Source organism: Streptomyces sp. NPDC006458, from assembly GCF_040612135.1.
Classification (GTDB): domain Bacteria; phylum Actinomycetota; class Actinomycetes; order Streptomycetales; family Streptomycetaceae; genus Streptomyces.
Genome location: NZ_JBEXPR010000036.1, coordinates 1 through 56519, shown reverse-complemented (window position 1 = coordinate 56519; position 56519 = coordinate 1). Strand labels below are relative to the sequence as shown.

Here is a 56519-nt window from a genome sequence, read left to right as displayed (position 1 = left end):
CCGCCCGCAGGATCGGCGAGGGACTGGTGCTGCTGGCCCCGCTCGGCGTGCTGCTGCCACTGGCGAGCGGCAGGCTGACCGTCTCGCCGCTGGGCTCGCTGCTGCGTACGGCGGCGGCCGGCGCCCTGATCTCCCTGGCCGTCGAGCTGTTGCAGACGGGCGTACCCGGCCAGGTCACCGACGTCGACTCGCTGCTGCTGAACACCGCGGGCGTGGTGCTCGCGCATCTCGCGGTGGTCCCGCTGGGCCGGGCGCGGCTGCGGCGCCGGGCCGAGGTGCGGGAGGAGGGGCGGCATGAGGGGCGGCATGAGGGGCCCGCTCAGGGTCGGACCCCGACGATTCCCAGGGTCGGGATCGCCCCGTGGAGTGACGCTATGCCCCCTTCGTCTCCGTAGCGTTGAGAGCAGATGAGGCAGCCACGAGGGCCGCCTCGGATCAGCTCACGAAGGAGCCGCCATGTCCCGCCCTGCCCGCCCCGCGAACGGCCGGATGATCGGCGGAGTGTGCGCCGCGCTGGCTCGGCGCTTCGGCATCTCCGCCCTCACGATGCGCGTGATCTTCCTGGCGTCCTGCCTGCTGCCGGGCCCGCAGTTCCTGCTCTACATCGCGCTGTGGATACTCCTCCCCTCGGAGAACAAGGCCCGCACGGCCTGGTGAACCCCCGCGCACAAGTACGCCGTCGGGGCGCGCCCGGAAGTCTCGGGGCGCGCCCCGACGGCGCGGGGGAGCCTGGGTCAGCCCAGCGGGAGGCCGTTCACGGGCAGGCCCTTGGTGGGCAGGCCACCCACCGGCAGACCGCCGAGCAGGCCCGCGACCGGCTTGGTCGGGCCGTCGGCGAGCGCCTTCTCGGCGACGGGCTGCGCGGCGGCGACACCGGCGGCGAGGGCGGGCTGTGCCTGGGTGAGGGCCTCACCGGCACCCGGCAGGACCTGGGCGACGGTGCCAAGCGCCTGGCCGGCGTCGGGCAGGGCCGGGGCGGCGTTCGCGGCGCCCGCACCGGTCGCGGCGAAGGCGGCACCGAGAGCGGCGACACCGAGGGTCTTGGCAGCAGACTGCTTCATCGTTAATGCGTCCTGACTGAAATCGAAGACTGAACGGGGACGGAAGCGGTTCCCGAACGTAAACACGCCGCAGGGCCCGCCGCAAACACCGAAATGCGGACGGGTTGTGAAAGCCCGCCCGCATTCCCCGTCCCCCGATCAGCCCTCCGACGGGGCAGAACCGCTGGTCGAGGCGGTCTGCTGAAACAGCCATTCGGACTTCAGCTCGGCGTATCCGGGCTTGATGACGTCATTGATCATCGCAAGTCGTTCATCGAAAGGAATGAACGCTGATTTCATCGCATTGACGGAGAACCACTGGAGGTCTTCGAGCGTATAGCCGAACGCCTCGACGAGATGCTCGAATTCCCGGCTCATACTCGTGCCCGACATGAGGCGATTGTCAGTGTTTACCGTGGCCCGGAAGTGCAGGCGGCGCAGCAGCCCGATGGGGTGCTCGGCGTAGGAGGCGGCGGCTCCGGTCTGGAGGTTGGAGCTGGGGCACATCTCCAGCGGGATGCGCTTGTCGCGGACGTAGGAGGCGAGTCGGCCGAGGTGGACGGTGCCGTCGTCCTTGACCTCGATGTCGTCGATGATGCGCACCCCGTGCCCGAGCCGGTCGGCGCCGCACCACTGCAGGGCCTGCCAGATGGAGGGCAGCCCGAAGGCCTCACCGGCGTGGATGGTGAAGTGGTTGTTCTCGCGCTTGAGGTACTCGAACGCGTCCAGGTGCCGGGTGGGCGGGAAGCCCGCCTCGGCGCCGGCGATGTCGAAGCCGACGACGCCGAGGTCGCGGTAGCGGTTGGCGAGTTCGGCGATCTCCAGGGCGCGGGCGGCGTGCCGCATGGCGGTGAGCAGCGCGCCGACGCGGACGCGGTGCCCGTCCTCGCGGGCGGCGCGCTCGCCCTGCCGGAAGCCCTCGTTGACCGCCTCGACGACCTCTTCGAGGCTGAGCCCGCCCTCCAGGTGCTGCTCGGGGGCGTAGCGCACCTCGGCGTAGACGACGCCGTCCTCGGCGAGGTCCTCGGCGCACTCGCGGGCGACCCGCACCAGCGCGTCGCGCGTCTGCATGACGCCGACGGTGTGCGAGAAGGTCTCCAGATAGCGCTCCAGGGAACCGGAGTCGGCGGCCTCACGGAACCAGAGGCCCAGCTTGGCCGGGTCGGTCTCGGGGAGCGCGGAATAGCCTTGCTCCTGGGCCAGTTCGACGATCGTGCCGGGCCGCAGCCCGCCGTCGAGGTGGTCGTGCAGGAGTACCTTGGGTGCCCGGCGGATCTGGTCCGGGCTCGGGGTGGTCCCCATCCGGTCAGTCTGGCTCGTCATTTCCGCACCCTAACTCCTACGCGCGTAGATCGCCCGTCGCGACGACTCGGCCGATACGTAACGGTGACCCCACGGACGGGTGGCGTACACGCACGCTTCTGACACTGTTCTGTCATGGCACAGCATGCGACGCCGGTTCGCGAGGCCCGGCTGGGACGGGCGTTCGGTCCGGAACCGACGGCGGTGAGCGGGGTGGTGCTGCTGCTCCCGGGCGGTGACGAGCGATCGACCAGACGTCCGTCCGCCCTGCTCGCGGCGGGTTCCGTGCGCTCGCTCGGACGCCGTCTGGCCCGCGCGGGACGGCAGGAGGGCCTGGCCGCGCACGTCGTCCACTACCGATACAAGGGCTGGAACGGCAGCGAGGCCCATCTCGCCCGCGACGCCGCCTGGGCTGCCGACGAGGCGGTACGCCGCTACGGCGATGTCCCCGTGTGCCTGACGGGATTGGACATGGGCGGCCGGGCGGCGCTGCACGCGGGCGGCCACGAGGCCGTCAACTCCGTGTTCGCGATAGCCCCTTGGCTGCCCGAGGAGGACATGGCCGCACCACCCGAACCGGTGAAACAGCTCGCCGGGCGCCGGGTGCTGATCGTGCACGGCACCAACGACGAGCGCACCGACCCCGAGCTGTCCTTCCGCCTCGCGGCACGCGCGAAGAAGGCCAACCGTGAGGTGTGCCGCTTCGAAGTCCACTCGGACAGACACTCCTTGCAGCAGCATCGCGACGAAGTGATGTGCCTGGCGGAGGACTTCGTGATGGGCGCCCTGTTCGACCGCGCCTTCTCCCGCCCGGTCGAGGACGCCCTCGCCGCCCCTCCGCCGCTCGGGCTGCGCATGCCTCTGGCGGCCGGGTTCGGGCGGTCGCTGCGTCATTAGGGGCTGCCCGCGGGCTGCCCTGGGGTGCCTCACTCGTGCAGCAGGCGGCCCCGCCTCGACAGCAGGAACTTCTTGAACGCGGCCACGGGCGGGGTGTCCGGTCGGCCCTCCAGCCAGGCCACGCCGATCTCGCGGGCCGCGCGCGGGGCCGTCACCGTCAGCTCGGCGACACCCGGCCGGGGCACGGCCGGCGGTGGCAGCAGGGCGACGCCGAGTCCGGCGGCGACCAGGCCCCGCAGGGTCTCCGCCTCCTCGCCCTCGAAGGCGATCCGGGGTCGGAAACCGGCCTCCTTGCACAGGTCGTCGGTGATGCGGCGCAGGCCGTAGCCGGGCTCCAGGGTCACGAACGCCTCGTCGGCGGCCTCGGCCAGCCGCACCCGCCTGCGCCCGGCCAGACGGTGGTCGGCCGGCACCACCAGCCGCAGCTTCTGCTCGTCCAGCCGGCGCCCGACCAGGTCGGGGGCGTCCGGGACGGGCGAGGTCAGACACAGGTCCAGCTCCCCCGCGCGCAGCCGCTCCAGCATGGCCTCGCCGTAGTTCTGCACCAGGCTGAAGCGGACCCGGGGGTGGTCGGCGCGGAAGGCGTGGATCAGTCCGGGCACGGTCTCGGCGCCCATCGTGTGCAGGAAGCCGAAGGCGACCTTGCCAGCCGCCGGGTCGGCGTCGGCGCGCACCTCCTCGGCCGCCCGCTCGATCTCGGCGAGGGCCCGTTCGACGGAAGTGAGGAAGGTGCGTCCGGCGGGCGTGAGCGACACGGTCCGGCCGCGGCGGGCGAACAGGTCGACGCCCAGGTCCTGTTCGAGCCGGACCATCGCGCGCGACAGAGTCGACTGGGGGACGTCCATCTCCTGCGCGGCCCTTGTCACATGCTCGGTGCGGGCGACCCCGGCGAAGTGCACGAGGCGTGGCGCGAGCAGCGCGACGATGTCTTCTGTGTCACCACTCGGTGACAGGTGCTGTCCTGACCTGTGCTGATGCATCACGGGAACGATTATGCCGATTCCATGCATTGGACGGATGAGCGGCGATCTCCGTACGGTCGAAGCATGAATCCCGCCGATACCGGGGCGTCCACCCTCGTGGGCGCCGCCGTCCCGTCCCCCGCCTCCTCCGCCCCTTCGCCCGGCGTGTGCGCCGACGACTCCCGGATGACCCCGGGCGGCCCGGGGTACCGGCGGATGAGCTTCGCGCTCTTCCTGGCCGGTGTGGCGACCTTCGCCCTGCTGTACGCCACGCAGGCGCTGCTGCCGCTGATCTCCGGTGACTTCGGGGTGAGCGCGGGCGAGGCGAGCTGGACGGTGGCGGTCGCGACGGGCGGTCTGGCGGTGTTCGTGCTCCCGATGAGCGCGCTGTCGGAGCGGTTCGGGCGGCGCACGGTCATGACCTGGTCCCTGGCCGTCGCTGTGACGGTGGCGGTGCTGGTCCCCCTCGCGCCCTCGCTGCCCGCCCTGGTGGCGTTGCGCGCGGTGCAGGGCGCGGCGCTGGCGGGTCTGCCGGCCTCGGCGACGGCGTATCTCGCGGAGGAGGTCCGGCCGCGGGCGCTGGTCACCGCGATCGGTCTGTTCGTCGCGGGCAACAGTGTCGGCGGAATGAGCGGGCGGGTCATCACGGGCTGGGTGGCGCAGGAGTGGGGCTGGCGGGTCGCCCTCGGCGTGATCGGCGCGCTCGCGGTGGCCTGCGCGGTCGCCTTCCGGCTGCTGCTGCCCGCGCCGAAGCACTTCACGCGGGGCTCGCTGCGGCCGCGGGTGCTCGCCCGCACGGTCCGCGACCACCTCACCGATCCGCTGCTGCGTCGGCTGTACGCCATCGGGGCGCTGTTCATGACGGTGTTCGGCGGCGTGTACACGGTCATCGGCTACCGCCTGACGGACGAGCCGTTCTCCCTGCCGCAGGGCATCGTCGGCTCGATCTTCCTGGTCTACCTCGTGGGCACGGTGTCGGCCTCCACCGCCGGGCGTCTGGTGGGCCGTGTGGGCCGCCGGGGCGCGCTGTACCTGGCCGGCGGCACGACCGCGGCGGGTCTGCTGCTGTCCCTCGCCGACTCGCTGGGCCTGGTCCTGCTGGGCCTGGTCCTGATCACGGCCGGCTTCTTCGCGGGGCACGCGGTGGCGTCCTCGGCGGTCAGCAAGGCGGCGACCCGTGGCCGTGCCCAGGCTTCCGCCCTCTACCAGTCCGCCTACTACATCGGCTCCAGCGCCGGCAGCACGGTCGGTGCGGTGGCGTTCCACGCGGGGGGCTGGGGTGGGACGGTGGCGGTGGGGGTGGCCGCGGTCCTGGGTGTCGTGGGCATCACCCTGGCCGGCACCAGGGCAGCCGCCCTGTCGGCGACCCGGGCGGCGTAGAGGACCCGTCCCCTCCCCCGCCGGGTGCGGGCCGCCGTCAGCCCTTCGCGCAGTTCCCCGCGCCCCTGAGACGGACCGCGTACAGGGGCCATCCCCATCACCACCGGGTGCGACCCGCAGCGCGAGACGGGCCGGGTACAGGAGCCATCCCCATCACCACCGGGTGCGACCCGCAGCGGGCCGATCGCGCAGTTCCCCGCGCCCCTAAAAGCAACAGCAACCCCGTCCCCCCAGGGGCGCGGGGAACTGCGCGACCAGCCACCCACACCCCGCAGTCGGCAACGCACAGAAGGTCACCCTGACCAGCACCTTTGTTGAGATGGCGGGCCATTGTCAGTGGGCTGGGGTAGCTTCCGAAGTGCTGGACGTAATGAGGCGTACGACACAGGACCGGCCACAGGGGTGGGTGAACGATGGGCGACACGGCGACGACGACAGACCTCGACGTCGAACTGGAACGGCATCGCGTCGAGCTGACGGGATACTGCTACCGCATGCTCGGCTCCTCCTTCGAGGCCGAGGACGCGGTCCAGGACACACTGGTGCGGGCCTGGCGCAGCTACGACAAGTTCGAGGGCCGCTCCAGCCTCAGATCCTGGCTGTACCGGATCGCGACCAACGTCTGTCTGGACATGCTGACCGCGGGCAACAAGCGGGCCAGACCGATGGACCTGTCCGAGTCGACACCCCTGGCACAGGCGGCCCTGTCCCCCCGCCCCGACCACACCTGGCTGGAGCCGATGCCCGACGCGCGGGTGCTGCCCACGACCGCCGACCCGGCGGAGGCGGCCGTCGCCAAGGAGTCGGTGCGGCTGGCGTTCATGGCCGCCCTCCAGCAACTGCCCCCCAAGCAGCGCGCCGTGCTGATCCTGCGGGAGGTGCTGGCGTGGCGGGCGAGCGAGGTCGCCGAGCTGCTCGGCACCTCGGTCGCCTCCGTCAACAGCGCCCTCCAGCGGGCCCGGGCCACGCTGTCCGAGCGGTCCGAGTCGGGGGCCGACGCGGCCGTGTCGGACCCGCTGGACGAGGAGCAGAAGAAGCTCCTGGAGCGCTATGTCGCGGCCTTCGAGGGCTACGACATGGCGGCGCTGACGGCGCTGCTCCACGAGGACGCCGTCATGACGATGCCGCCGTTCGACCTGTGGCTGGTGGGCACGGGCGACATCACCGGCTTCATGACGACGCTCGGCGCGGGATGCGCAGGTTCGCGGCTGCGCGCCGTGCAGGTCAACGGGCTGCCCGGCTTCGCGCACTACAAGCCGGACGAGGAGAAGGGCGGCTTCACCCCCTGGGCGATCCAGGTGCTGGAGATCTCAGAGGGCCGGATCACCGGCTTCCACTTCTTCCTCGACGTCGAACGGTGGTTCCCGCTGTTCGGGCTGCCCCCGCACATCGAAGCGGAGTCCGACGAGATCGAGCAGGGCGCATAGCGCCGGGTCGGGGTCACGCAGACGTATCCGGCCGCCGGTCCGGCGCGCGGTGAGCTGCATCCGCGCCAGCAGGTCGACGGCCGCGAGCCCCGGCGGCCCGATCCCGGCCACATCGCACTCCACCACCCCGGCGCGGGTCGACTCCAGCGCCGAGCGCACGGCATCACACCACCCCGTCACCTCATTGCGGGTGACGGGGCCGGCGATCACGAGTACGGCGGGTCTCATGGCGTCCACGTGCGGTAGACCGCGCGGACACCGGGAACTCATCGCGGCGGCGGCCCGGTCGGTGTCACACGCGGGCACGGATCACCCCACCCGGGCGCGCGGCCGGGGCCGAAGGTTGCGTCGCCGAGGTCACACAGAGCGTTGTCGGCATCACATTGACCGGGGCCCGAGCCCTGCCCAAGGGTTGCCTGCGTGCCTCGACCATCAGTACCGCCCGCGATGTCCGCCCGCCCCGAAGCCGACCGCCGGCCCGCCGGAGAGGCACCGTGCAGGGGGTACTGAGCGGCTTCGCCGTGATCGTCGTGGTGATCGGCGTCGGGTATGTGATCGGCCTGCGGGGCTATCTGGGCGAGGAGGGCCGTGACGTCCTCACCAAGCTCGCCTTCCACGTGGCCACCCCGGCCCTGCTGTTCACCGTGCTGGCCCAGGCCGATCTGTCGGTGATCTTCTCCACCCGGCTGCTGGTGACGGCCCTGAGCACGGCGGCCGTGGCGGGGCTGTTCGTGGCGGTGGGTGTCGTACGCCGCTGGGGGGTGGCCCGTACGACGATCGGCGCGCTGTGCGCGGGGTACGTCAACTCGGGAAACCTGGGCATCCCGATCGCGGTGTACGTCCTGGGCGACGCCTCACTGGTGGCGCCGGTGCTGCTGTTCCAGCTGGTCGGCGTGACCCCGGTCGCGGTGACGGTGCTGGACCTGGCGAGCGGCGGGGCGAAGCGTCCGCTGGCGCAGCGCGTGCTGACGCCCCTGCGCAACCCCATAGCCGTGGGATCGCTGTCCGGGGTGGCGGTCTCGGCGGCGGGCCTGCGGGTGCCGGCCCCGGTCCTGGACCCCCTCACCCTCATCGGCAACATGTCCGTCCCCGCCGCCCTGCTGGCCTTCGGCATCGCCCTGCGCGGCAGCTCCCTGCCGCTGCGCGGCACCGAACGGGCTCCCGTGCTGCTGGCCGTCGGCCTCAAGACGATCGCGCAGCCGCTGACCGCCTGACTCCTGGCGGCGGGCGTCTTCGGCCTGCGCGGGGCGTCCCTGCTCGACGTGGTCGTGACGTCGGCGCTGCCCGCCGCCCAGAACCTCTTCACGTACGCGAGCACGTACCGGGTCGGCGAGGTGCTGGCCCGGGAGGCGATCCTGCTGTCGACGGTGGTGTCGGTGCCGGTTCTGGTGGTCGTGGCGGCGCTGCTCGGCTGATACGCGGAACGGGACCGGCGCGAGGGCACCGGTCCCGTTCGGGCGGGAGACGAGGCTCCGGGTCAGGCGATGCGCTCCAGCACCACCGGCGAGGCGGTGAAGGGCGTGCCCGGTGCGGCGACGTCGTAGGTGCCCTCGACCGCCTGGAGCGCGTACTCGAAGCGCTCGGGCGTGTCCGTGTGCAGGGTCAGCAGCGGCTGGCCCTCGGTCACGGTGTCGCCGGGCTTGGCGTGCATCTCGACGCCCGCGCCCGCCTGCACCGGGTCCTCCTTGCGGGCGCGGCCCGCGCCGAGGCGCCAGGCGGCGACGCCGATGCCGTAGGCGTCGAGGCGGGTGAGGACGCCGGAGGCCGGGGCCTTGACCACGTGCTGCTCACGGGCGACGGGCAGGGTGGCGTCCGGGTCGCCGCCCTGCGCGGTGATCATGCGGCGCCAGACGTCCATCGCGGAGCCGTCGGCCAGGGCCTTCGCCGGGTCGGCGTCCTTCACCCCGGCCGCGTCCAGCATCTCGCGGGCCAGGGCGATCGTCAGCTCGACCACGTCGGCCGGGCCGCCGCCGGCGAGGACCTCGACGGACTCGCGGACCTCCAGGGCGTTGCCCGCGGTGAGGCCGAGCGGGGTCGCCATGTCGGTCAGCAGGGCCACGGTCCGTACACCGTGGTCGGTGCCGAGGCCGACCATGGTGGAGGCCAGCTCGCGGGCGTCCTCGATGGTCTTCATGAAGGCGCCGGTGCCGACCTTGACGTCCAGGACCAGGGAGCCGGTGCCCTCGGCGATCTTCTTGGACATGATCGAGGACGCGATCAGCGGGATCGCCTCGACCGTGCCGGTGACATCGCGCAGGGCGTACAGCTTCTTGTCCGCCGGGGCCAGGCCGTCGCCCGCCGCGCAGATCACCGCGCCGGTGGTGTCCAGGACGTTCAGCATCTCCTCGTTGGAGAGCAGCGCGCGCCAGCCGGGGATCGACTCCAGCTTGTCCAGGGTGCCGCCGGTGTGGCCGAGGCCGCGGCCGGACAGCTGCGGGACGGCCGCGCCGCAGGCGGCGACCAGCGGGGCGAGCGGGAGGGTGATCTTGTCGCCGACGCCGCCCGTGGAGTGCTTGTCGGCCGTCGGGCGGGACAGGGAGGAGAAGTCCATGCGCTCGCCGGAGGCGATCATCGCCGCGGTCCAGCGGGCGATCTCGCGCCGGTTCATGCCGTTGAGCAGGATCGCCATGGCGAGCGACGACATCTGCTCGTCGGCGACCTCGCCGCGGGTGTACGCGTCGATGACCCAGTCGATCTGCTCGTCGCTGAGCTCGCCGCGGTCCCGCTTGGTGCGGATGACGGAGATGGCGTCCATGGCCATGGCTTTCCTTCCGACGTTCTGAAGAAGGTCGCGGCCCCTCTGAGCGGGTGTTCTCAGAGGGGCCGCGGGGTGTCACTTGCTGAGATGGTCCGGCCCGAAGGCCTGCGGAAGCATCTGCGACAGCGGCAGGATCCCCGCCGGTGTCTCCAGCAGCAGGTCCGGCCCGCCGAACTCGTAGAGCAGCTGCCGGCAGCGGCCGCACGGGACGAGGATGTCGCCCTGGCCGTCCACACAGGTGAAGTGCGTCAGCCGGCCGCCCCCGGTGCGCTGGAGCTCCGAGACCAGCCCGCACTCGGCGCACAGGCCGAGCCCGTAGGAGGCGTTCTCGACGTTGCAGCCGGAGACCGTGCGGCCGTCGTCCACGAGTGCGGCGACTCCGACCGGGAAGCCCGAGTAGGGCGCGTAGGCGTGGGACATGGCCTCCCGTGCCACGCCCCGCAGGGCATCCCAGTCGAAGGAGGTCACGTGCTCTGTCCCTTCCGGTACGGAAGTCCGTCGGCCTTCGGCATGCGCAGACGTTGGGCGGACAGGGCCAGCACGACCAGGGTGATGACGTACGGCGTGGCGGAGACGACCTGGTTGGGGACCTCGTTGGTACCGGCGTACCAGGCGAGGACCAGGGCACCGATCACCACGGTGATCACGGCCGAGATCCACTTCTTGCGTACGGCCATCCAGACCGCGCCGATGATCAGCAGCAGCGCGCCGAGCAGCAGCAGGGCGTGGACGTTCTCCGAGCCGCCGCGCAGGTTGAGGCTGTCGGTGTAGCCGAACAGGCCGGCGCCGAGGGCGAGTCCGCCCGGCATCCAGTTGCCGAAGATCATCGCGGCGAGACCGATGTAGCCGCGTCCCGAGACCTGGCCCTCCAGGTAGAAGGGGTTGGCCACGATCGACAGGAAGGCGCCGCCGAGACCGGCCAGGCCGCCGGAGATGATCACGGCGATGTACTTGTACTTGTAGACGTTCACACCGAGGGACTCGGCCGCGACCGGGTTCTCGCCGCAGGAGCGCAGGCGCAGACCGAACGCGGTGCGCCACAGCACCCACCAGGTGCCGGGGATCAGCGCGATGGCGATCAGGGTCAGCCAGGAGACGTTGGTGACCAGGCCGCCGAGCAGACCGGCGACGTCCGAGATGAAGAACCAGCCCTCGTTGTTGAGGTCGCGCAGCCAGTCGGACAGTCCTGGCACGGTGAAGTGGCCGAGGGAGTCGACCGGCGGGGACTGCTTGGCCGAGCCGCCCTGGTTGCCCTCGAAGGCCAGCGGGGACAGGTAGCGGGTGGCGCCGAGGGCGAGGATGTTGATCGCCACACCGGAGACGATGTGGTTGACGTTGAACGTCACGGTGACGAAGGCGTGCAGCAGACCACCGAGGGCGCCGCCGAGGATGCCGATCACGACACCGGTCCACGGGCCCCACTGGAAGCCCGCCCAGGCACCGAACCAGGTGCCGAGGATCATCATGCCTTCGAGGCCGATGTTGACGACGCCCGCGCGCTCGGCCCAAAGACCGCCGAGACCGGCGAGGCCGATCGGCACGGCGAGCTGGAGGGCGGTGGACATCTGGCTGACGTTGGTGATGCCGTTCGCGTCCGTGATGATGCGGACGATCGAGGTCAGCGCCAGGCCGCCGGCGATGACCAGCATCAGGACCGCCAGCGACATGCGGCGGCCGCCCGGCGCCGCGGGCTGCAGCGAGGGCTGGTTGACGTCGGTCGCGGTGGTCATCGGCCAGCCACCTCCTTGTTCTCGTTGTTGGTGGCGCCGAGGACGTGGCCGGCGGCGAGTTCGGCGCCGACGCGGCGCTGCTGGCGGCGCAGGCCCCACTCGCGGACGACCTCGTAGGAGACGACCACCGCGAGGACGATGATGCCCTGCATGATGACCGCGATCTCCTTGTCGTAGCCGTGGAAGTCCAGCTCAGGGGAGGCCTTGTCGAGCCAGGCCCACAGCAGGGACGCGAAGGCGATGCCGACCGGGCTGTTGCGGCCGAGCAGGGCGATGCCGATGCCGAGGAAGCCGATGCCGGTGGGGAAGTTGCGGTCGAAGGTGTGGGCGTCGCCCATGAGGATCGGCAGACCCGCGAGACCGGCGATGGCGCCCGAGATCAGCATGGCCATGAGCACCATGCGCTTGGGGTTGACACCACTGGCCGCGGCCGCGGACTCCGAGGCGCCGGAGGCGCGCAGGTCGAAGCCGAAGCGGGTGCGGTTCAGGACGACCCAGTAGCCGATGCCGAGCAGCGCGGCGAGGATCACCAGGCCGTAGATCTCGCCGGCGTCGCCCATGTCGAAGCCGGGCACCCAGCCGGACTCGTGCATCTCGCCGGTGGTGGTGTTGTTGCCGACGGTGACGCCGAGGACGTCGGGCAGCCACAGATAGGCGATGACGGAGACGGCGATCGCGTTGAGCATGATCGTCGCGACGACCTCGCTGACGCCGCGGGTGACCTTCAGGACACCGGCGATCGAGGCCCACAGCGAGCCGGTGGCGGCGGCGACCAGGAGCAGCAGCGGGATCTGGATGACCGCCGGCAGGTTCATGTGCGCGCCGACGATCGCGGCCATCATGGCGGCGAGCTGGTACTGGCCGTCGACGCCGATGTTGAACAGGTTCATCCGGAAGCCGACGGCGACCGCCAGGGCGGCGATGTAGTACATCGACGCCTGGTTGATGATCAGGACCTGCTTGTCGGAGTAGCCGAGCTGCTCGAACATCAGCGAGAACGGCTCGACGGGGTTCTTGCCGGAGGCGATCAGCACGATCGCGCTGAGCGCGAAGGCCACGGCGAGCGCGATGACCGGTCCGGCCACCGCGAGGAGCACGCGCTCCTTGTCGAACTTCTTCATCAGCGGGCCTCGTCTTCGGGGGCGTCCGGCGTCTCTTCGTGCTCGAGGTGTCCGGCTGCGGCACCGGTCATGGCCGAGCCCAGTTCCTCGGGGGTGATCGTGGCGGGGTCGGCGTCCGCGACCAGCTTGCCGTTGTAGATCACCCGGAGCGTGTCGGACAGGCCGATCAGCTCGTCGAGGTCGGCCGAGATCAGCAGCACGGCGAGGCCCTCGCGGCGGGCCTCACGGATGTGGTCCCAGATCGCGGCCTGGGCGCCGACGTCCACACCGCGGGTGGGGTGGGAGGCGATCAGGAAGCGCGGCTTGTGGGTCATCTCGCGGCCGACGATCAGCTTCTGCTGGTTGCCGCCGGAGAGGGAGGCCGCGGTGACGTCGATGCCGGGGGTGCGCACGTCGTACTCGGTGACGATGCGCCGGGTGTCCTCCTGGGCCGCCTTCAGGTCCAGCCAGACGCCCTTGCTGTTGGGCTTCTCGGTGACGTGGCCGAGGATGCGGTTCTCCCAGAGGGGGGCCTCCAGGAGCAGGCCGTGGCGGTGGCGGTCCTCGGGGATGTAGCCGATGCCGTCCTCGCGGCGCTTGCGGGTGGGGACACCGGTGATGTCCTTGCCCAGGAAGCGGATGGTGCCGGAGTGGGCGTTCTTCAGGCCGATCAGGGCGTCGACGAGTTCGGTCTGGCCGTTGCCCTCGACCCCGGCGATGCCCAGCACCTCACCGGCGTGGATCTTGAACGAGATGTCGTCGAGGAGGCGCTTGACGTTGCCGTGCTTGGCCTCGTCCATCAGCAGGGCGGCCGAGGACTTGCCGAGCGTCACCGAGCCCGAGGAGTAGACCGTGAGGTCCTCGACCTCGATGACCACGTCGTCGGTGACCGTGGACTCCGCCGTCTGCGGCGTCGGCAGTTCGCTGCCGACCATCATCTCGGCGAGCTGACGGGGGGTCGTCTGCGAGGGCACGGCCGTACCGACGGTCGTACCGCGTCGGATGACGGTGATGTCGTCGGCGACGGACAGCACCTCGCCCAGCTTGTGGGAGATGAAGATGACCGACAGACCCTCGGACTTCAGCTCGCGCAGGTTGTCGAAGAGCGCGTCGACCTCCTGCGGGACCAGCACGGCGGTCGGCTCGTCGAGGATCAGCGTGGTCGCGCCGCGGTAGAGGACCTTGAGGATCTCCACGCGCTGGCGGGCGGCGACGCCGAGCTCCTCCATCAGACGGTCGGGCTCCACGCCGAGGCCGTAGCGGTCGGAGATCTCCTTGATCTTTCGCCGGGCCTTGGCGCCGATGCCGTAGAGCTTCTCACTGCCGAGGGCGATGTTCTCCAGGACGGTGAGGTTGTCCGCGAGCATGAAGTGCTGGTGCACCATGCCGATGCCGCGCGCGATGGCGTCGGCCGGGGACGAGAAGCTCACCTGCTCGCCGTCGACCGCGATGGTGCCCTCGTCCGGCTTCTGCATGCCGTAGAGGATCTTCATCAGGGTCGACTTGCCGGCGCCGTTCTCGCCGACGAGGGCATGGACGGTGCCCTTGCGAACGGTGAGGTGGATGTCGTGGTTGGCCACGACACCGGGGAATCGCTTCGTGATCCCGGCGAGTTCGACGGCGGTCACCGAATCGTTGACCGCCGCTCCGGCCGGAGGGCTGCTGGACGCGTTGATGACGCACTCTCCTGGGGACGGGGGCCGTCTACGCGCGTAGCGCCCCTACGGCATTTCAGGGGGCCACGCATAGCCGACAACCGGGTACGAAGAGCAAAGTCTTTCCGCACCCGGTCGAGCGAACGCCACCCCTCGGTCACACCCTGCTCAAGGTGTGCCCGCTCAGCTGCTCTTGACCTTGATCTCGCCGTTGATGATCTTCTCCTTGGCGGTCTCGACTGCCTTCTGGATCTCGGCATTGTCCGCGAACTCCGGGTTGGAGTTCGACAGGCTCACCTCGCCGCTCTTCAGATCGCCCCGAACGATACCCGTCACGGGCTTGCCGTCCTCGACAGACTTCGCCAGGTTGTATACAGCCTTGGCGACGTCCTTCATGGCGGAGGTCAGGATCGAGTCCTTGTACTTCGCCAGCGCTTCCTGGGTGTACTGGTCGGAGTCGACACCGACCGCCCAGACCTTGTTGGCGGCGGCGGCCTCGATCACGCCCTGGCCGGACAGACCGGCCGCCGCGTAGACGACGTCGGCCTTCTTCTCGATCTGTGCCTCGGCGGCCGACTTGCCCTTGTCGGGGCTGGAGAAGCCGCCCTCCTCGGCCGTCTGGGTCAGGTACTGGGTGAGCACCTTGACCTGCGCCTTGGTGTCCTTGACGCCCTGCTCGAAGCCCGCCTGGAACTTGTGGATCAGCGGGATGTCCACGCCGCCCACGAAGCCCACCGTGTCGGACTTGGTGGCCTTGGCCGCGGCGACACCGGCCAGATAGGACGCCTGCTCCTCGGAGAAGACCAGGTCGGCGACGTTCTTCGCCTCGATCGTGGAGTCGTCCACGATCCCGAAGGTGGTCTTCGGGAACTTCTCGGCGGCGCCCTTGACCGCGGAGGCGTAGGCGTAGCCGACGCCGATGACCGGGTTGTAGCCCTGCTTCGCCAGGGACTCCAGGCGCTGCTGCTTGTCGGCGTCCGTCTCGCCCTCGGTGGGCTCGATGTCGGCCGTGTCGTAGCCGAACTCCTTCTTCGCCTGCTCCAGGCCCGAGAACGCGGCGTCGTTGAAGGACTGATCGCCCTTGCCGCCGACGTCGTACGCGATGGCCAGGCCCAGGTCGCCCTTCGACTCGGCGGACGAGCTCGACGTCGAGGTGCCGCCGCAGGCGGAGAGGGCGAGGGCCAGAGAGGCGGTCGCTGCGCCTGCGACCGTGATCCGGGAAATCCGGCGCATTGTGTGGTGCTCCTGTCGTACAAGCGCGCCGGAGGACGGTTCAGCTTCGGCGCTGGCTTCGCCGCAGATTAACGCGCGTAGACCTACCTGAAAACCCCTTCTGTCCACCTTGTTATCCGGCCGTGGCCCAGCTGACTCCGCGGCCCGCCGGGGGCTTGCCTTCCGCGAAGGGAACGTGGCGGTGAGTGACGTACCGGAGCCGGGGCCGAGCACGCCGGAGCGGGCGGGTGCGCTGTCGCACCCGCCCGCTCCGGCGCGGCAAGAAGAATGAAGTACCGCTGAAGTACCGCTGGGTACTACTCGCTCTTGACCTTGATCTCGCCGCTGGTGATGCCCTCCTTGGCCTTGGCCACGGCGTCGGCCAGACCCGCGATCTTGGCGAACTCGGGGTTGCTCTCGGCCAGACCCACGCCGTTCACCTTCAGGTCGAAGGTCTGCACGCCGGTCAGCGGCTTGCCGTCCTGGACCGAACTGGCCAGCGTGTACACCGCACCGCCGACGTCCTTCAGGGCCGAGGTGAGGATCTTGCCCTTGTACGCCGAGAGGGCTTCCTGCCTGTACTGGTCGGAGTCGACACCGATCGCCCAGACGCCGGCCTTGGAAGCGGCCTCGATCACGCCCTGACCGGACAGACCGGCGGCCGCGTAGATGACGTCGGCGCCCTTCTCGATCTGGCCCTCGGCGGCGGCCTTGCCCTTGTCCGGGCTGGAGAAGCCACCCTCCTCGGCCGTCTGGGTCAGGTACTGGGAGATGACCTTGACCTTGCCGCCGCTGGTGTCCTGGACACCCTGCTGGTAGCCGGCCTCGAACTTGTGGATCAGCGGGACGTCCACGCCGCCCACGAAGCCCACCGTGTTGCTCTTGGTGGCCTTGGCCGCGGCGACACCCGCGAGGTAGGAGGCCTCCTGCTCGGCGAACACCAGGGAGGCGACGTTCTTGCCCTCGACCACGGAGTCGACGATGCCGAAGGTGGTGTCGGGGTAGTCCTTGGACACGGCCTCCATGGCCGGGCCGTAGGCGAAGCCGACGCCGATGACCGGGTTGTAGCCCTGCTTGGCGAGGGAGGCCAGACGCTGCTCCTTGTCGGCGTCCGTCTCACCTTCGGTGGGCTCGATGTCGGCCGTCTTGTAGCCGAACTCCTTCTGGGCCTTCTGCAGACCGGCGTACGCGGCGTCGTTGAAGGACTGGTCGCCCTTGCCGCCGATGTCGTAGGCGATCGCGAGACCGAGGTCCTCCTTGTCGCCGCTGTCGCCACCGTCGCTGCTGGTGCCGCCGCAGGCCGTGGCAGCGAGCGCGATCGACGCGACCCCCACCGCGACGCGAGTCAGTTTGGATATCCGACGCATCTGAAGTTCCCCATTCTCCAAAGCCCCGCAGTGGGTGCTAGGTTCGGCGCAGATTAACGCGCGTAGACACTCCTGGGAACGGGGTTCCGCGCGGCCGTTATCCATTCGTGCCGATGGCCGGTTACGCCCTCGTTACCCACTGGTTCGAAAAGGACAGAGGACCACAGGCCGCCCGCACTCACGGTCAGACTCCCTCCCCTCAGACCAGCCCGCAACCGGAACGGCCGGACGCCGCCGACCCGGGCGTACTCCGATCAGGTGTCATGGCGGCCGTTGCGCGACTCGGCGTCCTGCCGGCCTGCGGCGGGGCGGGCCCAGCGAAGGCATGCTCACCGGCCGGGCGGCGTCGCGGCTGAGGCGGGGGGCGGTACGCAACTCGGCGCCGACGAGGTACCGCCACGCCCACCCGTGCCGCCCCTAGCGGCACGCATGCCCGCGGCGGCGGCGGCTCGCGCCGGTCCGCGGCTGGGACGGAGGGCGTCGGAAAGCCGCGTACGGCGGGGAGGGGACGTGTCGGGGGGTGTCCGCCCGCAGCGGACGCCGTCAACGTCCCTCAGCCCCCGTAGGAGACCAGATCGGCGGACCGAGGACGGATACCCCCCGGCGCGGCCCCGCACCACCCAGGACGGCCGCGGTCTGACACGCGGGGAAGCCGCGTACGGCGAGAAGGGACGGGGCGGGCACGCCGGAAAGCCGCGTACGGCGAGGAGGGGGAGCAGGACGGAGGGCGTCGGAAAGCCGCGTACGGCGAGGAGGGGACGGGACGGGAGGCGCCGGAAAGGCGTGTACGGCGGGGAGGGGACGTGTCGGGGGGTGTCCGCCCGCAGCGGACGGCGGTGACCACCCTCAGCCCCCGTAGGAGACCAGATCGGCGGACCGAGGACGGATACCCCCCGGCGCGGCCCCGCACCACCCACCGAACAAAAGGCGCTACAGCAGCCCCACCGGGGCTACACGCCCCCGTCGACCAGCGCCGCAGCCGTGAACAGCTCCACCCCGACCGTGATCGCCGACTCGTCGACGTCGAAGTCGCCCTGGTGGAGGTCGCGCACGGTCCGCTCGCCGGGCGGGCGGACGCCGAGGCGGGCCATGGCGCCGGGGACGTGCTCCAGGTACCAGGAGAAGTCCTCACCGCCCAGGCTCTGCTCGGTGCCCTCCACGGAGTCCGCCCCACGCCGGGCGACCATCGCCTCCCGCAGCAGCTCGGTGGCCCCGGCGTCGTTCACGACCGGCGGCACCCCCCGCACATACGTGATCTCCGACTTGGCCCGATGCAGATTCGCGACCTCGTCGATCGCCGCGACCACGAGATCGGGCGCCTGCCGCCACGCCTCGATGTCCAGGCACCGCACGGTCCCGGACAGCTCGGCATGCTGCGGAATGACGTTCGAGGCATGCCCCGACTCGATCCGCCCCCAGGTGACGGCCACCCCGGCCCGCGTGTCGACCCGCCGGGCGATGAGCGCGGGCACGTCGGTGACGACGCGCGCGGCCGCGGTCACCAGGTCGGTCGTCAGATGCGGCCGCGCGGTGTGCCCGCCGGGCCCGTCGAGGGCGATCTCCAGCCGGTCGCAGGCGGAGGTGATCGCACCCACCCGCAGCCCGATCCGCCCCGCGTCCACCCTGGGGTCGCAGTGCACGGCGAGAATCCGCTCGACCCCGTCCAGCACCCCGCACCCGATGGCGTCGGCGGCCCCGCCGGGCAGCACCTCCTCGGCGGGCTGGAACAGCAGCCGCACCGGCCGGGGCAGCAGCCCCCGCCGGTGCAGATCGGCCAGCACCAGCCCGGCCCCGAGCACGACGGTGGTGTGCACGTCATGGCCACAGGCATGCGCCCGGTCGGGCACGGTCGAGCGGTACGGGCACTCGGTCTTGGCGTCAGGGATGGGCAGACCGTCGATGTCGGCCCGCAGGGCGAGCATGCGGGGGCCGCCGCTCCACACCCCGTCCGGCACACCGATGTCACAGACGAGCCCGGTCCCCATGTCGAGCACCCGCGGCTTCAGGCCCGCCCGCTCCAGCCGCGCCTTGATCGCCGCGGTGGTACGGAACTCCTGGTTGCCCAGCTCGGGGTGCATGTGCAGGTCGCGGCGGAACGCCACGAGTTCGGCACGCAGCTCTTCGGGGAGCGTGCCGGGAAGCACGGCTTCCCCGGGAGGAACGGCCTCGGACTCTAGGGACATGGGTTGCTTCACCCTCTGAAGGGTAGGACGCCGGGACGGTCAACTGACCCGCGATCAACAAAAGTTCAGCCCGTTAGGGGAAGAAAATCTGACCGGCCCAGGCATAGCTGCGGACACCGATGGGTAAACTCGCCCGTCTTCCAGCTTTGTCGATCATGAATCCGCGGCGAGCGATCCCACTCCTTACACGATTACCACGGTTCACTCGAGCACGACGGGAGTGTTCACCTGTCGGGACCCACTGTGTCAGGTCACACACCGCGACGACCACACCGAAGATGTCACCCTCGGTGACAGACCGCCACGTCGGCGGCGTGCGGCAGGTCAGCGACGGACGGCCTTGCGCACGAGCCTCTTGATGCGCCGCAGCGGAGAGCGCCGCGCGGCCTGCCCGCGCTCGCTCTCGTACGCCTTGCGCAACTGCTCGAAGTGATCGGCGCGGGTGCGCGAGAGGTACTCGTCGTCCAGGAGCGGCTTGGTGATCGCCCAGGCCTGCCTGTGCCGGCCGTCGTAGTGGGCGACGTACGCCTTGGCGAGCTCCAGTACGGACCTGAAGGGGATGCCGTCGGTGTGGTCGCGGTCGACGCGCTCCTGGACGGCGGAGATGAGCCGGAGCTTCTCCTCGTAGGAGAAGCCGTCCTCGCTGATCCGGGTGAGGACGTCCGCGGGGATGGGCTTGGTGACCTCGAAGGCGAGGGTGGAACGGATCGGCGGGCCCGCGATCTCGATGTACGGCAGCAGGGCACCGGTGCTGTGGTGCAGCCACGGCAGGCGCGGGCCGGCGAAGTCCTGGTGCAGCACGACCGAGCCGGGCCTCAGCCGGGTCAGGAAGCGCTCGCTGACGCACTTGAAGACCCGGGCGGTCTTGGCGATATCGATGTGCAGGAACTCCACCGGAGCCGTGTCGTCCGGGTCGGAGGTCTGCCACAGGTCGCCGGCGTGTATCTCCAGGAAGGGCAGGAAGGGCTCCAGCCGGCCCTTGAACTCCGCCAGGAAGGAGTTGTCGCCCTCCGGGGCCTTGCCGGAGTCGAAGAACTTCTCGGTGGCGAAGGTGCCCTTGCCGACGCGGAAGAAATCGTAGGCGTGCAGCCGGCCGGTCCTCGGGTCGAACACCGGGGACTCGCTCAGACCCTTGGCCAGCGCGTACGTCGACCCGCCGCCGCCCGAACCCAGCTCCACGATCCGGCCCTCACCGGTGAGGTGATGGCGGCCCAGCAGATACAGGAACTTCAGCTCCCAGGTGCTGCACTGCGTGTACGGCAGGTCGTCCGGCAGCCGGACGTCGTCGAGGAGCGCGTAGAGCCGGGCGAGGTTCGACATGAGGTGCCTCACGGAGTCGGTTTGGGGCGGCGTGGGCGTGATCCTAGGGTCACGCCCACGCCCCTCAACCGCGGAATCAACGGTCAGACCGGATTCTTGGCCACCGTTTCCGTGGTGGTCGTTCGGTATTAACCGAAGCTTGGCGCAGGGTGCCGGTTCAGGGGCGCGAGGAACCGCGCGACCAGCCACGACGGCGCGACGGAGGGCTTTCGGCCGTTCGGCCGAAGGGGCGACGGCGGGCACCCGGCACCTCCGGCGGAACGCTCAACGACGCACCGCTTTGCGCAGCGCCTTCGCGCGGCGCACCATCCGGCGGGCCGTGGAGTTGCGCGGGAGGAAGGCCAGCCGCTCCGGGATGCCGCCCGGCAGACCCAGGGCGGTGAGCCGGCGGCGCTTGAAGTAGCGCTGGGTGCGCGGACCGAGATGGGCGGAGAGGAACCGTTCCGCTGCCGGTCGCAGGGCCGGCAGGATCTGCGGCTGCATGGTGAAGCCGATCGCCTGCAGCAGACCGGTCAGTTGCTCCTTGGGCAGCGTGTCCCCGCCCTCGGTCTCCAGGTCCGCGAGCAGCGCGTCCGCCAGGGTCACCGGGACCCGGTTGCTGTTCTGGTAGGGCGTGAGCCGGTCCAGCAGCGCCTCGGTGCCGACGCGGGCGACCGGGAGGCCGTAGAACGCGGAGGCGGTGAACAGCGCGGTGGAGAAGCAGCCGACGACCAGCGCGGGCTGCGCCTTCTCGAAGAGCACCTCGGCGAGCACGGGCGTGTCGACGACCGTCAGCTCGACCCCGAGCTTCTCCGCCTCGGCCTCCAGGGCGCGGCTGTAGCTGGCGGGCGCGGTCGGGTGCGGCTTGAACACGATGGCCTTGTGCCCGCGCCGGACCGCGCCGCGCATCATCCGCACATGCAGGTCCTCTTCCTCCTTGGTGGAGAGGATGTTCAGCGCGGACAGGTACTGGCCGAGGAGCAGCGCCGAGTCGTCCGGCAGGGCGGGCAGCTCGCCGGAGGCGCCGGCCAGGCAGCTCATCACCTTCAGGAAGGCGGGCGTGGGCAGCACCTGCGCGGGCACGCCGAACTCGGTCAGCAGCAGCGGGGTCAGGCCGGGCACCAGGTCCAGGTGCAGTACGCGCCGTACGCGGGTGCCGACCAGCGGCTCGATCTTGTTGCGGGTGGGGCCGTAGCTCATCAGGCCGTCGGCGTAGACGTCGACGGGCGCCCCGGTGAAGATCTGGGCGAGTGCCAGCGCGGGGTTGACCTGGATGGACTCCAGGACCAGTTCGACGCGGTCGTCGCCGAGGCCCCACAGCAGCCGCAGATACCGCTCGAACAGCGGCAGGTCGTCGGCGCGCGGCGCCCAGGCGCCCGGGTGGTAGGGGTGGATCGCCTCGTTGAAGGAGACCACGTCGTCGAAGTGGTCGCGCAGATGCTCGAAGCCCGGCATCTCGTCCACGGCGGGCGTGGTCTCCGGGGTGGCGGCGTTGTTGCACACCAGCAGCACCCGGCGGTCCGCCTCGGTGAAGCAGTCCGAGTCGATCGCGGCGGCCAGGGTCGCGGCGCCGTACAGCGTGGAGGCGCAGAAGATCTGGGTGGTACGGGACATCAGGCAGCCGCCTTCGCACTGGAGGCCCGGCGCCGCAGCCGCCGCAGCTTGGTGGAGCGTTTGAGATCCATGGTGTCGAGCACGTCGCCTAGCGCGCCCTGCGGCATGCGCTGTATGGCGGCCGCGCTGCGCGCGCGCAGCTCCTTGGCGACGGCCGGCTCGAACTTCTCGATCTCCGCCAGATGGTGGGCGATGATCGCGCAGTAGGTGCGCACGGCCTTGGGCAGCAGCTTGTCGGCGTCCCGGTCGGCGGCGGTCTCCTCGACGACCTGGTCGAAGGCGCGGATGAAGTCGAGCTGGCGGACGTCGCCGATCTGCGTGAGGGAGGTGGCGACCCCGCGCCGGTAGAACACGCCGTACAGGTTCAGCACGGCGAAGGACTCGGCCTCGCGGTGCAGCTTCCAGATCCACGGCCGGTCCTCGGCGGTCCGCAGCCCGTCCGTGAAGTGCACCAGGCCCCGGTCGACGAGCCGGCGGTGGTAGCAGCCGGCCCAGGCGTAGGCGTAGTCCACGGAGGTGGAGCGGTCGGCGGGCAGGATGGCCGCGCGCGGGTCCAGCACCTCGCCGCGCAGGCCGACCGGCACCCGGTGCACGGTCCGGGCGCGGGCGGTGGCCTGGACGTGGTCGACGCGGACGAAGTCGCAGCCCAGCTTCTCGTGGGCGGTGACCAGCTCGGACAGATAGCCGCGGGCCAGCCAGTCGTCGCCGTCCAGGAATGTCACGTACTCGCCGGTCGCCACGTCCAGGCCGGTGTTGCGGGCGGTGGCGAGACCGCCGTTCACCTCGTGACGGACGTACCGCACCTGGGCGACCTCGGCGAGTTCCTCGGCCGCGCGTTCGAGAATGGCCGGCGTCTCATCCTTGGAATGATCGTCGACCAATACGAATTCGAAGTCGCTTCGAGCGTTCATCCGAAGACTTCTGAGCGTGTCCGGCGCGTATTGCTGGACGTTGTAGAACGGCACAATCACGGAAAGCTTTGGCACTCGCGAAAGCCTAGAAGGTGGGCCCGCCGAGTGACCAGCCGACGGGCATACAAGGAGTGAACTGAATGTGTCGGAACGGTGCACCCAAGGTGCATACGGCCTTCCCGGGAGCCAGTTCGGCTCCCGGTGGGCTGCTGTTAACCCTTCGTTGAGTCGTGGTTGGCCCACAACTTGGAATCGCTTCCTAGCGTCATCGACGTGCCACCTAGTTCAACGAAGCCCACGCGGATCGCCGTGCTCGCGGATTCGGACACCCGATGGAAATGGGGTGCGCTGACCGCGCGCCGCATCGCACCGGGAGAACCCGTCCTCGACGGCTTCCTGCTGCGCGGCCGGGCCACGCCCACCGCCCGGCAGCTGGCCGAGGTGGGAGTGCCGGCCGACTCCCTCACCGAGGTCACCGTCGTCGAGTTCCTGCGCGCCATGGCCCAGGGGTCGTACGACATCCTCGTGCTCTCCCTCGTCGGCGGCGGCGTCCAGGCCATGCTGCACGGCCTCAAGCGCGTGTGGGAGGACGTCCCCGAGCGGCCCGTCGTCGTCACCGGCTATGTCGGCGTCGTCTACGAGAAGCTCGCCGACGGCCTGCTCCTGCGGCACGGCGCGGACCTCGTCCTCGCCAACTCCCGCCAGGACGCCGAACGCTTCCGCGCGGTGTACGAAGGGGTCGGCGCCGACGCCGACTCGGTCACCGAGGTGGCCCTGCCGTTCCTCGGCGGTGCCCCCTACGAGGGTGAACACGACCCCTACACCGTGGTGTTCGCCGCCCAGCCCTCCGTCCCGGACTCCCGCAAGGACCGGACGTATCTGCTGGAACGGCTGGTGCGGCACGCGCGGCTGCATCCCGAGCGCGAGGTGCTGCTCAAGCTGCGCTCCAAGCCCGGCGAACACACCACCCACATCGAGGAGTTGCCGTACCAGAGGCTGGCGCAGAAGCTCGATCTGCCGCCCAACTTCAGCCTGGTGTACGGCAACATGGGCGAGGTTCTCGACCGCACCGACCTGCTGGTCACGATCAGTTCGACGGCCGCGCTGGAGTCGCTGCACCGCCGTATCCCCACCGTCGTGCTCACCGACCTCGGGGTCCGTGAGGTCCTCGGCAACCACCACTTCGTCGGCTCCGGGTGCCTCGCCTCCTGGGACCAGCTCGACAGCGGGCACCGGCCGGCTCCCGACGAGGAGTGGGTCTCCCGGCAGGGGGTCGTGGCCGACGGCTCGTACGACACGGCCTTCGACGCCGCGAAGGAGCGCATCGCCAAGCTGCTCGCGCAGCCGGGCGGGCGCGCGCCGCTGACGCCGTACTACACGCCCGCCACCGCGCCCGGGTATCTGCCCGGCATCCTCGCCCGGCACCATCTCGGGCCCGACGGGACGCCGTCGCCGGGTGCTCCCGCGCATGACAAGGAGCCGGGGCCTGTCCGGCAGATCGTGCGCCGGGCCGCGCGTGGTGCCTACCGGCACGGGGTGCAGCGCGTGGCGCCCGTCATCCGGCGGATGGGGGAGCTGTGACGGGGCGCTCCACCGGGAACCCCACGCCGGGCCGTGCGTCGTCCGCGGCGCCGTCGGGGCCGATCGCGCCGTTCCCAGCGCCCCTTCAGGGCGGTTTCGCCGCCCTCCCCTCCGCGAACCCTGCGCAAGGAGTGCAACCCATGTCCAACCCGCCGGCTGCGGGCGCGCCCGTGCGTCGCGTGCTCGCCGTCATTCCCGCTCGTGGTGGCTCCAAGGGCGTGCCCGCCAAGAACCTCGCGCCCGTCGGGGGTGTTCCGCTGGTCGCCCGCGCGGTGCGCGAGTGCGTCGCGGCCCGGTACGTCACCGACGTGGTCGTCTCCACCGACGACCAGGCCATCGCCGCCGCCGCCCGCTCGGCCGGCGCCGAGGTCGTGCTGCGCCCCGCCGCCATCGCCGGGGACACCGCCACCTCCGAGGCGGCCGTCCTGCACGCCATGGACGCCCACGAGGCCCGGCACGGCTCCGCCGTCGACGTGGTCCTGCTCGTGCAGTGCACCAGCCCCTTCGTCGTCCGCGAGGACATCGACGGCGTGGCCGCAGCGGTCACGGGGGGCGGCGCCGACACCGCCGTCACCGTCGCCCCCTTCCACGGTTTCGTCTGGCGCGACGCCGAGGACGACAGCGAGGGCGGCGTCGGGGTCAACCACGACAAGTCCTACCGGCCCCGCCGCCAGGACCGTCCCCAGGACTACCTGGAGACCGGCGCCGCCTACGCCATGGACGCGGCCGGGTTCCGCACCCACAACCACCGCTTCTTCGGCCGTACGGAACTGGTCCGCACCGACCCCGCCCGGGTGCTGGAGATCGACGACCCGCACGACCTGGCCCGCGCCCGCGCGCTGGCCCCGCTGTTCGACGCGGACCGCCCCGGCGCCCTTCCCACCTACGACGACATCGACGCCGTAGTCCTCGACTTCGACGGCACCCAGACCGATGACCGGGTGCTGATCGACTCCGACGGACGGGAGTTCGTCTCCGTGCACCGCGGAGACGGGCTCGGCATCGCCGCCCTGCGCAGGAGCGGGCTGCGGATGCTCATCCTGTCCACGGAACAGAACGCTGTGGTCGCCGCCCGCGCCCGGAAGCTCAAGCTCCCGGTGCTGCACGGCATCGACCGCAAGGACCTCGCACTGAAGCAGTGGTGCGAGGAGCAGGGCATCGCGCCGGAGCGCGTGCTCTACGTCGGAAACGACGTCAACGACCTCCCGTGCTTCGCCGTCGTCGGCTGGCCCGTGGCGGTCGCGAGCGCCCACGACGTCGTACGCGGCGCCGCACGCGCGGTCACCACCGTCGCGGGTGGCGACGGTGCGATCCGGGAGATCGCCGGCTGGATTCTCGGACCCTCGCTCGACTCTCTCGACCCCTCCACCAAGTAAGGACCCCTGACATGAGCACCAACTCCCGTCTGCGCACGTTCGGTTCGCGCGAGGTCGGCCCCGGCAAGCCCGTCTACATCTGCGGCGAGATCGGCATCAACCACAACGGTGAGCTGGAGAACGCCTTCAAGCTGATCGACGTCGCCGTCGAGGCCGGCTGCGACGCCGTGAAGTTCCAGAAGCGCACCCCGGAGATCTGCACCCCCCGCGACCAGTGGGACATCGAGCGCGACACCCCGTGGGGCCGGATGACCTACATCGACTACCGCCACCGGGTGGAGTTCGGTGAGGACGACTACCGCCAGATCGACGAGTACTGCAAGGACAAGGGGATCGACTGGTTCGCCTCCCCGTGGGACACCGAGGCCGTCGCCTTCCTGGAGAAGTTCGACGTCCCCGCCCACAAGGTGGCCTCCGCCTCGCTGACCGACGACGAGTTGCTGCGCGCCCTGCGCTCCACCGGCCGTTCGGTCATCCTCTCCACCGGCATGTCGACCCCCCGCCAGATCCGCCACGCGGTCGAGGTGCTGGGCAGCGACAACATCGTGATGTGTCACGCCACCTCGACCTACCCGGCCAAGGCCGAGGAGCTGAACCTCCGCGCGATCAACACGATGGAGAAGGAGTACCCGAACGTCCCGATCGGCTACTCCGGCCACGAGACGGGCCTGCAGACCACGCTGGCCGCGGTCGCCCTCGGCGCCGTCTTCGTCGAGCGCCACATCACCCTGGACCGCGCCATGTGGGGCTCCGACCAGGCCGCCTCCGTCGAGCCGCAGGGCCTGACGCGCCTCGTCCGCGACATCCGCACCATCGAGGCGTCCCTCGGTGACGGCGTCAAGAAGGTCTACGACTCCGAGCTCGGCCCGATGAAGAAGCTGCGCCGTGTCACCGGTGTCGTCGCCGAGGCGGAGATCGCCGCCGCCGCGGGCGAGCCGGTCTCCGTCTGAACCGCCGTCTGAACCACCCGGACCAAGATCCTCCTACGACGGGACGGTCGTACCGCCGATGAGCCCCCGCGCCGGGAATGCCGGCCCCCGCACTCTCGCCTTCGTCGAGAGCCCGGTACAGCTGCTGAACGTACTGGAGTGGGCGCATGCGCATGCGCCCGGCGCGGGGCTCACGCTCGTGGTCCTCTCGCCCGTCGACCCGATGACCCGCGGCCAGCTCCGCCGGATGGCGGAACTGGCCCGCGAGGAGGGCTACGAGGTCCGCTGGGAGGAGGCCCGCGGGGGCACCGCGGCCCCCTTCCAGACCATCGGCGGGCTGATGGGCCCGCTGCGCCGGACCGACCGGGTCGTCATGGGCGATCCGTTCTCCCGGTACGTCCAGCTGCTGCTGACCATCACCCGGGCCCGTGAGCTGGTCGTCGTCGACGACGGCACGGCCACCATGGAGTTCGTCACCCAGCTCGCGCGCGGCGAGAGGCTGGTGCGCTGGCACCGCAAGGGCAGCCGCCCCGGCCCCCGCGACCTCGTGTTCGCGCCGGTCTCCTCGGCCGCGCGCCGCCGCCTCACTCCGGGCGAGCACCGCCAGGTCGAGGTGTTCTCGTCCATGCCGATCGACGAGAGCCCCGACGGCGTCACGATCACCGCCAACTCCTTCGCCTGGACCCGCGCCCGCTTCGGCCCGCCGCGGATCACCAAGACCGCCGACATGGTGGGCACCTCGCTCGTCGAGACCGGTGTCGTCGAGAGCGACCGCTATCTGGAGGCCGTGACCGGCCTCGCCAAGACGCACGGCGCCACCCGCTACTTCGCCCACCGTCGCGAGAGCGCCGAGAAACTGCACCGTCTCGCGGTCGAGACGGGCCTGGAGATCGTCCGGCCCGACCTCCCGCTGGAGCTGATCGCCCGCCGTGGGCCGATCGGGCGTACGGTGCTCAGCTTTCCCTCCACCGTTGTGCACACCCTGCCGCTGGCACTGGCCGGGACGGAGGTGCGGGTCGCCGTCTGCGACATCGATCCGCGCTGGCTGACGCAGAGTGCGTCGCCTCGGGCGCAGGGTTTTCTGTCGGGGGTGACGGGGTCGGCGCGGGATGTTACGCGGCTGGCTGCGGTCACCAGCGTGCGCTGACGCTCCGCTGGGGGTGGGGTGTTCCTTGGCTGCGGCGCCGTCGTTGTTCGCGCGCTGCGGCAGGGCCGCCCATCGGCACAGGGCCGCGCCCCTTTGACGCCCCTGCCGCCTCTTGGCTGTCGCGCCGTCGTGGGTGTTCGCGCAGTTCCCCGCGCCCCTCAACGGCCTCCGCCGTCTCTTGGCTGTCGCGCCGTCGTGGTTGTTCGCGCAGTTCCCCGCGCCCCTTGACAGCCTCCGCCGTCCCTCGGCTGCCGGGCCGTCGTGGGTGTTCGCGCAGTTCCCCGCGCCCCTCAACGGGCTCCGCCGTCTCTTGGCTGGCGGGTCGTCGTGGGGGTTTGCGTCCTGCGGCGGAGCCGCACATCGATACAGGCCCGGGCCCCTTGACAGCCCCTGTCGCGGCGTCGTGGTGTTCGCGTCCTGTGGCGGGGCGTGTATCGACACAGGCAAGCGCCCTTTTGGGGCGCTGGGCATCGGCCCCCGTTGCGTCGAGTTCGGCGCGGTGGGGGCCGATGTCCGGGGTCAGGCGCCCAGGATCGTGCGCAGTTCGGCGGCGTTCGTCTGGGTGATCTTCCACAGCTCCTGCTGGCGGCCGTGTACGTCGGCCACGGTCTTGGCGTGGTCGGCGAGGAGGTCGCGGGAGCGTTCGACGAGGACGGCGGCGAGGTTGCGGTCGTGGACCGACACGCCCCACTCGGGCCGCTCGATGTCGGCGAGGAAGTAGGCCATCTTCGGGTGCGAGATCAGGCTGATGATCGGCGTGCCGCAGCCGAACGGGATCATGCCCGCGTGGCCGCGCATGCCGATGACCAGCTTGGTGCGCGCGTACAGGGCGCGGATCTCGTCGTTCTCGAAGTCGTACATCGGGATGACCGGCAGCGACACCCCGTGCTCGCGGCGCAGGTCGAAGGCGAGCTTCTCGTCGTCGAGGGAGTGCGCCGCGATCTGCACCTCGGCGAGCGAGCCGAGGTCCTTCACGGCGCGGGCCATCTGGGCGAGGAAGTAGCCGTAGTCGTGGCCGAAGCGCAGGCCCGCGCGGTCGTAGGCGGCGTTGACGAGGATGGTGTCCTCGCGCCGTGCCGGGTCCTGCCAGTTCGCGACGAGTTGGCGGGTGACGGTCGTCGGACAGGGCTGGAAGCGGACCTTGTCGTGCAGGTGCGCCGGGATCATGGCGCGGACCTTCGCGATCGAGCCGTGGTTGCGCAGGCCGAAGAAGGAGGACTTCTCCACCAGCAGGCGCAGCGACTCACGGAACCGCTGGGCGCGGTAGGACTGCCCGTCGAAGGCGTTGAAGCCGACCGCGTACACCGCGATGGGCACGTCGATCCGCTTCAGGAGTTCGTCCGGGACGTTCCACTGCCAGGCGCTGTTGCCGTTGGGCATGGTGTCGGGGATGAACAGGCCGCCGCCGCCGATGACCATGCCGCGGCGGGCGTTGACCCGCTCCAGCGCGGCCTCGTCGAACAGGCGGTGGGCGTGCACCGAGTGCCAGCGGCGGGCGCTGAAGTCCTGGTCGAAGGCGAGCCGGACGCTCTCGGGGAGCAGCTTGTCGCCCGCGTTGCCCTGCCGGTCCATGTAGAAGGCGACGTGGGCGAGCTGCTGTCCGGCGCTGCCCTGCTGCTGGACGGGGACGCCGACGGACCGCTGGTGCCAGATGCGGCTGGCCCGGTGCGTGGGGTCGACGGTGAGGCCCTGGAGGGCGTACTTGTGCGCGGCCGTGTCCTCGCCGTGCACCCAGGAGATCTGGGCGAGACGGGCGAAGGCGGTGGCGGCGCGGTTGGGCGCGCAGGAGGCAAGGAGCAGTTGGGCGCGGGCCTCGTCGTAGCGGGAGACGCTCATCAGGGCGTGCCCGTACACCTCGTGCGGCCAGGCCTCGTCCACGGGGATGTGGACGCGCTCCATGACGTCGACGGCCGACTGGTAGTCGCCGGAGCCGATGTGTGCGAGGGCGACCTTGCGGGCGGTGTCGACGTCGCCGGTGCGCTCCACGTGCGGGGTGCCGAAGTGCACCAGCAGGTCGCGGTGGTGGCTGCCGCCGCGGGAGAGGTAGGCGGCGTGCAGTTCCGCGTCGCTCATGTCGAACTCGCGCCAGCGGTCCTGGGCCTGGGTGTAGCCGGCCTCGCCGCCCTGCCAGGGCTTGTGGCGGCCGGTGAAGTGCAGGACGGCGGTGTCGTCGGGGACCGCGAGGTCGCCGGACAGCCGCCGCTTGACGAAGTTGTACTTGGGGTCGAGGCGCACGAAGTCGCCGTCCAGGACGGCGTTGAGGATGCCCTGGTCGTGCTTGTCGAGTTCGTAGGAGCCCTCGCGGCCGACCTTGTCGATCTTCGCGTAGAACGCGTCGCTGAGGTACTCCTTCTGGATGACCAGCAGGCCGCTGTTGAGCTTGTGCCGGCCGTAGAAGAACTGCGGTACGGCGGCCAGACCCTCGCGCAGGGAGAGCAGTTCCGCGAGCGAGCCGAGGACGACCATGTCGGTGTCCAGGGTGATCACGGTGTCGTAGTCGCGGATCTTGAAGACGTCGAGGATGAAGTACGCCTTGCGGACCAGGTAGTTGTCCTGGTCGCCCTTGGCGTAGGTGTCGTAGTGGTCGGCGTCGACGCGGCGGAAGTCGACCCGCGGATGCAGGGCGCGGATCTTCGCGACGGAGGACGGTCTGAGGTCGTCGTGCAGGACGACGAAGTCCTCGCACACGCCCGGGTTGGACAGGGCGAGGGAGCGCAGCAGGGCGAGGAAGCCCGGCAGGTAGTTCTCGTCGACGAAGCTGGCGAAGGCGATGCGGCGCTTGCCGGTGAGCGCGCGGGCGTCGGTGGCCGGGGCCGCGGAGCTCGGCGCGGCGGATATGTGGGTCGCGGTCATCGCAGGGAGATCCTCATGCCGGAGACGTTCTGGGCCCGTTCCATGACCCACGCCTTCTCGCTGGTGTATTCGTGCACGGACGTGATGGGCATCTTCATGGCGGCGTCGATGCGGTAGGCGCCGGACTCGTAGAAGTCGAAGCCGACCAGGTCCAGGGTGGGGCTGACGTCGAGGAAGTCGAGCAGCCAGAGCATGTTGAAGCCGCTGGTGGGGATGGCGGGCCAGGCGTCGGTGCCCAGCCGGCCGATGTTGCGCACGGGCCAGCGCAGCGACTCGTCGCCGAGGTGCTTCTGGGCGCCGGGCACCAGCCGAGTGCGCAGCGAGTACTTCCAGTCGCCGGAGACACCGCCGAAGACCAGGCGGGTGTCGACGGGCTTGTCCCAGTTGAAGCCGTGCTTGTGGATGGTGGCGTGGATGTCGGTGCGCCGGCCGGTGTGGGCGGCGTCGATCTTGTACGAGTTGAAGCGTACGACCAGGTCGTAGGCGTCGATCTCGGCGCCCATCGAAGAGGTGCCCACCTTGCCGGAGTTGGCGATCAGGGCGATGGACTTCCCGGCGATCCGGTTGCGGAACTCGCCGAGGCTGAGCCAGTCCACGCCGCCGTAGGTCGGGTCCGGCACCGGCCCGCGCATGCGGTTGCGGCGCTGCTCGGCGAACAGGGCTATGAGTTCTATGAGTTCGGCGTCGGGGCGCACCTGGGCGCTGGTGGCCAGGTCCAGGTAGTGGCCGAGGGCCTCCTGGAAGTCCTGCTCGGGCGCCTCGGCGCGGTCCATGGCGAGAAGCGCTCCCACCAGACGGGCGCGGGCGGTGTCCCAGTCGCCGTCGGCGTGCGCGGCGAGGCCGTCGGCCCAGGTGTCGGTGGCGGGCCGGCCGGTGAACCCGGCCGCGGCCGGGACGGTGGAGCGCAGCAGGGCGAGCATCTCGGCGCGCCTGTCCTGGGCGACGCGCAGGCCGGCGGCCTTCGCGCGGACCCCGAAGCCGTCGTCGTCGGTGAGTTCCAGATAGCGGTCGTAGGCCTCGACGGCGGCTTCCGGGCGGCCCGTCGACTCCAGCAGGCGTCCGCGCAGCCGCCAGCCGGCGCGGGAGTTCTTGCGCAGGGTCAGGACGGTGTCGCTGATGAGCAGGGTGAGGTTCAGCTCGTCGTCGTAGTCGCAGTCCAGCGCCTTGTTGCCGACGGCCAGCAGGGCGTCGAGCAGGTCGTTGCCGATCGCGGGGCTCGTGGTCCGGGTGCCGCGTCGCAGCAGGCCGCCCGCGCCGGCCGGGGCCGGTTCGGGCTGCTCCTGGACGGCCCAAAGGGCGAGCAGCTTGCGCAGCTGTTCGGCCAGGGCGACGCGGCGGGGGTCGAGGCTGCCGACGAGCTTGCCGCTGTGTACGGCGCACGCCCGCAGGCAGTCGTCCAGCTCGGCCGGGGTGACCTGTGCGGTCGGCGGGCCGGCGTCCGTGGGCGCGGATGCCATGTCCCCGGATCGGGGACGTGACCATCGGCTGCGAACCCTCGTCATGGTGCTCCTGCTCTGGGATGAGGCGTAGAAGGCAAAGAAGATGCCAAAGCATGCGTGAAGGTCGGAGAACAGTAAGAAACCAATGCGACGGGAAGGTGAACCGCTCAGGGCCGTCAGGCAAATCGTGCCTCCCTCGAACGGAATTCCGTGGAATGACATCTAGGGTTGGTCCGTTGACATTTCCGGTGACTGACGAGGATCTGCTCCATGACCGAAACGGTCGTCGGCACTCCGGCGCCCCAGCCCGTCACGACCGCGTCCGGGAAACTCCGCGGCAATACCCCGGCGCGGGCGAGGAATTCCGGCGGACGGCTGCGCGCCCTCGACGGACTGCGGCTGCTCGCCGCGCTGATGGTCGCCCTCTACCACTACGGCGGCCGCGGCGGCGATATCACCGAGGCGTGGGGCTCTTCGGCGAAGACTCAGTTCCCGACGATGCACGCGTGGTTCGCCTACGGCTGCCTCGGCGTCCAGATCTTCTTCGTCATCAGCGGTTTCGTGATCTGCATGAGCGGCTGGGGGCGCCCGCTGCGCTCCTTCTTCGCCTCCCGTGTCTCCCGGCTGATGCCCTCCTACTGGGTGGCCGTCGTCCTGGTCACGGCGGTCTTCGCGCTGCCGGTGGTGGCGTACGACGCGGTGTCGCCGAGTGACGCGCTGGTGAATCTGACGCTGCTGCAGCAGCCGCTGGGCGCCGACCGGGTGCTCGGCGTGTGCTGGACGCTGTGGGTGGAGGTCCGCTTCTACGCGCTGTTCGCCCTGTGCATCGTGCTGCCGGGAGCGAGCCGGCGCCGGGTGGTGCTGTTCTGCGTGGTGTGGACGATGGCCGCCGCGATCGCCGACGCGGCGGACCAGCCGCTGCTGGACCTGGTGCTGATGCCCGAGTACGCGCCCTTCTTCATCGGCGGCATCGGCATCTACCTGCTGTACCGCGACCGCCGGGACGTCACCGCCTGGGGCATCGTGGCGGTCAGCTGGCTGACCGGACAGCACTACGCCGTCGGCGAGCTGTGGCACCGGCCGGGGCCCGGCCACTTCTCCTACCGCTCGGCGTACGTGATCATCGCGATCGTCACCTTCGGCTTCGTCGCGGTGCTCGCGGTGGCGCTGGGCTGGCTGCGCCGGGCCGACTGGCGCTGGCTGACGGTCGCGGGCACGCTGACGTACCCCTTCTACCTGGTGCACGAGCATCTCGGCTGGGTCGTCGTCGAGACCTTCCATCGGCACCTGGGCCTGCCGTCCTACGCCACGCTGGCCGCGACCCTCGCCTGCATGCTGTTCCTGGCGTGGCTGTTCAACCGTTTCGTGGAGCGGCGGGCGACGCCGTTGCTGCGGGACGCGTTGTCGCGGGAGGTGGCGGACAAGGGGCGCTGAGCCCGCGCCGAGCGGCGCCGAGCGCCCACCGACCTGCCGGGTCCGGCCCTCGTGGCCGGGCCCGGTCTCAGTTCCCGGGGTCCGGGAGCAGTGTCGCCTCGATGCCCGCGACGACCGCGCGCAGTCCGGCGGCGAAGCCCTCGTCGCGCTGCTGGAACATCTCCCGGCCCGCCTCGGCGGCCAGTGGCTGTCCGGCGAGTCGTTCGGAGCGGGCGGCCAGGTCGTAGCCCCCGCCGCCGGTGACCGGGTCGGGGCCCATGGCCTGCTCCTCGATGACGTACCCGATGGTGTAGCTGTACGCCGTGAACCAGGCCCGCGCGGCGGCCTCCGGCGGGAAGCCCGCCCGGTTCAGCATGCGCAGATTGGCCTCCATCGGCTCGGCATACGACATGTCGGTGAAGTGCGTGCCGGCGTAGACCTTGGCGCCGTCGCGGTAGCGCAGCAGGTGCTCGCGCAGGCCGCTCATCAGGCGGATGAACGTCTCGCGCCAGTCCCGGGTGTCCGGGTCGGCCACGAAGTCGGCCGTCATCCGGCGCAGCATCTCGGTGGCCATCTCGTCCAGCAGCGCCTGCTTGTCCTTGAAGTGCCAGTACAGGGCGGGCGCCTTGACGTCCAGTTCCTTGGCGATGGCACGCAGGGTCAGCCCTTCCAGGCCGACCTCGTTCAGCAGCTTCAGGGCGGTGTCCGCGACGCGCACGCGGTCCAGCGGTGCCCGGCGTTCCGTACTCACGAGCGACAACCTATCGGTTCCCACCCTTGACTCCTTAACGATGTTAAGGGCATCCTCACGGAGGCAGGAACTTAACAACGTTAAGGAGAAGGATCGTGACTGTACGAACCGATGTTCTGATCGTGGGCGCGGGCCCGACCGGTCTCGCCCTCGGCATCGACCTCGCCCGGCGCGGTGTGGACGCGCTCGTCGTGGAGAAGGCCGAGGGACTGTTCCCGGGCTCGCGCGGCAAGGGCATCCAGCCCCGCACGATGGAGGTCCTCGACGACCTCGGCGTGCTGGAGGCGATCCGCGCGGCCGGTCACGACTACCCGGTCGGGATGATCTGGCACGACGGCCGGCAGGTCGGCGAGCACCGGATGATCGACCCGGCGGAGCACGGCGAGGCCGGCGTGGGGCCCTGGATGGTGCCGCAGTGGCGCACCCAGGAGATCCTTTTCGGCCGTCTGGAGGAGCTGGGCGGACGGGTCGCGTTCGGGCGCGAGGCGGCCGGCCTCGACCAGGACGAGGACGGGGTGACCGTGCGGTTCGCCTCCGGCGAGCCGGTCCGGGCGCGCTACGTCGTCGCCGCCGACGGGGGCCGCTCGGTGCTGCGCCGGGCGCTCGGCATCGGCATGACCGGGGAGACCGTCGACCCGCAGCCGATGCTGGTGGCGGACGTACGGATCACCGGGCTCGGACGGGACTTCTGGCACGTCTTCCCGCCCGGCGACAGCGACGGCTTCCTCGCGATCTGCCCGCTGCCCGGCACGCCGGACTTCCAGCTCATCGCCCAGCTCCCGCGGGACGCCACCGCCGATCTCTCCCTGGAGGGCGTCCGGGAGCTCGTCGCGTCCCGCTCGCATCTCGCGCCCGAGGACGTGACCGAGGTGCGCTGGGCCTCCGACTTCCGGCCCCGGGCCGCGCTGGCCGACCGGTTCCGCGCCGGCCGGGTCTTCCTGGCGGGCGACGCCGCCCACATCCACTCACCGGCCGGCGGACAGGGCCTCAACACCAGCGTCCAGGACGCCTACAACCTCGGCTGGAAGCTGGGCGCGGTCCTGCGCGAGGCGGCGGCGGCCGAACTGCTCGACACCTACGAGGCCGAACGCCGTCCCGTCGCGGCGGACATGCTCGACCTCTCCACCAGCGTCCACCGAGGCGAGACCCGGCGCGGCGCCGCCACCAGCCAGCTCGGCCTCGGCTACCCCGACTCCCCGCTCACCGAGGACACCCGCCGGACCCCGTCCGGCACGGTCCGCGCCGGCCATCGCGCCCCCGACGGCGACCTGGGCGGCACCCGCCTCTTCGATGCCTTCCGAGGACCGCACTGGACCCTGCTCGCCGTCGGCACGGACACCGCCCTGCCCTCGCTCGACGCCCCCGTGGTGCGGACCGCGGCCCACGAGGCCTACGGCCCCGGCGTCTTCCTCGTCCGCCCCGACGGCTACGTCGGCTGGGCGGGCGGGACGGCGGCGGGGCTGGACGGCTACGCGCGGCGGGCCGGGCTGGCGGTGCGGTGAGGGGTGCCGCGGGCGGCGTGGGCCGGGGCCGCGGCGCCGGGGACCGCTCACGGCGGGCTGATCGTCCGCCGTGGTCAATCGCGCAGTTCCCCGCGCCCCCCAGAGGGATGCGCCGCGTGGGCAGGAGGCTCGTCCGTCGTGGTCGATCGCGCAGTTCCCCGCGCCCCTCAGAGGGATGCGCCGCGTGAGCAGGAGGCTCGTCCGCCGTGGCCGATCGCGCAGTTCCCCGCGCCCCTGGGAGGGATGCGCCGCGTGGGCCCTCGGCGCGCTGTGAGGCGGGCGGGGGGTGACCCGGGCGGACGACCCGCCGTGCGGGCCCCGCGGGGCCGGGTGAGACTGGGACCGGCCGGGTGGCCGGGGCGGGTTCACCCGCCGTTCGACCTCCCGGGCGTTTGGGCCGCTCCCCGGGGGAAGGCGCCGGGAGCGAAGGCCTCGTCCCCCGCGCAAGGAGTGCCCGATCCCATGACCGCCGCACACACCACCACCGCCCGGCCGGTGAGGCTCGACGACGTCCCCGGCTGGTTCCCCGTTCTCGACCAGGTCCTGTTCGACTGGTTCCTGGACCGCCAGGAGGCCGCCGGCACCTCCGGTGACCTGCTGGAGGTCGGGGTGTACATGGGCAAGAGCGCGATCTTCCTCGGGCGGCACCGCCGCGAGGGCGAGCGGTACACGGTCTGCGACCTGTTCGGCGGCGAGGCACCGGACACCGCCAACGGCGCCGAGTCGGCCAAGTCGTACGGCAGCCTCACCCGGCAGGCGTTCGAGGACAACTACCTCGCCTTCCACGACGAGCTGCCGCGTGTGCTGCACGGCCCCAGCTCCCTGGTGCCCGCCGAGGTGCGCCCCGGCTCATGCCGGTTCGTGCACGTCGACGCCTCGCATCTGTACGAGCACGTGTACGGCGACATCGGCGCCGCCCGCGAGGTCCTGCTGCCGGACGGGGTGGTCGTGCTGGACGACTTCCGCTCCGAGCACACCCCGGGCGTCTCGGTCGCGGCCTGGGAGGCCGTGCTCAACCGTGGCCTGCGCCCGGTCTGCCTGAGCACGCAGAAGCTCTACGGCACCTGGGGCGACCCCGAGGCCGTGCAGGAGGAGCTGCTGGCGATGGCGCGCTCGCGCGAGGACTGCCGGCTGAGTCTCCAGGAGGCGGCGGGACACCGGCTGATCCGGCTGAAGTCCGACAAGGCCATGCGCGCCCCGGACTTCCCGCTCTCCCGGCACGCCGACCGCGCCCCGGTCACAGCCGTGGCGCAGGAGATCGCGCCGGTCCGCCTCCGCCCGCCGCACGGACGGCCCGCGGCGCGGCCCGCCCGGCGCCGCGGCCGCGCCCGGCGGATCGCGGCCGATCTGCTGCCGCCCGTGCTGACCCGGGCGCTACGCGCCGGCGAGCGACAGCTTCACCGCAAATCCCAGGAACAGCGCGCCGGCCGCTGACGTGGCCCCGGCCGCGAGCCGCTTGCGGCGCCGGAACGCGTCGGCCAGTCGGGTGCCGCCGAATATCAGCATCGACAGATACAGGAAGCTCGCCGTCTGCAGCAGGGCGCCCAGGACGACGAAGGAGAGCGCCGGGTAGGCGTAGTCCGGGTCGACGAACTGCACGAAGAAGGAGATCAGGAACAGGATCGCCTTCGGGTTGAGCAGGGAGACCACCAGCGCCCGCCGGTAGGGGTGCTCCTCGGACGGCTCCGCGAGCGCGGCGGCCGCCTCCACCCGGGGCCGCCGCTCGCCGCGCGCCTTCCACATGTCCCACGCCGAACGCAGCATGCCGTACGCCATCCAGGCCAGATACACGGCACCGGCGTACTTCACGACCATGAACAGCAGCGGGGTCGTGGTGAGCACGGAGGCCGCGCCGAGCGCCGCCAGCGTCATCAGGATCGCGTCGCCGGTGAAGACACCGGCCGCCGCCGCATAGCCGGTGCGGATGCCCTTGCGGGCCGCGACGGAGAGCACGTAGAGGGAGTTGGGGCCGGGCAGCAGGACGATCAGGACGAGTCCTGCCAGATAGGTGGGGAGATCGATGACGCCGAACATGAAAGGGAGTGTCGCACGCGGGTACGACACTCCTCCCCGGCCCGTTCCGCTCCCGGCCCGTCCGCCGGCCGGTCAGGTTCGCCGTCGGTCAGGTTCGCCGTCGGTTCAGGTTCGCAGTCGGTTCAGGTTCGCAGTCGGTTCAGGTTCGCAGTCGGTCAGAAGGCGTCCGACGGAACGTACGTGCCCCACACCTCGCGAAGGGCGTTGCAGACCTCGCCGACGGTGGCGCGGGCCTTGAGGGCCTCCTTCATCGGGTAGAGGACGTTGTCCTCGCCCTCGGCGGCCTTCTTCAGGGCCGTCAGCGCGGCGTCCACGGCGGCCTGGTCGCGCTCGGCGCGCAGCGCGGCCAGGCGCTGGGCCTGGCGGGCCTCGATGGCCGGGTCGACCCGCAGCGGCTCGTAGGGCTCCTCCGCGTCGAGCTGGAACCGGTTGACGCCGACCACGACCCGCTCCCCGGAGTCGGTCTCCTGCGCGATGCGGTAGGCGTTGCGCTCGATCTCGCCCTTCTGGAAGCCGTGCTCGATCGCGGTGACCGCGCCGCCCAGGTCCGCCACCTTCCGCATCAGCTCCAGCGCGGCCGCCTCCACCTCGTCGGTCATCCGCTCGACGACGTAGGAGCCGGCGAACGGGTCCACCGTTGCCGTCACGTCCGTCTCGTAGGCCAGGACCTGCTGGGTGCGCAGCGCCAGGCGGGCGGACTTGTCGGTGGGCAGCGCGATGGCCTCGTCGAAGGAGTTCGTGTGCAGCGACTGCGTGCCGCCCAGCACCGCGGCAAGTCCCTGGACAGCGACCCGGACCAGGTTCACCTCCGGCTGCTGCGCGGTCAGCTGCACCCCCGCCGTCTGGGTGTGGAAACGCAGCATCATCGACTTCGGGTTCCTCGCCCCGAACTCGTCCTTCATCACCCGCGCCCAGATCCGGCGCGCGGCACGGAACTTGGCCACCTCCTCCAGGATCGTGGTGCGGGCCACGAAGAAGAACGACAGCCGCGGCGCGAAGTCGTCCACGTCCATCCCCGCGGCGACGGCCGTACGCACGTACTCGATGCCGTCGGCCAGCGTGAAGGCGATCTCCTGCGCGGGCGAGGCACCCGCCTCGGCCATGTGATAGCCGGAGATCGAGATGGTGTTCCACTTCGGGATCTCTGCCCGGCAGTACTTGAAGATGTCCGCGATCAGCCGCAGCGAGGGCTTGGGCGGGAAGATGTACGTCCCACGCGCGATGTACTCCTTCAGCACGTCGTTCTGGATCGTGCCGGTCAGCTGGTCCGCACTCACCCCCTGCTCCTCCGCCACCAACTGGTACAGCAGCAGTAGCAGTGCCGCCGGGGCGTTGATCGTCATCGACGTGGACACCTTGTCCAGCGGGATCCCGCCGAACAGCACCCGCATGTCCTCCACCGAGTCGATCGCCACCCCCACCTTGCCGACCTCACCGTGCGCGATCGGCGCGTCGGAGTCGTGACCCATCTGCGTCGGCAGGTCGAAGGCCACCGACAGGCCCATCGTTCCGTTGGCGATCAGCTGCTGGTAGCGGGCGTTGGACTCCGACGCCGTACCGAACCCGGCGTACTGACGCATCGTCCACGGCCGCCCGGTGTACATCGACGGATACACACCCCGCGTGAACGGGTACGCGCCCGGCTCGCCCAGCTTCTCGGCCGGGTCCCAGCCCTCCAGCGCCTGCGGCCCGTACACCGGCTCGATGGGCAGTCCGGACTCCGAATCGCGTGCCATGGTGTGCCTCCGCGTCGCTTCGTTGCTCGCCAGGACGACCGGCCTTCGCCACGGAATGTAGCGGCGGCGGCACGCACCGGTGGAGTGCCCCACGCTGGGACCTTGCTCACAACGATGCAGCGCCGTTCGCAACCAGTCACGTAGGGGGAGACATCTCAAGGGACACGGGTGCCGAACGGCGGAACGACGGGGGTACGACATGCGCGGTCCTGGGGTACGGAGAGCGGCCGGCGCGGCGGCCGCGCTGGCGGTGCTGAGCGGATGCACCGCGGGAGCCGGGGGCCAGGGCGGGAGCCGGTCGCCGGTACGGGTGGAGGTCACCCGGACGGAGCCCGCCGCGCCGTCCGGGCAGGGCGCCGCGGACGACAAGCCCGGCGCCGCACCCGCCACGCCGAAGCCGAGTCCGCCGAAGGTGCTGTGGTCGCGCGGCGACGACGGACGGGACGTCCGCGAACTCCAGGCCCGGCTGCGCCAGATCGCCTGGCTGTTCGACGGCCCCACGGGCACCTACGACGAGCGCACCGAGGAGGCGGTGAAGGGCTTCCAGGGCAAGCGCGGGCTGCCGCGCACGGGAAAGACCGACACCGTCACCTGGCAGCGGCTGCTGGGCATGACCGGTGAACCCGGGCGGTGGGAGCTGTATCTGATGGGCGGCCAGCCCGCCGACGCGCCGGACGCGCGCTGTATGACGGGCCGGGTGCTGTGCATCAGCAAGGAGAGCCGCACGCTGCGGTGGATGATCGACGGGCGGACCCTGCTCACGGTCCCGGTCCGGTTCGGCTCGCAGTACACACCCACCCGGGAAGGTGTGTTCCAGATCTACTGGAAGTCCCGGCACCATGTGTCCACGCTCTACGACTCGCCGATGCCGTACGCCATGTTCTTCAGCGGCGGCCAAGCGGTGCACTACTCGGCCGACTTCGCGGCCCGGGGCTACGCGGGGGCCTCGCACGGCTGTGTGAACGTGCGGGACGAGGCGGCGATCGCGGATCTCTTCGCGCAGGTGCGCGGCGGCGACAAGGTCGTCGTGCACTGGTGAGGAGTCGTGCACTGGTGAGGAAGTGTGGGGCGCGGGTGGGACCGGGGGAACGTGTCCCACCCGCGCCGAATGCACGAGCCCTGGGGTACGGGGGGAACCCCGGCTCAGTGCGAGGCCGATGACCAGTCGGCTCACCTAGTACTGCGCCTGGGCTCGCGAAAACGTCACACCTGGGCTGAGAAAACTTCGAGGATCGGCGAAGTCGCAGGTCAGAAGGTGTGGGGCGCGGGGCCATGCCGACGCTCCGGAGGGCAGCCGCCCTGAAGGGGCGCGGGGAACCGCGCGACCGGCCCTCCACGACCCCCACCCGCCGATCGCCGATCGCCGATCGCGTGCGGCCCGGAGGACTGGCAGGGCCAGGGCCTCTGGGTCTGGACCTAGCCCTGGTCCTCGTGGCGAGCGTCGCCGCCGTTCCCGTCCTGGTGGCCGCGGTCGTCGCGGTCGCCCTTGTCACCGTCGTCGCGGCCACGGTCGTCGCGGCTGCGATCGCGGTCGCGGTCGTTCCCGTCGTGGCCGCCGCCCTGGTCGTCGCCGTGATCGCGGCCCTGGTCGCCGTCGCCACGACCGTCGTCAGCACGACCGCCGTCAGCACCATCGCCGTCACCACGACCGTCGTCTCCGCTGCCGCGGTCGCGGCCGGCCCGGTGGCGGTCGTCGGAGTTGCCCTCGTCGGCGTTGCCGTCGGAGTCGCCGTCACCGTGCTCGGTACTCCGGCCCGCCTCGCCGTTCCTGGCGTCGCCCTGGGCGTTGCCGCCCTGGTTCCCGCGGTGCGTGAGGGTGTCGAGTTCGGCGAGGAGGCCCTTGCAATAGGTCCACACCCGGCCGGAGCCGCCGGCCGCGCCCTCCAGGGCCCGCTTGCGGTCGGTCCCGAGGTGCCGGCCGTCACGCACGGCCCGGCAGGCGGAGGCGGTCTCGCGCAGAGCGCGGCCGGTGCTCTCGCGGATGTCCGGCGCGACGCCGGAGCGGTCGCCGGGCGCGGGATCGCCGCCGCCGGCGATGTCCCGGCCGGCGCCACCCGGCCCGGAGGAGCCCTCGGACGGGGCCGTATCGCCGGGGGCGTCCGGCGACGGCGTGGTCGACGGCTGCCGAGGGGTCGCGGCCGCGGAGACCGAGGAGGCGGGCGCGGGCTCGGCGTCGTCGAACGGTGTGGGGAGCACTCCGGTTCCGGCCGCGACGGCCACCCCGCCGACCATGCCTACGGCGAGCGCGGCGACCAGGACGTAGCGCAGCGGGCGGGCCCAGCGGGGGCGGCCGGGCACGGGTTCGGGGTCGTCGAGCCGGAACAGCCCGGCGTCGGACGCACCCGCGCGGCCCCGTGCGGCCGGGGCGTCGGCGCCCTCCGCGAAGTCGGTCGGACGGTCGGCGCGAGCACTGCGGAAAGCGGCCAACGCGGCGGCCTCGCCGGGGAGTTCGGTGCTGCTCGCAGCGGGTTGCGAGGAGAGAGCGCCGAGGGCTTCGGCAAGCCGCTCGGCCTGCTCGCGCGCGTCGGCGCCGACAGCGTCCAGTGGCTCTCCGCGCAGCAATCGCTCCGCCGTTTCGCGGTCCAGCCACCCGTACTGCTCGTCGGCCATCACATGTCCCTCTGCGTCCGCGCGCGCGTATGCGTCACACTCGCGGACGTCACCCTCCGGCCGTGCGGTTCTCGCTGGGTGGGCATGGCGTCGAGCACACCCGTGGATTCCGGATCGTCGCCGAGGAGTTCGGCCAGTCGTTTCAGCCCGCGGTGCGCGGCCGTGCGGACGGCTCCGGCGCGCTTGCCCAGGGTCTCGGCGGCGGACTTGGCGTCCAGGCCGACGACCACGCGCAGGACGACGGCCTCGGCCTGGTCCTGCGGGAGACGGGCGATCAGGGAGAGGGTGCGGCCGGTGGCCAGGGCCTCGATGGCCTCACCCGCGGTGTCGGACTCGGCGGGCCTGCCGGTCAGTTCGGTCTCGTCGCCGCCGATGGCGGGGCGGCGGCCGCGCATGCGTATGTGGTCCAGGGCGCGGTTGCGGGCTATCCGTGCGGCCCAGCCGCGGAAGCGGTCGGCGTCGCCGTCGAACCTGTCGAGGTCGCGGGCGATCTGGAGCCATGCCTCGGAGGCGACGTCCTCGGCGTCGGGCTCGCCGACGAGTGTCCGGACGTATCCGAGCAACCGCGGGTGCACAGTGCGGTACACAGTCCGGAACGCGGTCTCGTCCCCGTCCTGTGCCGCAAGCACCGCGGCGGTCAACTCCGCGTCGTCCCCCAGCACCGCGCCCCTTTTGCGCACCGATCCGGTCGTGCGCCGCCCCTGGGGACACACAGCCCAGGCAGTCCGACGCGAAAGGCACGTTACGGCGTGAAACCGCTCCCCGTCCATGCATGTAAAAGACACGTACAAGATGCAACTAACTCGTGACGCGGTGGACGGGTGCGGGGTGTGACACAAATCGCGGCCGCGGCGCTGAAGGAAGTACGGGCCGCCGCGCGGCCCGTCCGCGCGACGGCCGGGGCCTCTCCTGTGGGGGGTGGCGGCCCCGGCCGTTGCCTTCGGCACCACGCCGCCCGCCCCGAGGGGCACATGGAACAGCCCCGGACGCCAGGCGCCGGGGCGATCGTGTGTGTGGTCGCGTGCGTGGTCGGATGCCGCGGGATTCTCGCTGCCGGTACCCGGTCGGCCGTACCGGGTCACTGCTTCTTGTCGGTGCCGCCCTCGGTGCCGCCCACGGTGGCGTTGCCGGTGTCGTCGCCCTGGCCGGTCGGCGGCTCGGTACCGGTGGCACCGTTGTCCTGGCCGCCGCTGTCCTGGCCGCCGCTGTTCCGGCCGCTGTCCTGCTCGTCGTTCCGGCCGGTGCCCTGGCCGTTGTTCTGACTGGTGCCCTGGCCGTTGCTCTGCTCGCTCCGGTCGCCCTGCCCGGTGCCGGGCCTGGCCGTGGCCTCGGCTGCCCGCAGGACCTCCGCGCAGTAGGCCTCGACACGGTCCTCGCCGCCGGCCGCCCGCACCAGTCGCTGCCAGGCGGTCGACTCCAGCGCGTTGCCGCGTTCCGCGAGCCGCTCGTAGGACCGGCAGTGGGCCTCGGTGTCCTGGGCCGCGGACGGGCGACCGTCGGGTCCCCGCGTCTGGGACGGGCCGCCGGTGGCGGCGGCGGAGGCGCCCGGCTGGTCGGAGGCGCTCTTGGACGGGGTGTCCGGCCCCTTGCCGGCGTCCTCGGGCGCGGTGTCGGTGCCGCCGACGGCCGCGTAGGCGACGCCGCCGAGGGTCAGGCCGGCGAGCAGCACGGCGAACGTGGACCGCACCGGCCGTGCGACGCGCGCGTGGCGCGGCCGCCAGTCGTCGCGCCGCCGCGTCCGCGCCCGGTGCGCCCCGGCCTCCCGCGCCGCGAGGAACGCGGCCACCGCCCGCTGCTCGGCCTCGGCGTCCGGCACGGTACGCCGCAGGGTGTCGGCGAGGAATGCCTCCAGGGCGGGCGCGTGCAATGCGTCGGCGGGCGACGGCGCGGGGGTACGGCGACCGCCTGCGTGGTTGTGCCGGTGGTCGGGTGCCGCCCCTTCGTTCAGCCGCTCACCCATGTCCGCATCCGTTTCCGCCCGGCCCGTCCGGCCCGTCAGCCTGCCCGCCGGTCTGTCACCGTCGTCGTTCACTTCGACTCCCCCAGCGTCCGGGAAGCCTCATCCGTCACACCCAGCTGCCGCGCCAGGCGCTTCAGGCCCCGGTGGGCGGCCGTCCGCACCGCGCCGGGGCGCTTGCCGAGGACCCGGGCGGCAGCCGGGCCGTCCAGTCCCACCACGACCCGCAGCAGCACCGCCTCGGCCTGGTCGCGCGGCAGCGACCGGACCAGTTCCAGAGCCCGCTCGGTGGAGAGCGACTCCAGCGCCTGCTCGTGGGTGCTGTGCGGGCCGGGCAGCTCCAGCATGTCCTGCTCCAGCGCCGAGCCCCGCGGACGTACCCGCAGCCGGCGCAGATGGTCCAGGGCACGGTGCCGGGCGATCGTGGCCGTCCAGCCGCGGAAACCCGCCCCGTCGCCCTTGAACCGCCCGAGGTCCCGGGCGATCTCCAGCCAGGCGTCGGAGGCCACGTCCTCCGCGTCGTCGCCGACGAGTCCGCGCAGATATCCGAGCAGCCCCGGCTGCACCAGCCGGTACGCGACCGCGAATGCGGCCTCGTCGCCCTCCTGGGCCCGCGCGACCGCCGCTCCCAGCTCCCTGTCGTACGCCTGCACGCGCCGGGGTTCCCCTCCCTGGCCCAAAACCGTCCTCGTTCGCACCGGTTCGCCTGCGGGTTCCCGCCGTTCGGCACACTCCGTCGGTGCCGAGGTCCCCGTCTCAACAGCGCCGCGCTTCACAGAAGTGTCACAGCCGCCCACGCGTGTCTACGCCGCCGTTCGCCGGGCCCGGCCGTGCAGGGTCAGATAGAAGGTCAGCAGGGATTCCTCCGGTCCGCCCGTCTCGAAGCGGTTGCGGACCTTGCCCAGCGGGTTCCAGACCCGGCCGTCGGGCAGCCGCACCCCGACCGGCTGCGCGAACCAGGCGCGCTGGTCGGCGTCGAGGTCGACCCACACCCCGCCGGCCCGGCGGACCAGCACCTCACCGACGTACGCCCCGAGTCCCGCGAGCGTGTCGCGGATGCTGTCGGCGTCGGCGCCGCCCTTGCGCAGTCCGTCGATCAGCCTGTCCACCACCCGCAGGCTGGCCACCGACCAGTCCAGCGGTATCCGGTGGCGCGCTGTCAGCCGGGCGGTGAAGTCCGCGGCGTACGGCCGCATCCCGGCGGCACGTGGCAGTCGCCCGTCCGCGGTGTCCATGAGCCCACCCCTCCGTCGTGGCCTCCGGAGAACCCCAGGCGGCTCCCCCGCTCCTCCCAGCGGGTGCGGTCTCAGGATCATCACGGGTCACACGCGTGTGTCATCACACACGTCCGACGGGGTGTGCCCGTGCAACCTTTCGGATCTTCGTGCGTCCGCCGGGGCGACCACGGTGACGCTTCGCCGGAGCGACGCGCTCTACGGGTGGTGTCTGTGTGACAGGTGACGCCGCCGGTCCCGCCGTACCGCCACCTGACGGCGTACGGCCGGGGCGGCGAGCCGGCCGGGGCTCCGTGCGGTGCCCCGGCCGGCTCGTGACCGTCCGCGTCCCGGGGGCGGACGCCCCTGGTCGGCGCGTATGCCGCTCGTCGGCCCGGACGCCCCTGGCCGGCCCGGACGTCGCTAGTCGGCGCGTATGCCGCTGGTCGCGTCGCGGCACAGCAGGCGCAGGGAGCCCACGCCGGTGAAGCAGCGGCGGGCCTCGTCCATCGGGTCCCACAGCTTGCCGTCGGGGGTGCGCACCCAGTGGTCGCCGCCGCTCGCCCACCACTCGGCGCCGGTCTGCCGGGCGATCACCTCACCCGCGTACGCCCCGAGTCCGCGCAGCACGTTCTCCACGGCGGCGTACGGCGGCTCCTCGCGCCGCAGGTCCTCGATCATCCGGTCGACGCGCCACAGACTCTGCGCCGAGTAGTCCAGGCGCAGCCGCGCGCCCTCACGCATCGTCGCCACGGCGTCGGCGGCCCAGCGGACGGGCTTCGCGGCGGCCTGGGGCCTGGTCTCCTGATGTGTCGTCGTCACATAGGCAAGAGCGGGGTCAGGTGTGGTTTCGTCACTCCCCCGGCAGCGTTCCCACAACCCGCGCACGACCGCCCCGCCGCGGTCACAGGATCCGCCGCCCGTGCGGTTTCAGCCCTCCTGCTGGCGAGTACGCCGCGACACCACCGCCCGCAGCACCCGGCGGCCCTCGGTGGAGACGTCCAGGGCGCGCCGCAGTCCGGCCGCGCCGTGGCCCGCGAGCAGTTCCAGGACGGTGACCTGGCGGCGCAGTTCGGCCTCGACGAGCGGGGACATGCCCTCGGTGCGGCCCGCGCGGGTGGCGTCGACGGAGCCGGCGGCGTTCTCGGCCGGGTCCAGCAGCCGGTGGATCTGGAGGGAGGCGACCGAGCAGGCGTCGGCCCAGAGCCGCACCTCGGCCGCCGAGCGCTCGGCGGGGGCGGCCTCCAGCATCCGCCGGGCGAGCGCCGCGGCCTCGTCGGGCTGCTCGGCCTCGGACGCCTCCAGCCTGCCTCGCGCCTCGTCCAGCAGGCCGCCCCACGCGGTCGGGTCGGCGCCGTCGGCGAGGCTCGCCCACAGCGGGCGCAGCAGCTCGTCGTCGCCGCCGAGCAGCGGCACGCACCGATCCAAACAAGCCAGCCCGCTGGCGGCCAGTCCGCGCTCGTCGGCCTGCGCGATCAGTTCCACCAGACTCATCCACGCCTCCCTCGACGGGGCGCCATCCGTCACGGAGCCCGTACTTTCCCCTTCTGCGCGTAACGGCCCGGTTGTGTCACAGGGGCACCACACCGAGCCGGTCGAGCAGCCGGAAGAGGAGATTTTCGGCCAAGGGGTCGGGCTCGGCGGTGAACACGCCGAGCAGCACCTCGGGGTCGGCGGTGTGCCCGGCCTCGGCGGCCCAGGCGGCCGCGCGCTCGGCGGCGTCACGGGGGTCGAGGAAGTAGTCCTCCACCGACAGGCCGTCCTGGCCGAGGTAGCCGGCCATGGCCTCCCGCCCCAGACAGGCCGACCACGCCCCGCTGTCCGGGGCCGCCGCCTCGATCACCACGCAGTCGCTGTCCATCACGTAGCCGAACAGCGCGGGCGCCTCGGTCTCCCGGGCGAGCGCGTTCATGCTGCCGACGTCGCCCTCGCCGCTCGGGTACTCCCACACCTGCCAGTCGTCCGGTGCCGAGGCGTGCCGCCGCAGCCCCTCGACGGGCAGCAGTTCGCCCAGCGGCCGTGGGTCGCGGCCCACGACGAAGTACCCCCAGTAGCCCATGTCCGGCCCCCCGAATGTCGTGTGCAGGCTCGCGCCGAATACATCACAGCCGCAGGAGGGCGCGCAGGCGGATCGGACAATCCGCCCGCCGTCGGCCCAGCCGGTCCGCGAGGGCCCGGCACTCCGCCCAGGGACAGCCCGGCCGGAGCCGGCCCGCGGTCAGCCCAGCCGGTCCGCCAGGGCCCGGAACTCCGCCCAGGACAGTCGCGGCCGGTCCGCGTCCCAGAGCTTCTGGACGGTGGCCCGCAGCGGCATCCTGATGCCGGCCGCGACCTGGCCCTGCGTCTGCGCGTCCGCCAGGTCGCACCACACGGCGAACGAGCCGCCGAGGATCTGGGCGTCGTAGCGTGCGGGGACGGCCTCGGTGCCGCGCAGCACGCGCGGGGTCCACTGCTCGTAGATCCGCCGGCCGGTGGGGTAGACGAAGGTCTGCGGCTCGCCGAGCACGTAGTAGAGGAACTCGTCGTTGTAGTTGATCACCTCGCGGCCGGCGCTCAGATAGTCGACGGGCGGCCGGGCACCGATCTCCTTGCCGGTCCAGTAGGCGACCTGGATGTCGGCGTCGGCCTTGACCGTCGTGCCGCGGTAGAGGCCGTCGTTCCACGCGCGCGGGGTGCGGCCCAGGGTCCGTACGGTGCCGGCGCGGTCGTTGAGCCACCCGGTGGCGAGTTCGGCGACGCCCGCGCCGGAGCCGTGGGCCTCGCGCGCGGCGGCCGCGAGCTGCGGGTAGGACGCCTCGGGGTCGGACCGCGTGAGCGCCTGGTACTCGTCGCCGCCCAGATGCCAGGGGTCGCCGGGGAACAGCTCGGCGTACTCGGTGAACAGGTCGTCGACGATCTCGGCGGCGTCGGGGTCGGAGATGTCGACCGCGCCGCGCGTCGGCACGCCCCTGGCGTCGCGCAGTTGCAGCTCGGGGTGGGCGTCGATGACCGCGCCGAGATGACCGGGCGAGTCGATCTCGGGCACCACGGTGATGTGCCGGCTGGTGGCGAGGGCGACGATCCGCCGGACCTCGGCCTTGGTCAGATGCTGCCGGGAGACGATCTCCGGGTGGGTGTCCGACTCGATGCGGAAGCCCTGGTCGTCGGAGAAGTGCAGCCCGAGCTGGTTGAACTTCAGATCCCCCAGTTCCCGCACCCGGTCCTCGATCCACCGGGCGGTGAAGTGCTTGCGGGCGATGTCCAGCATCAGTCCGCGCACCGGCTTGGCGGGCTCGTCGCGCACGACGCCCTCGGGTGCCGTGCCGGCGCCGCGCACCTCCTGCTTCAGCGTCCGCGTCCCGTAGAAGACGCCCGCCTCGTCGGGCCCGCTGATGGTCACCCGCCCGCCGCGCACGGTCATGCTGTACGACTCCGGGTCCGCGCCCTCGTCGCCGCTCAGCGCGAGCAGCACGTCCCCGGCGCGCACGTCCCGGCTCTCCCCGCCGTAGGACAGTCCCAGCTCGCCGGCGAGCAGCTTCGCCTCGTCGCGCAGCTCGGCGTCGCCGGCCACGACCCGGTAGGCCTTCCGGGGCCGCCAGCCCGGCCCGCGGGCGGGCGTGTGCTCCCGCACGGCGGGGATGGTGGCCGGCGCCTGGGACAGCGGGTAGCTGCGGGTCGGGCTCGGTGTGGGGCTGGGGCGCGGACTGGCGCTGCCGCCGCCCGCGCTGCTGGTCGGTGCGGCGGCGGGCACGGAGTCGCCGCCCTCACCCCCGGAGGCCCACACGCCCACGCCCACGCCCAGAACGACGACGGCCACGCCGATCAGCAGCGCGTGCCACCACACCTTCCGTTCCGCTCGCCCCGGTCGCTTCGCGCGGGAGCGCCTGTGCCGGCTCACGGACCCAACCTACGGCCGTCGGGAGCGTCATTCGTCCACCAGACGTCCCTAAACTCTCCCTTCCGGGTGAAATTCGGGCATCCGTCGGACAGGTGATGACCGGTCTCGATACGGTGGCGACACAACTCTCACACCATCCCCTGCCGAAACGTGACTCGCCTCCTTCCCGAGCAGACCCGCGCCGAGCCGTCCCCGCTGGAGCGCTTCAACTCGATCTCAGCCGCCGAGGCCCGCCGCGCACTCCTCATGTGCCTGCGCAGCCTCCGCTGGGCCGACCGCGTCAGCGCCCACCGCCCCTACCCCGACCTCGGCTCGCTCCTGGCCGCGTCCGACGAGGCCGCCTACGACCTCACCCCCACCGACCTCGCGGAGGCCCTGGCGGGCGAGACCCTGCCGCCCCTCCCGGAGGACACGTACGAGGCAGCCCACATGGCCCTGAGCGCGGCGCACACGGCGTACGAGGCTCGGTTCGGGCACGCGTTCGTCATCTACGTGGGTGACACGCCGCCGGACGAGGCCCTCGACCGTTTCCTGGAGGGCATCCGGTCACGATTGACAAACGATCCCGAGGACGAACGCGTCCTGGCGGCGGACGAGCTCCGCAGGCTTGCGAAGGGGCGGCTGATCAGCATGCTCAGGGGCGCGGGGCTGCGCCCGTCGGAGGCTCCGCCGGGGGGCGCGAACGGCCAGGAACATCCGCTTCCCGGCAGATAACCGCACAAACTCCCGCGGACACCGAAATACTCACCCATCCGCGTGCCACTTTGATCACACCGGTAGGCCCCCGCTAAGCCCAGCGCGTACGCGTCGCTACGATGCTGGGGGCCGGTGGACCGTACCCGGCCGGGCCCGACCGACAACCGAAGCCGGCGCGGCCCTAGTCCCCGCTCCCGGAGGGTCTTCCGTGCCGGCTGGAACGCTGTACCGCGGCCGGGAAGGAATGTGGTCCTGGGTGGCTCATCGAGTCACCGGCGTCCTCATCTTCTTCTTCCTGTTCGTCCACGTCCTGGACACCGCTCTCGTGCGTGTCTCCCCCGAGGACTACGACAAGGTCGTAGCCACGTACAAGACGCCGATCGTCGCGCTGCTGGAGTACGGCCTCGTCGCCGCCATCCTCTTCCACGCGCTCAACGGCCTGCGTGTCATCGCCGTCGACTTCTGGTCGAAGGGCCCGCGCTACCAGAAGCAGATGCTCTGGACTGTCGTGGGCCTGTGGGTCGTCCTGATGGCGGGTGCCGTCTATCCCGTCCTCGGCCACGCCGCTCGTGAACTGTTCGGGAGCTGACGCGCATGTCCACGACTGAAATCAACGCTTCCGGCATCGGTCCGGTCGAGGGTGCGCCGCGCTACGGCGTCGACAACCCGGCGCCGGTCATCGAGGCCCCTCGCCAGCGCACCAAGAAGACGCCCCGGTCCACCCGCGGCAACTTCGAGATGGCGGCCTGGCTCTTCATGCGCCTGTCCGGCATCGTGCTGGTCGTCCTCGTCATCGGCCACCTGCTGATCCAGCTCGTGCTGGACGGCGGTGTCTCCAAGATCGGCTTCGCCTTCGTGGCGGGCCGCTGGGCGAGCCCCTTCTGGCAGGTCTGGGACCTGCTGATGCTCTGGCTGGCCATGCTGCACGGCGCCAACGGCCTGCGTACGGTCATCAACGACTACGCGGAGCGGGCGAACACCCGTCTGTGGCTGAAGGGCCTGCTCTACACCGCCACGGTGTTCACCATCCTGCTGGGCACGCTGGTGATCTTCACCTTCGACCCGAACATCCGCTAGGCACGGGGCTGAGGAATTCCTGATGAAGATCCACAAGTACGACACAGTCATCGTCGGCGCGGGCGGCGCCGGTATGCGCGCCGCCATCGAGGCGACGAAGCGCAGCCGCACCGCGGTGCTGACGAAGCTGTACCCGACCCGGTCCCACACGGGCGCCGCGCAGGGCGGCATGGCCGCCGCGCTGGCCAACGTGGAGGAGGACAACTGGGAGTGGCACACCTTCGACACGGTCAAGGGCGGTGACTACCTGGTCGACCAGGACGCCGCCGAGATCCTGGCGAAGGAGGCCATCGACGCCGTCCTCGACCTGGAGAAGATGGGCCTGCCGTTCAACCGGACGCCGGGCGGCACGATCGACCAGCGGCGCTTCGGCGGTCACTCCCGCAACCACGGTGAGGCCCCGGTCCGCCGCTCCTGCTACGCGGCCGACCGCACCGGCCACATGATCCTCCAGACGCTGTACCAGAACTGCGTCAAGGAGGGCGTGGAGTTCTTCAACGAGTTCTACGTCCTGGACCAGCTGATCACCGAGGTCGACGGCGTCAAGCGCTCCGCCGGTGTGGTCGCCTACGAGCTGGCCACCGGCGAGATCCACATCTTCCAGTCGAAGGCCGTCATCTACGCCTCCGGCGGCACCGGCAAGTTCTTCAAGGTGACCTCCAACGCGCACACCCTGACCGGCGACGGCCAGGCCGCCTGCTACCGCCGGGGTCTGCCGCTGGAGGACATGGAGTTCTTCCAGTTCCACCCGACCGGCATCTGGCGCATGGGCATCCTGCTGACGGAGGGTGCCCGCGGTGAGGGCGGCATCCTGCGCAACAAGGACGGCGAGCGCTTCATGGAGAAGTACGCGCCGGTCATGAAGGACCTCGCGTCCCGTGACGTCGTCTCCCGCTCCATCTACACGGAGATCCGTGAGGGCCGCGGCTGCGGTCCCGAGGGCGACCACGTCTACCTGGACCTCACGCACCTCCCGCCGGAGCAGCTGGACGCCAAGCTCCCGGACATCACGGAGTTCGCGCGCACCTACCTCGGCATCGAGCCCTACACGGACCCGATCCCGATCCAGCCGACCGCGCACTACGCCATGGGCGGCATCCCGACCAACGTCGAGGGTGAGGTCCTGCTCGACAACACCACCGTCGTCCCGGGCCTGTACGCGGCCGGCGAGGTCGCGTGCGTGTCGGTCCACGGCGCCAACCGCCTGGGCACCAACTCGCTGCTGGACATCAACGTGTTCGGCCGCCGCGCGGGCATCGCCGCCGCCGAGTACTCCCACAAGGCCGAGTTCGTCGAGCTGCCGGAGGACCCGGAGGCGCTGGTCGTCGAGCAGATCGAGCGGCTGCGCACCTCCACCGGCACCGAGCGGGTCGCCACGATCCGCCGCGAGCTGCAGGAGACCATGGACGCCAACGTCATGGTGTTCCGCACCGAGCAGACGATCAAGACGGCCGTCGAGAAGATCGCCGAGCTGCGCGAGCGCTACAAGAACGTGGCGGTCCAGGACAAGGGCAAGCGGTTCAACACCGACCTGCTGGAGGCCATCGAGCTGGGCAACCTGCTCGAACTGGCCGAGGTCATGGCCGTCTCCGCGCTGGCCCGCAAGGAGTCCCGCGGCGGTCACTACCGCGAGGACTACCCGAACCGCGACGACGTCAACTTCATGCGCCACACGATGGCGTACCGCGAGGTCGGCGCCGACGGGTCGGAAACCGTCCGACTCGACTACAAGCCGGTCGTCCAGACCCGCTACCAGCCGATGGAGCGTAAGTACTGATGGCTACCCCTGTTCTGGACAAGGTCGAGGCGGAGTCCGCGGCCTCCCCGTACATCACCGTCACCTTCCGGGTCCGCCGTTTCAACCCGGAGGTCTCGGCCGAGGCGACGTGGGAAGACTTCCAGCTGGAGATCGACCCCAAGGAGCGCGTCCTCGACGGTCTCCACAAGATCAAGTGGGACGTGGACGGCACGCTGACGTTCCGCCGCTCCTGCGCGCACGGCATCTGCGGCTCCGACGCCATGCGGATCAACGGCAAGAACCGCCTGGCGTGCAAGACGCTGATCAAGGACATCAACCCGGACAAGCCGATCACGATCGAGCCCATCAAGGGCCTGACGGTCCTGAAGGACCTGGTCGTGGACATGGAGCCGTTCTTCCAGGCTTACCGGGACGTGATGCCCTTCCTGATCACGAAGGACACCAACGAGCCGACGCGCGAGCGTCTGCAGACGGCCGAGGACCGTGAGCGCTTCGACGACACGACGAAGTGCATCCTCTGCGCCGCCTGCACCTCCTCGTGCCCGGTCTTCTGGAACGACGGCCAGTACTTCGGCCCGGCGGCCATCGTCAACGCGCACCGCTTCATCTTCGACTCGCGCGACGAGGCCGGCGAGCAGCGCCTGGAGATCCTCAACGACCGTGACGGTGTGTGGCGTTGCCGCACCACCTTCAACTGCACGGACGCCTGCCCGCGTGGCATCGAGGTCACCAAGGCGATCGCCGAGGTGAAGAAGGCGCTGATCACGCGCCGCTTCTGAGCCCGCACCGCCCTTCACGCCGAGGGCCCTGCTCCGTCCGGAGCAGGGCCCTCGGCGTTTTCCGCGCCTTCGCGGCGGACCGGTGGGACAAGGCACCTAATCTGATGCCATGTCAGATGACGAGTCGTACGAGCTGCTCGGGTTCGACAACGTGCTGCTGCCGGTCGGACAGCTCGGCGAGGCGGTGGAGTTCTACGAGCGGGCCGGGTTCACGGTGGGGTTCCGGCTCGACGAGGCCGGGATCGCGCTGCTGAAGGTCGGGGGCGAGACACCCGGGATCCTGCTGCGGCAGGAGGAGGCGCTGGGGCACCGGCCGCCGCCGTGGCCGCCCGTGCGGCTCTGGCTGGAGGTGCCGGACGTCCGGGCGGCGGCGCGGGCGCTGCGGGGAGCGGGGGTCGCGCTGCTCGACGAGCCGTTCTCGATGGCCACGGGGTGGACGGTGGAGATCGCCGACCCGTGGGGGAACGTCATCGGGTTCACGGACTACTCCAAGCGGCCGGAGCTGGGACGCAGACCCTGACGGACAGCGGAGGCGCGGACCCTGACGGGCGGCCGAGGCGCAGACCCGCGGCGGCGGGAGGCGCGGACCCTGACGGGCGGCGGAGGCGCGGACCCCCGGCGGCGGGAGGCGCGGACCCTGACGGGCGGCCGAGGCGCAGACCCGCGGCGGCGGGAGGCGCGGACCCTGACGGGCGGCCGAGGCGCGGACCCTGTTGGGTGGCCGAGGCGCAGACCCGCGGCGGCGGGAGGCGCGGACCCTGACGGGCGGCCGAGGCGCAGACCCATGGCGGCGGAGGCGCGGACCCACGGGGGCGAAGGCGCGGCCCTGACGGGTGGCCGACGCGCGGACCCACAGCGGCCGAGGCGCGGACCCGCGGCGGCGGGAGGCGCGGACCCACGGGAGGGGCGGGTCCGCGGGCCCACGGGAGGGCCGGGTCCGCGGGCCCCCGGAGGCCGGACGCGAGGAGCAACCCTCCTCACCATGCACCGAGTTGGCGGCTCTCCGGCCGTGACACAGGTCTCCGCGCTATTGCGTTGAACGTGTTCAAAAGCAGGCCTACAGTCATCCCTGTCAGCGTTTTGAACGCGTTCAAGAAGGGGGAGGCCATGGACCGCGTGGTCATCGCCTATGTCATCTACCTGGTCGTCAGCGTCGTGCTCACCGTGTGGGTGGCCCGCACGCTCAGCCGCAACGGCCGTATCTTCCTCGCCGACGTGCTCCGCGGGAACGAGGAGCTCGCCGACGCCGTCAACCGCCTGCTGGTGGTCGGCTTCTATCTGGTCAACCTCGGCCTGGTCGCCCTGTTCATGACCGACAGCGGCGATGTCTCCGACAACCGCGGGATGCTGGAGAACCTGTCGATCAAGATCGGCTGGGTGCTGCTGCTGCTCGGCATCATGCACATAGGCAACGTCTACGTCCTCAACCGCATCCGGCGCCGGGGCCGGATGGAGCGCGAGCAGGTGCCGCCGGTCGCGCCGCAGGACTGGGCCGAGGTATGACGGCCGAGGCCGCCACCCCGGGCCGGGACGCCACGCGCGTCCCGGTCCGCCGGCTCACCGTGCTCTACGACGCCGAGTGCGCGCTGTGCGCCCATGTGCGCGACTGGCTGGGCCGTCAGGCGCAGTTGGTACCGCTGGACCTGATCCCGGCCGGGTCCGCCGAGGCCCGTGCCCGCTACCCCCGCCTCGACCACGCCGCCACCCTGGACGACATCACCGCCGTGGGCGACGCGGGCCAGGTCTACCGGGGCGCCGCCGCGTGGGTCGTGGTCCTGTGGGCGCTGCGCGAACACCGGCCCCTCGCCCACCGGCTGAGCACGCCCACCGGGATGCGGCTGGCCAAGGGCGCGGCGCTGGCGGCGGCCAGGTGGCGCGACGGGCGGTGGGGCCGCGGACAGGAGGGCGGGGCCGTGTACCGGCGGGCGGACGGGTGGTCGTACGACCCGTCCTGGGGCTGGAGTTACGGCCCGCCGGGGTGCGAGGACGGGACCTGCGCGCCCCGCCGAGGGGCCTGAGGATCTCCGCGAGTTCGACCCCTGTACCAGGCGGCGCAGTCGCCCTGAGCCCCACTGGTTAGGCTCGCTCCGTGCCCTCGAAGAACGACAGCCCCGAGCCCAGCAAGTCCGAGCAGACCCGCGCGCTGATCCTGGAGACAGCCATGCGGCTGTTCCAGGAGCGGGGCTACGACAAGACCACCATGCGGGCCATCGCCCAGGAGGCCGGGGTCTCCGTCGGGAACGCCTACTACTACTTCGAGGGCAAGGAACACCTGATCCAGGGCTTCTACGACCGGATCGCCGCCGAGCACCAGGCGGCGGTCCGGGACGTCCTGGACCACGAGAGCGAGCTGGAGGCGAGGCTGGCGGGCGTGCTGAAGGCATGGCTGGACGTCGCGACCCCGTACCACGAGTTCGCCGTCCAGTTCTTCAAGAACGCCGCCGACCCCGACAGCCCCCTCAGCCCGTTCTCCCCGGAGTCGGAGCACGCCCGCGAGGAGGCGATCAGCGTCCACCGGGAGGTCCTCGCGGGGGCGACGAAGACCAAGGTGCCGGAGGAACTCCGCGACGTGCTGCCGGAGTTGCTGTGGCTCTCCCAGATGGGCCTCGTCCTGTACTGGATCTTCGACCGCACCGCGGGCAGGGAGCGCAGCTACAAGCTCGCCGCGCGCGGTGCCCGGCTCACCGCGCGCGGCGTGGCCCTGTCCCGCTTCCGTGTCCTGCGCCCCCTCGTCCGCGAGCTGCACGAGCTGTTCAAGGACTTCCTGCCGGGGATGACGCGGGCGCTGCCGAAGCCGGGCAAGGGCGAGGGCTAGTGCCCCGGCAGGCAACGTTCGCCGGGTGAACGTTGCCTGTTGGCGCACTAGTGCCCCGGCAGGCAGCGTTTGCCCGTCAAGGAGCGGCGTCCGGCGCGTGCTCTCGGTGTGCCGGGTGCAGGCCCTCGTACTGGATG

51 protein-coding genes and 1 pseudogene (1 of these 52 running past the window's edge) are annotated in these 56519 nt (G+C 71.4%); 23 read left to right on the top strand and 29 right to left on the bottom strand.

Annotation, left to right across the window (positions count from 1 at the left end; genetic code table 11):
- Both ABZZ79_RS34475 and ABZZ79_RS34470 read left to right on the top strand, forming a co-directional pair.
- Positions 1-395 carry the 3' portion of a VanZ family protein gene (locus ABZZ79_RS34475; protein ID WP_356695668.1) on the top strand. It extends 193 nt beyond the left edge of the window, so 395 of the gene's 588 nt are visible here — the last part of the coding sequence; its start codon lies off the left edge, out of view; its stop codon occupies positions 393-395.
- 61 nt (positions 396-456) lie between these two features.
- Positions 457-657, top strand: a complete 201-nt coding sequence (locus ABZZ79_RS34470; RefSeq protein ID WP_356695666.1) for a PspC domain-containing protein — start codon at positions 457-459, stop codon at positions 655-657.
- 77 nt (positions 658-734) lie between these two features.
- Here ABZZ79_RS34470 and ABZZ79_RS34465 read toward each other — a convergent pair whose 3' ends face one another.
- Positions 735-1061 carry an ATP-binding protein gene (locus ABZZ79_RS34465; protein ID WP_356695664.1) on the bottom strand — a complete coding sequence of 109 codons (327 nt, stop codon included), beginning with the start codon at positions 1059-1061 and terminating at the stop codon, positions 735-737.
- A gap of 138 nt (positions 1062-1199) precedes the next feature.
- Complete coding sequence (locus ABZZ79_RS34460) at positions 1200-2363, bottom strand: adenosine deaminase (protein WP_356695662.1); 1164 nt, start codon at positions 2361-2363, stop codon at positions 1200-1202.
- A gap of 114 nt (positions 2364-2477) precedes the next feature.
- Here ABZZ79_RS34460 and ABZZ79_RS34455 point away from each other — a divergent pair, with 114 nt between their 5' ends.
- Positions 2478-3239 carry an alpha/beta hydrolase gene (locus ABZZ79_RS34455; RefSeq protein ID WP_356695660.1) on the top strand — a complete coding sequence of 254 codons (762 nt, stop codon included), beginning with the start codon at positions 2478-2480 and terminating at the stop codon, positions 3237-3239.
- Positions 3240-3268: 29 nt separating this feature from the next.
- Here the strand turns inward: ABZZ79_RS34455 and ABZZ79_RS34450 are convergent, their stop codons facing one another.
- Entirely contained in the window at positions 3269-4222 is a 954-nt protein-coding gene (locus ABZZ79_RS34450; protein WP_356695658.1) for a LysR substrate-binding domain-containing protein, read from the bottom strand.
- A gap of 63 nt (positions 4223-4285) precedes the next feature.
- Between ABZZ79_RS34450 and ABZZ79_RS34445 the strand changes: the two genes are divergently transcribed.
- Together ABZZ79_RS34445 and ABZZ79_RS34440 are read left to right on the top strand one after the other, a co-directional pair.
- The gene (locus ABZZ79_RS34445) at positions 4286-5581 is read left to right on the top strand and encodes an MFS transporter (protein ID WP_356695656.1); all 1296 of its coding nucleotides are present in this window, start codon (positions 4286-4288) and stop codon (positions 5579-5581) included.
- 413 nt (positions 5582-5994) lie between these two features.
- On the top strand, positions 5995-7008 hold the full coding sequence (locus ABZZ79_RS34440; protein WP_356695654.1) for a sigma-70 family RNA polymerase sigma factor: 1014 nt from the start codon (positions 5995-5997) through the stop codon (positions 7006-7008).
- On the opposite strand, the gene ABZZ79_RS34435 is transcribed toward ABZZ79_RS34440, so the two are convergent.
- Positions 6892-7278, bottom strand: a complete 387-nt coding sequence (locus ABZZ79_RS34435; RefSeq protein WP_356695696.1) for an STAS domain-containing protein — start codon at positions 7276-7278, stop codon at positions 6892-6894. The two genes, ABZZ79_RS34440 and ABZZ79_RS34435, sit on opposite strands and share 117 nt — an antisense overlap.
- Before the next feature lie 224 nt (positions 7279-7502).
- On the opposite strand from ABZZ79_RS34435, the pseudogene ABZZ79_RS34430 reads away from it, so the two are divergent.
- A pseudogene (locus tag ABZZ79_RS34430) lies at positions 7503-8423 on the top strand (AEC family transporter).
- A 62-nt stretch (positions 8424-8485) separates the two neighbouring features.
- On the opposite strand, the gene ABZZ79_RS34425 reads toward ABZZ79_RS34430, so the two are convergent.
- The 11 genes from ABZZ79_RS34425 to ABZZ79_RS34375 all read right to left on the bottom strand — a co-directional run bounded on the left by ABZZ79_RS34425 (position 8486) and on the right by ABZZ79_RS34375 (position 22912).
- Positions 8486-9763: a thymidine phosphorylase gene (locus ABZZ79_RS34425; protein WP_356695652.1), complete on the bottom strand. Its 1278-nt coding sequence runs from the start codon at positions 9761-9763 to the stop codon at positions 8486-8488.
- A gap of 78 nt (positions 9764-9841) precedes the next feature.
- Positions 9842-10234 (bottom strand): cytidine deaminase, encoded by a 393-nt coding sequence (locus ABZZ79_RS34420; RefSeq protein ID WP_356695650.1) that lies wholly within the window; start codon positions 10232-10234, stop codon positions 9842-9844.
- Entirely contained in the window at positions 10231-11496 is a 1266-nt protein-coding gene (locus ABZZ79_RS34415) for an ABC transporter permease (RefSeq protein WP_356695648.1), read from the bottom strand. The genes ABZZ79_RS34420 and ABZZ79_RS34415 overlap by 4 nt, the downstream gene beginning before the upstream one ends.
- The gene (locus ABZZ79_RS34410) at positions 11493-12617 is read right to left on the bottom strand and encodes an ABC transporter permease (protein WP_356695646.1); all 1125 of its coding nucleotides are present in this window, start codon (positions 12615-12617) and stop codon (positions 11493-11495) included. Before ABZZ79_RS34410 ends, ABZZ79_RS34415 begins: the two co-directional genes overlap by 4 nt.
- Positions 12617-14224 (bottom strand): ABC transporter ATP-binding protein, encoded by a 1608-nt coding sequence (locus ABZZ79_RS34405; RefSeq protein WP_356695644.1) that lies wholly within the window; start codon positions 14222-14224, stop codon positions 12617-12619. The genes ABZZ79_RS34410 and ABZZ79_RS34405 overlap by 1 nt, the downstream gene beginning before the upstream one ends.
- A gap of 210 nt (positions 14225-14434) precedes the next feature.
- A complete protein-coding gene (locus ABZZ79_RS34400) occupies positions 14435-15484 on the bottom strand; it encodes a BMP family ABC transporter substrate-binding protein (protein ID WP_356695642.1) in 1050 nt (349 codons plus the stop codon).
- A 296-nt stretch (positions 15485-15780) separates the two neighbouring features.
- The gene (locus tag ABZZ79_RS34395) at positions 15781-16830 is read right to left on the bottom strand and encodes a BMP family ABC transporter substrate-binding protein (RefSeq protein ID WP_356695640.1); all 1050 of its coding nucleotides are present in this window, start codon (positions 16828-16830) and stop codon (positions 15781-15783) included.
- 950 nt (positions 16831-17780) lie between these two features.
- Positions 17781-19013, bottom strand: coding sequence for a M20 family metallopeptidase (locus ABZZ79_RS34390; protein WP_356695638.1), 1233 nt, complete (start codon positions 19011-19013; stop codon positions 17781-17783).
- 324 nt (positions 19014-19337) lie between these two features.
- A complete protein-coding gene (locus tag ABZZ79_RS34385; protein WP_356695636.1) occupies positions 19338-20345 on the bottom strand; it encodes a hypothetical protein in 1008 nt (335 codons plus the stop codon).
- A gap of 252 nt (positions 20346-20597) precedes the next feature.
- Complete coding sequence (locus tag ABZZ79_RS34380) at positions 20598-21926, bottom strand: alpha-2,8-polysialyltransferase family protein (RefSeq protein WP_356695634.1); 1329 nt, start codon at positions 21924-21926, stop codon at positions 20598-20600.
- The gene (locus ABZZ79_RS34375; RefSeq protein WP_356695632.1) at positions 21926-22912 is read right to left on the bottom strand and encodes a glycosyltransferase family 2 protein; all 987 of its coding nucleotides are present in this window, start codon (positions 22910-22912) and stop codon (positions 21926-21928) included. Before ABZZ79_RS34375 ends, ABZZ79_RS34380 begins: the two co-directional genes overlap by 1 nt.
- 198 nt (positions 22913-23110) lie before the next feature.
- Here ABZZ79_RS34375 and ABZZ79_RS34370 point away from each other — a divergent pair, with 198 nt between their 5' ends.
- The 4 genes from ABZZ79_RS34370 (at position 23111) to ABZZ79_RS34355 (ending at position 27870) form a co-directional block, all read left to right on the top strand.
- Positions 23111-24418, top strand: coding sequence for a DUF6716 putative glycosyltransferase (locus ABZZ79_RS34370; RefSeq protein ID WP_356695630.1), 1308 nt, complete (start codon positions 23111-23113; stop codon positions 24416-24418).
- 140 nt (positions 24419-24558) lie between these two features.
- Complete coding sequence (locus ABZZ79_RS34365) at positions 24559-25794, top strand: acylneuraminate cytidylyltransferase (RefSeq protein ID WP_356695628.1); 1236 nt, start codon at positions 24559-24561, stop codon at positions 25792-25794.
- 11 nt (positions 25795-25805) lie between these two features.
- Positions 25806-26744: an N-acetylneuraminate synthase family protein gene (locus ABZZ79_RS34360; RefSeq protein WP_356695626.1), complete on the top strand. Its 939-nt coding sequence runs from the start codon at positions 25806-25808 to the stop codon at positions 26742-26744.
- 58 nt (positions 26745-26802) lie between these two features.
- Positions 26803-27870, top strand: coding sequence for a hypothetical protein (locus ABZZ79_RS34355; RefSeq protein WP_356695624.1), 1068 nt, complete (start codon positions 26803-26805; stop codon positions 27868-27870).
- Positions 27871-28389: 519 nt separating this feature from the next.
- On the opposite strand, the gene ABZZ79_RS34350 is transcribed toward ABZZ79_RS34355, so the two are convergent.
- Together ABZZ79_RS34350 and ABZZ79_RS34345 are read right to left on the bottom strand one after the other, a co-directional pair.
- The gene (locus ABZZ79_RS34350) at positions 28390-30723 is read right to left on the bottom strand and encodes a glycosyltransferase (RefSeq protein WP_356695622.1); all 2334 of its coding nucleotides are present in this window, start codon (positions 30721-30723) and stop codon (positions 28390-28392) included.
- Positions 30720-32180: a glycosyltransferase family 29 protein gene (locus ABZZ79_RS34345; RefSeq protein ID WP_356695620.1), complete on the bottom strand. Its 1461-nt coding sequence runs from the start codon at positions 32178-32180 to the stop codon at positions 30720-30722. Before ABZZ79_RS34345 ends, ABZZ79_RS34350 begins: the two co-directional genes overlap by 4 nt.
- A gap of 252 nt (positions 32181-32432) precedes the next feature.
- On the opposite strand from ABZZ79_RS34345, the gene ABZZ79_RS34340 reads away from it, so the two are divergent.
- Positions 32433-33596 (top strand): acyltransferase, encoded by a 1164-nt coding sequence (locus ABZZ79_RS34340; RefSeq protein ID WP_356695618.1) that lies wholly within the window; start codon positions 32433-32435, stop codon positions 33594-33596.
- A gap of 67 nt (positions 33597-33663) precedes the next feature.
- Here the strand turns inward: ABZZ79_RS34340 and ABZZ79_RS34335 are convergent, their stop codons facing one another.
- On the bottom strand, positions 33664-34326 hold the full coding sequence (locus ABZZ79_RS34335) for a TetR/AcrR family transcriptional regulator C-terminal domain-containing protein (RefSeq protein WP_356695616.1): 663 nt from the start codon (positions 34324-34326) through the stop codon (positions 33664-33666).
- 95 nt (positions 34327-34421) lie between these two features.
- Between ABZZ79_RS34335 and ABZZ79_RS34330 the strand changes: the two genes are divergently transcribed.
- Complete coding sequence (locus ABZZ79_RS34330) at positions 34422-35828, top strand: FAD-dependent monooxygenase (RefSeq protein ID WP_356695614.1); 1407 nt, start codon at positions 34422-34424, stop codon at positions 35826-35828.
- A gap of 462 nt (positions 35829-36290) precedes the next feature.
- Complete coding sequence (locus ABZZ79_RS34325) at positions 36291-37262, top strand: class I SAM-dependent methyltransferase (protein WP_356695612.1); 972 nt, start codon at positions 36291-36293, stop codon at positions 37260-37262.
- Here ABZZ79_RS34325 and leuE read toward each other — a convergent pair.
- Together leuE and ABZZ79_RS34315 are read right to left on the bottom strand one after the other, a co-directional pair.
- Positions 37203-37862, bottom strand: a complete 660-nt coding sequence (leuE, locus tag ABZZ79_RS34320) for a leucine efflux protein LeuE (protein WP_356695610.1) — start codon at positions 37860-37862, stop codon at positions 37203-37205. The two genes, ABZZ79_RS34325 and leuE, sit on opposite strands and share 60 nt — an antisense overlap.
- Positions 37863-38017: 155 nt before the next feature.
- Positions 38018-39598 carry a methylmalonyl-CoA mutase family protein gene (locus ABZZ79_RS34315; RefSeq protein ID WP_356695608.1) on the bottom strand — a complete coding sequence of 527 codons (1581 nt, stop codon included), beginning with the start codon at positions 39596-39598 and terminating at the stop codon, positions 38018-38020.
- A gap of 199 nt (positions 39599-39797) precedes the next feature.
- Between ABZZ79_RS34315 and ABZZ79_RS34310 the strand changes: the two genes are divergently transcribed.
- Positions 39798-40637, top strand: a complete 840-nt coding sequence (locus ABZZ79_RS34310; protein ID WP_356695606.1) for a L,D-transpeptidase family protein — start codon at positions 39798-39800, stop codon at positions 40635-40637.
- A gap of 377 nt (positions 40638-41014) precedes the next feature.
- On the opposite strand, the gene ABZZ79_RS34305 is transcribed toward ABZZ79_RS34310, so the two are convergent.
- The 9 genes from ABZZ79_RS34305 to ABZZ79_RS34265 form a co-directional block, all read right to left on the bottom strand.
- Positions 41015-42208 (bottom strand): hypothetical protein, encoded by a 1194-nt coding sequence (locus ABZZ79_RS34305; protein ID WP_356695604.1) that lies wholly within the window; start codon positions 42206-42208, stop codon positions 41015-41017.
- Complete coding sequence (locus ABZZ79_RS34300; RefSeq protein ID WP_356695602.1) at positions 42208-42870, bottom strand: RNA polymerase sigma factor; 663 nt, start codon at positions 42868-42870, stop codon at positions 42208-42210. Before ABZZ79_RS34300 ends, ABZZ79_RS34305 begins: the two co-directional genes overlap by 1 nt.
- Before the next feature lie 416 nt (positions 42871-43286).
- Positions 43287-44168 carry a hypothetical protein gene (locus tag ABZZ79_RS34295; protein ID WP_356695600.1) on the bottom strand — a complete coding sequence of 294 codons (882 nt, stop codon included), beginning with the start codon at positions 44166-44168 and terminating at the stop codon, positions 43287-43289.
- Positions 44169-44236: 68 nt separating this feature from the next.
- Positions 44237-44845, bottom strand: coding sequence for an RNA polymerase sigma factor (locus tag ABZZ79_RS34290; protein ID WP_356695598.1), 609 nt, complete (start codon positions 44843-44845; stop codon positions 44237-44239).
- Positions 44846-44968: 123 nt separating this feature from the next.
- Positions 44969-45400, bottom strand: a complete 432-nt coding sequence (locus tag ABZZ79_RS34285) for a hypothetical protein (RefSeq protein WP_356695596.1) — start codon at positions 45398-45400, stop codon at positions 44969-44971.
- Positions 45401-45802: 402 nt separating this feature from the next.
- Complete coding sequence (locus ABZZ79_RS34280; protein ID WP_356695594.1) at positions 45803-46201, bottom strand: hypothetical protein; 399 nt, start codon at positions 46199-46201, stop codon at positions 45803-45805.
- A gap of 108 nt (positions 46202-46309) precedes the next feature.
- Positions 46310-46873 carry a hypothetical protein gene (locus tag ABZZ79_RS34275; protein ID WP_356695592.1) on the bottom strand — a complete coding sequence of 188 codons (564 nt, stop codon included), beginning with the start codon at positions 46871-46873 and terminating at the stop codon, positions 46310-46312.
- A gap of 76 nt (positions 46874-46949) precedes the next feature.
- Complete coding sequence (locus tag ABZZ79_RS34270) at positions 46950-47438, bottom strand: hypothetical protein (RefSeq protein ID WP_356695590.1); 489 nt, start codon at positions 47436-47438, stop codon at positions 46950-46952.
- Between the two features lie 159 nt (positions 47439-47597).
- Positions 47598-49202 (bottom strand): glycoside hydrolase family 20 protein, encoded by a 1605-nt coding sequence (locus tag ABZZ79_RS34265; RefSeq protein ID WP_356695588.1) that lies wholly within the window; start codon positions 49200-49202, stop codon positions 47598-47600.
- 204 nt (positions 49203-49406) lie between these two features.
- Between ABZZ79_RS34265 and ABZZ79_RS34260 the strand changes: the two genes are divergently transcribed.
- From ABZZ79_RS34260 to ABZZ79_RS34220, 9 genes are all read left to right on the top strand, one after another.
- Positions 49407-49970, top strand: a complete 564-nt coding sequence (locus tag ABZZ79_RS34260; RefSeq protein WP_356695586.1) for a 2-oxo-4-hydroxy-4-carboxy-5-ureidoimidazoline decarboxylase — start codon at positions 49407-49409, stop codon at positions 49968-49970.
- Positions 49971-50160: 190 nt separating this feature from the next.
- The gene (sdhC, locus tag ABZZ79_RS34255) at positions 50161-50541 is read left to right on the top strand and encodes a succinate dehydrogenase, cytochrome b556 subunit (RefSeq protein WP_356695584.1); all 381 of its coding nucleotides are present in this window, start codon (positions 50161-50163) and stop codon (positions 50539-50541) included.
- Positions 50542-50546: 5 nt separating this feature from the next.
- Positions 50547-51029: a succinate dehydrogenase hydrophobic membrane anchor subunit gene (locus ABZZ79_RS34250; RefSeq protein WP_356695582.1), complete on the top strand. Its 483-nt coding sequence runs from the start codon at positions 50547-50549 to the stop codon at positions 51027-51029.
- 22 nt (positions 51030-51051) lie between these two features.
- On the top strand, positions 51052-52806 hold the full coding sequence (sdhA, locus tag ABZZ79_RS34245) for a succinate dehydrogenase flavoprotein subunit (RefSeq protein WP_356695580.1): 1755 nt from the start codon (positions 51052-51054) through the stop codon (positions 52804-52806).
- A complete protein-coding gene (locus tag ABZZ79_RS34240; RefSeq protein WP_356695578.1) occupies positions 52806-53567 on the top strand; it encodes a succinate dehydrogenase iron-sulfur subunit in 762 nt (253 codons plus the stop codon). The genes sdhA and ABZZ79_RS34240 overlap by 1 nt, the downstream gene beginning before the upstream one ends.
- Positions 53568-53676: 109 nt before the next feature.
- A complete protein-coding gene (locus tag ABZZ79_RS34235) occupies positions 53677-54087 on the top strand; it encodes a VOC family protein (RefSeq protein ID WP_356695576.1) in 411 nt (136 codons plus the stop codon).
- Positions 54088-54674: 587 nt separating this feature from the next.
- Positions 54675-55070 carry a hypothetical protein gene (locus tag ABZZ79_RS34230; RefSeq protein ID WP_356695574.1) on the top strand — a complete coding sequence of 132 codons (396 nt, stop codon included), beginning with the start codon at positions 54675-54677 and terminating at the stop codon, positions 55068-55070.
- On the top strand, positions 55067-55585 hold the full coding sequence (locus tag ABZZ79_RS34225) for a DCC1-like thiol-disulfide oxidoreductase family protein (protein WP_356695572.1): 519 nt from the start codon (positions 55067-55069) through the stop codon (positions 55583-55585). The genes ABZZ79_RS34230 and ABZZ79_RS34225 overlap by 4 nt, the downstream gene beginning before the upstream one ends.
- Positions 55586-55656: 71 nt before the next feature.
- On the top strand, positions 55657-56382 hold the full coding sequence (locus ABZZ79_RS34220) for a TetR family transcriptional regulator (protein ID WP_356695570.1): 726 nt from the start codon (positions 55657-55659) through the stop codon (positions 56380-56382).
- Positions 56383-56519: the final 137 nt, after the last annotated feature.

Coding starts and splice junctions, on each gene's coding strand:
- ABZZ79_RS34470 (WP_356695666.1), top strand. CDS start 457: ATGTCCCGCCCTGCCCGCCCCGCGAACGGCCGGATGATCGGCGGAGTG.
- ABZZ79_RS34465 (WP_356695664.1), bottom strand. CDS start 1,061: ATGAAGCAGTCTGCTGCCAAGACCCTCGGTGTCGCCGCTCTCGGTGCC.
- ABZZ79_RS34460 (WP_356695662.1), bottom strand. CDS start 2,363: ATGACGAGCCAGACTGACCGGATGGGGACCACCCCGAGCCCGGACCAG.
- ABZZ79_RS34455 (WP_356695660.1), top strand. CDS start 2,478: ATGGCACAGCATGCGACGCCGGTTCGCGAGGCCCGGCTGGGACGGGCG.
- ABZZ79_RS34445 (WP_356695656.1), top strand. CDS start 4,286: ATGAATCCCGCCGATACCGGGGCGTCCACCCTCGTGGGCGCCGCCGTC.
- ABZZ79_RS34440 (WP_356695654.1), top strand. CDS start 5,995: ATGGGCGACACGGCGACGACGACAGACCTCGACGTCGAACTGGAACGG.
- ABZZ79_RS34435 (WP_356695696.1), bottom strand. CDS start 7,278: ATGAGTTCCCGGTGTCCGCGCGGTCTACCGCACGTGGACGCCATGAGA.
- ABZZ79_RS34425 (WP_356695652.1), bottom strand. CDS start 9,763: ATGGACGCCATCTCCGTCATCCGCACCAAGCGGGACCGCGGCGAGCTC.
- ABZZ79_RS34415 (WP_356695648.1), bottom strand. CDS start 11,496: ATGACCACCGCGACCGACGTCAACCAGCCCTCGCTGCAGCCCGCGGCG.
- ABZZ79_RS34410 (WP_356695646.1), bottom strand. CDS start 12,617: ATGAAGAAGTTCGACAAGGAGCGCGTGCTCCTCGCGGTGGCCGGACCG.
- ABZZ79_RS34400 (WP_356695642.1), bottom strand. CDS start 15,484: ATGCGCCGGATTTCCCGGATCACGGTCGCAGGCGCAGCGACCGCCTCT.
- ABZZ79_RS34395 (WP_356695640.1), bottom strand. CDS start 16,830: ATGCGTCGGATATCCAAACTGACTCGCGTCGCGGTGGGGGTCGCGTCG.
- ABZZ79_RS34390 (WP_356695638.1), bottom strand. CDS start 19,013: ATGTCCCTAGAGTCCGAGGCCGTTCCTCCCGGGGAAGCCGTGCTTCCC.
- ABZZ79_RS34380 (WP_356695634.1), bottom strand. CDS start 21,926: ATGTCCCGTACCACCCAGATCTTCTGCGCCTCCACGCTGTACGGCGCC.
- ABZZ79_RS34365 (WP_356695628.1), top strand. CDS start 24,559: ATGTCCAACCCGCCGGCTGCGGGCGCGCCCGTGCGTCGCGTGCTCGCC.
- ABZZ79_RS34360 (WP_356695626.1), top strand. CDS start 25,806: ATGAGCACCAACTCCCGTCTGCGCACGTTCGGTTCGCGCGAGGTCGGC.
- ABZZ79_RS34355 (WP_356695624.1), top strand. CDS start 26,803: ATGAGCCCCCGCGCCGGGAATGCCGGCCCCCGCACTCTCGCCTTCGTC.
- ABZZ79_RS34350 (WP_356695622.1), bottom strand. CDS start 30,723: ATGACCGCGACCCACATATCCGCCGCGCCGAGCTCCGCGGCCCCGGCC.
- ABZZ79_RS34345 (WP_356695620.1), bottom strand. CDS start 32,180: ATGGCATCCGCGCCCACGGACGCCGGCCCGCCGACCGCACAGGTCACC.
- ABZZ79_RS34340 (WP_356695618.1), top strand. CDS start 32,433: ATGACCGAAACGGTCGTCGGCACTCCGGCGCCCCAGCCCGTCACGACC.
- ABZZ79_RS34325 (WP_356695612.1), top strand. CDS start 36,291: ATGACCGCCGCACACACCACCACCGCCCGGCCGGTGAGGCTCGACGAC.
- leuE (WP_356695610.1), bottom strand. CDS start 37,862: ATGTTCGGCGTCATCGATCTCCCCACCTATCTGGCAGGACTCGTCCTG.
- ABZZ79_RS34315 (WP_356695608.1), bottom strand. CDS start 39,598: ATGGCACGCGATTCGGAGTCCGGACTGCCCATCGAGCCGGTGTACGGG.
- ABZZ79_RS34310 (WP_356695606.1), top strand. CDS start 39,798: ATGCGCGGTCCTGGGGTACGGAGAGCGGCCGGCGCGGCGGCCGCGCTG.
- ABZZ79_RS34305 (WP_356695604.1), bottom strand. CDS start 42,208: ATGGCCGACGAGCAGTACGGGTGGCTGGACCGCGAAACGGCGGAGCGA.
- ABZZ79_RS34295 (WP_356695600.1), bottom strand. CDS start 44,168: ATGGGTGAGCGGCTGAACGAAGGGGCGGCACCCGACCACCGGCACAAC.
- ABZZ79_RS34285 (WP_356695596.1), bottom strand. CDS start 45,400: ATGGACACCGCGGACGGGCGACTGCCACGTGCCGCCGGGATGCGGCCG.
- ABZZ79_RS34275 (WP_356695592.1), bottom strand. CDS start 46,873: ATGAGTCTGGTGGAACTGATCGCGCAGGCCGACGAGCGCGGACTGGCC.
- ABZZ79_RS34270 (WP_356695590.1), bottom strand. CDS start 47,438: ATGGGCTACTGGGGGTACTTCGTCGTGGGCCGCGACCCACGGCCGCTG.
- ABZZ79_RS34250 (WP_356695582.1), top strand. CDS start 50,547: ATGTCCACGACTGAAATCAACGCTTCCGGCATCGGTCCGGTCGAGGGT.
- sdhA (WP_356695580.1), top strand. CDS start 51,052: ATGAAGATCCACAAGTACGACACAGTCATCGTCGGCGCGGGCGGCGCC.
- ABZZ79_RS34240 (WP_356695578.1), top strand. CDS start 52,806: ATGGCTACCCCTGTTCTGGACAAGGTCGAGGCGGAGTCCGCGGCCTCC.
- ABZZ79_RS34235 (WP_356695576.1), top strand. CDS start 53,677: ATGTCAGATGACGAGTCGTACGAGCTGCTCGGGTTCGACAACGTGCTG.
- ABZZ79_RS34230 (WP_356695574.1), top strand. CDS start 54,675: ATGGACCGCGTGGTCATCGCCTATGTCATCTACCTGGTCGTCAGCGTC.
- ABZZ79_RS34225 (WP_356695572.1), top strand. CDS start 55,067: ATGACGGCCGAGGCCGCCACCCCGGGCCGGGACGCCACGCGCGTCCCG.